Annotated in this window: 45 protein-coding genes (2 of these 45 running past the window's edge); 26 read left to right on the top strand and 19 right to left on the bottom strand. The window is 43.6% G+C overall.

The genetic code is table 11. The annotated features are described in order from the left end of the window. Positions 1 to 946, top strand: partial view of a DUF294 nucleotidyltransferase-like domain-containing protein gene (locus tag AC3CIA_RS06265; RefSeq protein WP_004734701.1) — the 3' portion only. The gene continues 944 nt to the left of window position 1, outside the view; 946 of the gene's 1,890 nt are visible here — the last part of the coding sequence; its start codon lies off the left edge, out of view; its stop codon occupies positions 944 to 946. A gap of 5 nt (positions 947 to 951) precedes the next feature. Next, on the top strand, positions 952 to 1,668 hold the full coding sequence (locus AC3CIA_RS06260) for a 3'-5' exonuclease (RefSeq protein WP_004734700.1): 717 nt from the start codon (positions 952 to 954) through the stop codon (positions 1,666 to 1,668). A gap of 146 nt (positions 1,669 to 1,814) precedes the next feature. On the opposite strand, the gene AC3CIA_RS06255 is transcribed toward AC3CIA_RS06260, so the two are convergent. Beyond that, on the bottom strand, positions 1,815 to 2,507 hold the full coding sequence (locus tag AC3CIA_RS06255) for an MOSC domain-containing protein (RefSeq protein WP_171307727.1): 693 nt from the start codon (positions 2,505 to 2,507) through the stop codon (positions 1,815 to 1,817). Between the two features lie 134 nt (positions 2,508 to 2,641). Between AC3CIA_RS06255 and AC3CIA_RS06250 the strand changes: the two genes are divergently transcribed. Further along, on the top strand, positions 2,642 to 3,454 hold the full coding sequence (locus AC3CIA_RS06250; protein ID WP_488518708.1) for an AraC family transcriptional regulator: 813 nt from the start codon (positions 2,642 to 2,644) through the stop codon (positions 3,452 to 3,454). 86 nt (positions 3,455 to 3,540) lie between these two features. Here the strand turns inward: AC3CIA_RS06250 and serC are convergent, their stop codons facing one another. Further along, entirely contained in the window at positions 3,541 to 4,635 is a 1,095-nt protein-coding gene (gene serC / locus AC3CIA_RS06245; RefSeq protein ID WP_488518707.1) for a 3-phosphoserine/phosphohydroxythreonine transaminase, read from the bottom strand. Positions 4,636 to 4,797: 162 nt separating this feature from the next. After that, the gene (locus tag AC3CIA_RS06240; protein ID WP_171314653.1) at positions 4,798 to 6,060 is read right to left on the bottom strand and encodes a DUF945 family protein; all 1,263 of its coding nucleotides are present in this window, start codon (positions 6,058 to 6,060) and stop codon (positions 4,798 to 4,800) included. A gap of 183 nt (positions 6,061 to 6,243) precedes the next feature. On the opposite strand from AC3CIA_RS06240, the gene AC3CIA_RS06235 reads away from it, so the two are divergent. From AC3CIA_RS06235 to AC3CIA_RS06225, 3 genes are all read left to right on the top strand, one after another. Further along, on the top strand, positions 6,244 to 8,187 hold the full coding sequence (locus tag AC3CIA_RS06235) for an ATP-binding protein (protein ID WP_171307731.1): 1,944 nt from the start codon (positions 6,244 to 6,246) through the stop codon (positions 8,185 to 8,187). Beyond that, complete coding sequence (locus AC3CIA_RS06230; RefSeq protein WP_114633283.1) at positions 8,180 to 8,677, top strand: response regulator; 498 nt, start codon at positions 8,180 to 8,182, stop codon at positions 8,675 to 8,677. The genes AC3CIA_RS06235 and AC3CIA_RS06230 overlap by 8 nt, the downstream gene beginning before the upstream one ends. A gap of 249 nt (positions 8,678 to 8,926) precedes the next feature. Continuing rightward, on the top strand, positions 8,927 to 9,469 hold the full coding sequence (locus tag AC3CIA_RS06225; RefSeq protein WP_004734692.1) for a hypothetical protein: 543 nt from the start codon (positions 8,927 to 8,929) through the stop codon (positions 9,467 to 9,469). Positions 9,470 to 9,630: 161 nt separating this feature from the next. Here the strand turns inward: AC3CIA_RS06225 and AC3CIA_RS06220 are convergent, their stop codons facing one another. After that, the gene (locus AC3CIA_RS06220; RefSeq protein ID WP_004734691.1) at positions 9,631 to 10,212 is read right to left on the bottom strand and encodes a TfoX/Sxy family DNA transformation protein; all 582 of its coding nucleotides are present in this window, start codon (positions 10,210 to 10,212) and stop codon (positions 9,631 to 9,633) included. A gap of 358 nt (positions 10,213 to 10,570) precedes the next feature. Between AC3CIA_RS06220 and AC3CIA_RS06215 the strand changes: the two genes are divergently transcribed. The 5 genes from AC3CIA_RS06215 to AC3CIA_RS06195 all read left to right on the top strand — a co-directional run bounded on the left by AC3CIA_RS06215 (position 10,571) and on the right by AC3CIA_RS06195 (position 16,130). Continuing rightward, positions 10,571 to 11,491, top strand: coding sequence for an HDOD domain-containing protein (locus AC3CIA_RS06215; RefSeq protein WP_004734690.1), 921 nt, complete (start codon positions 10,571 to 10,573; stop codon positions 11,489 to 11,491). Positions 11,492 to 11,545: 54 nt separating this feature from the next. After that, complete coding sequence (locus tag AC3CIA_RS06210) at positions 11,546 to 12,451, top strand: LysO family transporter (protein WP_171312065.1); 906 nt, start codon at positions 11,546 to 11,548, stop codon at positions 12,449 to 12,451. Positions 12,452 to 12,625: 174 nt separating this feature from the next. Next, a complete protein-coding gene (locus AC3CIA_RS06205; RefSeq protein WP_428786005.1) occupies positions 12,626 to 13,153 on the top strand; it encodes a hypothetical protein in 528 nt (175 codons plus the stop codon). A gap of 119 nt (positions 13,154 to 13,272) precedes the next feature. Further along, positions 13,273 to 14,916, top strand: coding sequence for a pyridoxal-dependent aspartate 1-decarboxylase PanP (panP, locus tag AC3CIA_RS06200; RefSeq protein WP_488518706.1), 1,644 nt, complete (start codon positions 13,273 to 13,275; stop codon positions 14,914 to 14,916). 359 nt (positions 14,917 to 15,275) lie between these two features. Continuing rightward, on the top strand, positions 15,276 to 16,130 hold the full coding sequence (locus tag AC3CIA_RS06195) for a MurR/RpiR family transcriptional regulator (RefSeq protein WP_004734686.1): 855 nt from the start codon (positions 15,276 to 15,278) through the stop codon (positions 16,128 to 16,130). Positions 16,131 to 16,238: 108 nt separating this feature from the next. Here AC3CIA_RS06195 and AC3CIA_RS06190 read toward each other — a convergent pair whose 3' ends face one another. Then, on the bottom strand, positions 16,239 to 17,531 hold the full coding sequence (locus tag AC3CIA_RS06190) for an iron-containing alcohol dehydrogenase (protein WP_488518705.1): 1,293 nt from the start codon (positions 17,529 to 17,531) through the stop codon (positions 16,239 to 16,241). A 528-nt stretch (positions 17,532 to 18,059) separates the two neighbouring features. Between AC3CIA_RS06190 and AC3CIA_RS06185 the strand changes: the two genes are divergently transcribed. Together AC3CIA_RS06185 and AC3CIA_RS06180 are read left to right on the top strand one after the other, a co-directional pair. Beyond that, positions 18,060 to 18,323, top strand: a complete 264-nt coding sequence (locus AC3CIA_RS06185; RefSeq protein ID WP_009847069.1) for a GrxA family glutaredoxin — start codon at positions 18,060 to 18,062, stop codon at positions 18,321 to 18,323. Between the two features lie 249 nt (positions 18,324 to 18,572). Further along, complete coding sequence (locus AC3CIA_RS06180; protein WP_017077841.1) at positions 18,573 to 20,255, top strand: aspartate:alanine antiporter; 1,683 nt, start codon at positions 18,573 to 18,575, stop codon at positions 20,253 to 20,255. 247 nt (positions 20,256 to 20,502) lie between these two features. On the opposite strand, the gene fabV is transcribed toward AC3CIA_RS06180, so the two are convergent. The 4 genes from fabV to AC3CIA_RS06160 all read right to left on the bottom strand — a co-directional run bounded on the left by fabV (position 20,503) and on the right by AC3CIA_RS06160 (position 29,133). Continuing rightward, positions 20,503 to 21,705: an enoyl-ACP reductase FabV gene (gene fabV / locus AC3CIA_RS06175; protein WP_237299405.1), complete on the bottom strand. Its 1,203-nt coding sequence runs from the start codon at positions 21,703 to 21,705 to the stop codon at positions 20,503 to 20,505. A gap of 209 nt (positions 21,706 to 21,914) precedes the next feature. Then, positions 21,915 to 24,197 carry an acyl-CoA dehydrogenase gene (locus AC3CIA_RS06170; RefSeq protein WP_488518704.1) on the bottom strand — a complete coding sequence of 761 codons (2,283 nt, stop codon included), beginning with the start codon at positions 24,195 to 24,197 and terminating at the stop codon, positions 21,915 to 21,917. Between the two features lie 55 nt (positions 24,198 to 24,252). Next, positions 24,253 to 24,882, bottom strand: a complete 630-nt coding sequence (gene psrA, locus AC3CIA_RS06165) for a TetR family transcriptional repressor PsrA (protein ID WP_004734681.1) — start codon at positions 24,880 to 24,882, stop codon at positions 24,253 to 24,255. 441 nt (positions 24,883 to 25,323) lie between these two features. After that, on the bottom strand, positions 25,324 to 29,133 hold the full coding sequence (locus AC3CIA_RS06160; RefSeq protein ID WP_488518703.1) for a VCBS domain-containing protein: 3,810 nt from the start codon (positions 29,131 to 29,133) through the stop codon (positions 25,324 to 25,326). A 301-nt stretch (positions 29,134 to 29,434) separates the two neighbouring features. Here AC3CIA_RS06160 and AC3CIA_RS06155 point away from each other — a divergent pair, with 301 nt between their 5' ends. Both AC3CIA_RS06155 and AC3CIA_RS06150 read left to right on the top strand, forming a co-directional pair. Then, positions 29,435 to 30,742, top strand: a complete 1,308-nt coding sequence (locus AC3CIA_RS06155; RefSeq protein ID WP_017079061.1) for a TolC family outer membrane protein — start codon at positions 29,435 to 29,437, stop codon at positions 30,740 to 30,742. Continuing rightward, complete coding sequence (locus AC3CIA_RS06150; RefSeq protein ID WP_065205487.1) at positions 30,742 to 31,353, top strand: OmpA family protein; 612 nt, start codon at positions 30,742 to 30,744, stop codon at positions 31,351 to 31,353. Before AC3CIA_RS06155 ends, AC3CIA_RS06150 begins: the two co-directional genes overlap by 1 nt. Before the next feature lie 249 nt (positions 31,354 to 31,602). Here AC3CIA_RS06150 and nhaA read toward each other — a convergent pair whose 3' ends face one another. From nhaA to AC3CIA_RS06125, 5 genes are all read right to left on the bottom strand, one after another. After that, entirely contained in the window at positions 31,603 to 32,766 is a 1,164-nt protein-coding gene (nhaA, locus tag AC3CIA_RS06145) for a Na+/H+ antiporter NhaA (protein WP_054546583.1), read from the bottom strand. 273 nt (positions 32,767 to 33,039) lie between these two features. Next, positions 33,040 to 34,188 carry a lipocalin-like domain-containing protein gene (locus AC3CIA_RS06140; RefSeq protein WP_054546584.1) on the bottom strand — a complete coding sequence of 383 codons (1,149 nt, stop codon included), beginning with the start codon at positions 34,186 to 34,188 and terminating at the stop codon, positions 33,040 to 33,042. Continuing rightward, complete coding sequence (locus AC3CIA_RS06135) at positions 34,178 to 36,631, bottom strand: ABC transporter permease (RefSeq protein ID WP_065205488.1); 2,454 nt, start codon at positions 36,629 to 36,631, stop codon at positions 34,178 to 34,180. Before AC3CIA_RS06135 ends, AC3CIA_RS06140 begins: the two co-directional genes overlap by 11 nt. Next, on the bottom strand, positions 36,612 to 37,283 hold the full coding sequence (locus AC3CIA_RS06130; protein WP_004734674.1) for an ABC transporter ATP-binding protein: 672 nt from the start codon (positions 37,281 to 37,283) through the stop codon (positions 36,612 to 36,614). Before AC3CIA_RS06130 ends, AC3CIA_RS06135 begins: the two co-directional genes overlap by 20 nt. 122 nt (positions 37,284 to 37,405) lie before the next feature. Continuing rightward, complete coding sequence (locus tag AC3CIA_RS06125) at positions 37,406 to 38,779, bottom strand: MATE family efflux transporter (RefSeq protein ID WP_488518702.1); 1,374 nt, start codon at positions 38,777 to 38,779, stop codon at positions 37,406 to 37,408. Between the two features lie 96 nt (positions 38,780 to 38,875). Between AC3CIA_RS06125 and AC3CIA_RS06120 the strand changes: the two genes are divergently transcribed. After that, the gene (locus AC3CIA_RS06120) at positions 38,876 to 40,336 is read left to right on the top strand and encodes a DUF2867 domain-containing protein (RefSeq protein WP_488518701.1); all 1,461 of its coding nucleotides are present in this window, start codon (positions 38,876 to 38,878) and stop codon (positions 40,334 to 40,336) included. A 280-nt stretch (positions 40,337 to 40,616) separates the two neighbouring features. Here AC3CIA_RS06120 and AC3CIA_RS06115 read toward each other — a convergent pair whose 3' ends face one another. From AC3CIA_RS06115 to rsuA, 3 genes are all read right to left on the bottom strand, one after another. Further along, positions 40,617 to 41,276 (bottom strand): DUF2913 family protein, encoded by a 660-nt coding sequence (locus AC3CIA_RS06115; protein WP_010441495.1) that lies wholly within the window; start codon positions 41,274 to 41,276, stop codon positions 40,617 to 40,619. Then, on the bottom strand, positions 41,276 to 42,493 hold the full coding sequence (locus tag AC3CIA_RS06110) for a Bcr/CflA family multidrug efflux MFS transporter (protein WP_017079054.1): 1,218 nt from the start codon (positions 42,491 to 42,493) through the stop codon (positions 41,276 to 41,278). The genes AC3CIA_RS06115 and AC3CIA_RS06110 overlap by 1 nt, the downstream gene beginning before the upstream one ends. Before the next feature lie 192 nt (positions 42,494 to 42,685). Next, positions 42,686 to 43,381: a 16S rRNA pseudouridine(516) synthase RsuA gene (gene rsuA, locus AC3CIA_RS06105; protein WP_004734669.1), complete on the bottom strand. Its 696-nt coding sequence runs from the start codon at positions 43,379 to 43,381 to the stop codon at positions 42,686 to 42,688. A gap of 97 nt (positions 43,382 to 43,478) precedes the next feature. On the opposite strand from rsuA, the gene radD reads away from it, so the two are divergent. From radD to AC3CIA_RS06085, 4 genes are all read left to right on the top strand, one after another. After that, entirely contained in the window at positions 43,479 to 45,221 is a 1,743-nt protein-coding gene (gene radD, locus AC3CIA_RS06100; protein ID WP_171307738.1) for a DNA repair helicase RadD, read from the top strand. A gap of 104 nt (positions 45,222 to 45,325) precedes the next feature. Further along, on the top strand, positions 45,326 to 45,724 hold the full coding sequence (locus AC3CIA_RS06095; protein WP_004734667.1) for a PepSY domain-containing protein: 399 nt from the start codon (positions 45,326 to 45,328) through the stop codon (positions 45,722 to 45,724). 88 nt (positions 45,725 to 45,812) lie between these two features. Then, on the top strand, positions 45,813 to 46,472 hold the full coding sequence (locus tag AC3CIA_RS06090; RefSeq protein ID WP_004734666.1) for a response regulator transcription factor: 660 nt from the start codon (positions 45,813 to 45,815) through the stop codon (positions 46,470 to 46,472). 121 nt (positions 46,473 to 46,593) lie between these two features. Beyond that, a complete protein-coding gene (locus AC3CIA_RS06085; RefSeq protein WP_054546590.1) occupies positions 46,594 to 47,940 on the top strand; it encodes an ATP-binding protein in 1,347 nt (448 codons plus the stop codon). Positions 47,941 to 48,000: 60 nt separating this feature from the next. On the opposite strand, the gene AC3CIA_RS06080 is transcribed toward AC3CIA_RS06085, so the two are convergent. Both AC3CIA_RS06080 and AC3CIA_RS06075 read right to left on the bottom strand, forming a co-directional pair. Beyond that, positions 48,001 to 49,308 (bottom strand): LssY C-terminal domain-containing protein, encoded by a 1,308-nt coding sequence (locus tag AC3CIA_RS06080; RefSeq protein ID WP_488518700.1) that lies wholly within the window; start codon positions 49,306 to 49,308, stop codon positions 48,001 to 48,003. Between the two features lie 14 nt (positions 49,309 to 49,322). After that, positions 49,323 to 50,051 carry a glycosyltransferase family 2 protein gene (locus tag AC3CIA_RS06075; RefSeq protein WP_488518699.1) on the bottom strand — a complete coding sequence of 243 codons (729 nt, stop codon included), beginning with the start codon at positions 50,049 to 50,051 and terminating at the stop codon, positions 49,323 to 49,325. Positions 50,052 to 50,420: 369 nt separating this feature from the next. Between AC3CIA_RS06075 and rplY the strand changes: the two genes are divergently transcribed. The 6 genes from rplY to AC3CIA_RS06045 form a co-directional block, all read left to right on the top strand. Then, positions 50,421 to 50,699, top strand: a complete 279-nt coding sequence (gene rplY / locus AC3CIA_RS06070; protein WP_017079048.1) for a 50S ribosomal protein L25 — start codon at positions 50,421 to 50,423, stop codon at positions 50,697 to 50,699. A 556-nt stretch (positions 50,700 to 51,255) separates the two neighbouring features. Continuing rightward, complete coding sequence (locus tag AC3CIA_RS06065; protein ID WP_488518698.1) at positions 51,256 to 52,470, top strand: ABC-three component system protein; 1,215 nt, start codon at positions 51,256 to 51,258, stop codon at positions 52,468 to 52,470. 91 nt (positions 52,471 to 52,561) lie between these two features. Next, entirely contained in the window at positions 52,562 to 52,912 is a 351-nt protein-coding gene (locus tag AC3CIA_RS06060) for a hypothetical protein (RefSeq protein WP_488518697.1), read from the top strand. Then, entirely contained in the window at positions 52,913 to 54,835 is a 1,923-nt protein-coding gene (locus AC3CIA_RS06055) for an AAA family ATPase (RefSeq protein ID WP_488518696.1), read from the top strand. A 637-nt stretch (positions 54,836 to 55,472) separates the two neighbouring features. Next, the gene (locus AC3CIA_RS06050) at positions 55,473 to 57,047 is read left to right on the top strand and encodes a tetratricopeptide repeat protein (RefSeq protein ID WP_488518695.1); all 1,575 of its coding nucleotides are present in this window, start codon (positions 55,473 to 55,475) and stop codon (positions 57,045 to 57,047) included. A gap of 31 nt (positions 57,048 to 57,078) precedes the next feature. Then, positions 57,079 to 57,671, top strand: partial view of a DEAD/DEAH box helicase gene (locus AC3CIA_RS06045; RefSeq protein ID WP_488518694.1) — the beginning only. Its footprint extends 2,227 nt past the window's final position; the window shows 593 of its 2,820 coding nt (coding positions 1–593); its start codon is at positions 57,079 to 57,081; the stop codon falls past the right edge of the window.

The raw sequence follows: 57,671 nt of genomic DNA, 5'->3' as shown, positions 1-57,671 counted from the left end.
CGAAGATGCCAACGCCCACATGGTGGGTACCGCAATGTCGGTAATAGGCCGTAGCTTTAAGCAACGTATTATTGAGCTAGGTGAAGAGAAATTAGGTAAAGCGCCCATTCCTTATTGTTTCCTTGCACTCGGCTCGATGGGACGTGATGAGCAGTTGCTCGTTACTGACCAAGACAACGCCATTATTCTTGATGACACCTACGACGAGAAAAAGCACGGTAAATACTTTGAAGAGTTATCAACCTTCATTTGTGATGGCTTAGATCAGTGTGGCTACGTGTATTGTACTGGTGACATCATGGCCACCAACCCAACGTGGCGTATGACTCGTCGCCAATGGGAAGAGTGCTTTGCCGATTGGATTGATGATCCAAACCCGAAAGCGCTATTGAACGCTTCTATCTTCTTTGATTTAGACGGTGTCTACGGCCGCTTGAAATGGGCGGAACAACTGAACAGCTTTATTGTTCGCCGAGCACGTAAGAACAACCGTTTCTTAGCATGTCTTGCTCGTAATGCGCTTAACCGCACACCGCCACTCGGGTTCTTCAAAGATTTCGTTATGGAAAAAGATGGTCGTCATAACAACTCGATCAACCTTAAACGTCGTGGTACCGCACCACTTGCCGATCTAATTCGTGTTCACTCTTTGGCGGTAGCCTCTCGTTCGAAGAACTCATTCGAACGTTTGGATGACATTATCGACGCAGGTATTCTGCCAAAAGGCCGAGCTCAAGATTTGAAAGATGCGATGGAGTTTATCTCCTTAGTTCGTATTCGCCACCAGGCACACGATGTCGACAACAACATAGAACCGGATAACAACATTGAGCCAGAGAACCTATCTGACTTCGAGCGACGCAACCTAAAGGACGCATTCCAAATATTAAGTAATGCGCAGAACTTCCTTAAGTTTCGTTATCAAGCCAGCAATAAGTTTAAGTAGGGCCTATGAACAAACTATTCAGATCACCTGCGGTCGACTGGCCATTTAAGTTTGCTCAAAAGCTGGAACGAGCGAGAGACGAGCGCTTAAAGCAATTTTATAGCCAACCTCTTCCTGCACCTGATACGCCATTATCAGAAGTAACCTTCTTAGCTGTCGACTTTGAGACTACGGGTTTAAACCCAAACAAAGATGGCATCATTACCATTGGCCTTGTCCCGTTTACGCTAAATCGTATTTACTTACGACAAGCCAAACACTGGACACTGAGACCAAAGCAGAAATTAGAAGAAGACTCTGTGGTTATTCATGGCATCACTCACAACGACATCATTGACGCGCCAGACCTTAGCGAGGTGTTAGATGAGATATTAGAATCACTGGCGGGTCACATCCCAGTGGTTCATTACCGTCGTATCGAGCGTGATTTCTTGGATAACGCACTGAAAGTGAGATTAGGTGAAGGGATCGAATTTCCAGTCCTCGACACACTCGAGATTGAATCTCAAATCCAGAACAAACTGGCTGGCGGCTTATGGAATAAGCTCAAAGGAAAGAAACCAGCATCAGTAAGGCTTGGTCAGAGTCGCCGTCGATACCACTTGCCGGACTACACGCCGCATCATGCATTAACGGATGCAATTGCAACCGCAGAGTTACTACAAGCGCAGATTGCGCATCATTTTAGCCCTGACATGCCGGTTAAAGATTTCTGGTTATAGCTAGATTTAAATACTGTTTAAATCGTACGTGAAGCGACTAGCCATTAGCCATTAGCCATTAGCCATTAGCCGTTTTACACCTTAATACTCATAACGCTCACATTATCTAAATAGTGAGCGTTTTGTTTTTGCGTATTAGGAAAAGCTTACTTCGCTGTCGGACCAACTAATCGCATTTCCCAATCTTCGACTTTGCCAGTTTCAAGGCGACGATCTATAAGTGCTCCCCAAGATTCGACTAAAGGTAGCTCCGCCAGTTCTTTAAGCTCTTGTTTATCCAAACAACCTGTGAACACCGCCCCCATGATGCGAGTTAACGGCCATTCTGGATAAGGTCTTTCACATAGAATGATCTCATCTCCAGCACCGATATCCCCCTCTTCCAATACACGGAAATACCAGCCAGTTCTTAGCGTATCTTGCAGCCTTCTTGCCATATCATTTTGATCGAATCTCACGTTCAGCTTCCAGCACGGCATACGCCCTTGCGAGACTTCCAACAATGTTGAACCAATACGAATCTTATCTTTCAAGCAAATGGAGTGCTCCGTGATGCCGCTTGAGCTTAGGTTCTCGCCAAATGCGCCTGCAGATTGAAAGATGATTTTGTCACCTAACTCTTCCTGCCAAACTGGGTAGTGCTCGCTTGGGTAGATATGAAGGGCTTTTTGAATGCCGCCATGAAAGCGAGGGTCGCCTTGTTCGTCATTGGTAAAACCAAGTTCTGTGGCATGCTGACGCTCAGGCAAAACCTGCTTGTTGATGGCACTGTTTGCACCGTGTGCAAAGGCAACAGTTTTGCCTACCAATACGCTATTTACTAAGCCTAACTTCTTCATATCTTTCCCTTTTACCTAAACTTATTTTCTGAACTACGTGAGACAAACGACACGATAACTCGATTTCATTCACTACGCTAAGCATGATAACCTGACAAACCAATGTCAGAATAGGGACATAAAGACACTTAACCATGACAACCCGCCAAATAGATTCTCACTCCGGAATCATCACCTCAAATGAGATGATGGTCGCTAATCCTAATTCACCAGCGTTAGTGAAGACCATCGATATGCCCAAGGGCTACGTCGATGCAATGCACCAACATACATGGCATCAAGTGATCTTCCCGCTCAAAGGCCTATTGCAAACGAAAACCGATCACTACCAGCATCTTGTGCCCCATACTTCTGCTTTGTTTGTGCCTGCAGGGATTCAACATGAATCTATCGCATTGAACCATACGACGTTTGTCGGTATTTACCTTAATCCAGCCTTTGGTATTGAGTATGAGCCTCAAGTGCGAACCATTACCCTGACGCCGTTTTTGAATGAGTTATTGCAGGAAATTCGCAGACAGTGCGAAGGATTAGTGAGTGATGAAGAGGTATCGCGATTGCTCTCGGTATTGCACGATCAGATCATGAAAGACAACGTTCAGACCTATCAATTGTTGCTACCCGAAGACCGACGATTGAAGCTTATCTTTGAAGCGCTGACAGAGGCACCAACGTTGGACTTTTCGTTGAAGGAATGGGGAGGTAAAGTCGGTGCATCAGAGCGAACCTTATCGCGCTTATTCTCAAAAGAGTTCAACACGTCATTTCAGTTATGGCGACAACAAATCCGCCTGATTTACTCGTTGTCTTTGTTGGATGAAGAGTTCTCAATCCAGAATATTGCTGATCAAGTCGGTTATCAAAACGACTCGTCTTACATTAAAGCTTTCAAGACATCTTTTGATGTAACCCCGCAGCAGTTTCGCTTTAGTGGTCGAAGAAGGTAATTAGGCCTCTATATTTTCACCTTCTATAGGAAACAAAAAGAGGAGCCTAAGCTCCTCTTTTCACTGGTAAACATCTAGGTCGCTTATTAAGCGTATTTCTCTTCGAAGTCTTTCATAAAGCTAACTAGTGCCTGAACGCCTTCCAGAGACATCGCATTGTAAAGTGAAGCTCTCATTCCACCCACCGCTCGGTGACCTTTTAACGATTTCAGACCTGCAGTATCAGCCAGCTCTAAGAACTTGCTGTCTAGCTCGGGTTTCGCCAACTGGAAAGGTACGTTCATTCTTGAACGGTTTGCGGTGTGAACATCGTTTTTGTAGAAAGCAGAGCTATCAATCGCATTATAAAGCAACGCCGCTTTCTCTTTGTTCACCAACTCCATCGCTTCAACGCCACCTTGAGCTTTAAGCCACTTGAATACAAGGCCTGATAGGTACCAAGCGTACGTTGGCGGTGTGTTGAACATTGAGTCTTTTTCAGCAAGTACTTTGTAGTTCAGAATACTCGGCAATACTTCGTTTGCTAGTTCTAGTAGATCATCACGTACGATAGCAATGCAGATACCCGCTGGGCCGATATTCTTTTGAGCACCCGCGTAGATAACACCGTACTGAGACACATCGATCTTACGAGACAGAATGTTAGATGACATATCCGCGACGATTGGCTTATCCGTTTGAGGAAGCTCACTGATTTCAATGCCATCGATGGTTTCGTTTGGACAGAAATGTACGTACGCCGCTTCTGGGTCGATTTTCCAATCTTTAGCCGGAACAACCGCCGCTTTGCCATCAAGAGATGTCTTCGCGTTAAATACATCGATTTCGCAATATTTGTTCGCTTCAGTCACTGCGCTTTCTGCCCAGTAACCCGCATCAATGTAAGTTGCTTTCGTCGCGTCACCTAGAAGGTTTAGAGGAACAGCAGCGAATTGAGCACGAGCTCCCCCCTGACAGAAAAGAACTTTATAGTTGTCTGGGATGTTCAGAAGATCACGTAGGTCTTGCTCAGACTCATCGGCAACTTGAATAAACTCTTTGCTGCGATGGCTGATTTCCATAACGGAAGTGCCTAAACCATTCCAATCAATGAAGTCTGCTTGCGCTTGTTTCATTACCGGTTTAGGCAGTGCCGCTGGGCCAGCACTAAAGTTGAATACGTTATCTAATGTAAGTTCCATGGGGATAATTGCTCCTGCTAAATAATAACTATGAAAGTAATACCATGTTTTACCCAACATAAAAACAACAAAAGAGGTCTTAAGACCTCTTTTGTTTCGTACCGTACAAAATGTTTAACTTAACCCGTTAGATCGCCCTATCAGTATTAAGCCCGACTCTTTTTATTGAACAAAAGCCGGCATAAGCAGTGCAATTAATGGAATTTCTTGTCCATTTTCAAACACTAGATTTCCATTCTCTAGGTCAGCCGTGATTTCATAACCACTTTCTGTTTGCTTGATCATTTCCATCACGATCAATTCGTCGATACCTTCACGGATAAAAGGGTATTCTTCAACAAGCTCATTTGAGAAGCTAGATTGAACATTACCTGTTAATGCAGGAACAATCATTGAAGGGTTACTGCTGATGTTTTCTGTGCCTTCCGGTACGCTCACCAACCATTTAGATTCAAACTGACCTTTACCTAATTCTAACGACATATTGTTCATTGAAAGGTCGAAGCCTTTAGCAAACAGTACGTCGATGAACGGAATGATCTCAGCCACATCTTCTTGTGTCAGAACAGGGTTCGCCTGGTAAATTTCAAAGATTTTCTCAAACGACTGGCTGTCCAGTTTCGACATTTCAAAATCGACGTTTAGATTGTTCAACTGGCCTTCGTTGGTCTCAATATTGGCGACATCCAACTTAAGACTGCTGCTCAAGCGCTTAGTCGCTTCATCTAGATGCGATTCAAAATCGTACTTAGAGTTTTCGATGGTCATGAATGGCTGCCTTGCAGAATCTGAAATCAAGAAGCTATCAATAGTAAAATTCTGCGTGCCTAACCAGTAACCTTTTGCTTGCTGGCCTGAACCAATACCTTTTAGGTTTGAGAGTGTCACCTCTTCACCCGTTTCAAAATCAATTTGAACAGATGGGATAGAAAGCTGGTAATCAACCTGCCCTAATACAGTGGCATGGCCAGACAGATTCGACTTCGTGATAGATACCGAGGTACCATTTTCTTCTGAGCCTTGGTGATTGAACTGGCTTAACTCGAAGTTGAAATCCGTGTTGCCGTTTAGTTCAGTGCTGGTAGTCAGAGTAAGAGGCAGAATGTCAGTATTCTCAAACGTCGACAGCGCGTTTAAGCTCACTAAGCCATGGCTCACCGCACTATTAATGACAAACTCACTTGGTAAGCCATCGAGCGCAAGCTGCTCTTTCAAGCTCTCATCCGTCACAGTTACGCGAGTGGTTACAGTAGAAGAAAGGTAACCTCTATCGTATTCCACGATCTCAGCTTGAATGCTTGAATTGTTAAGCTTTGCAACGCCATCAGTAATCGCATTTTGTCCAATTTGCCCAACCGCTAATGGCCAACAAAGTGCCAATGAGATTGCTCCGCCAATTGCACCAATTTTTCTTAACTGTTCCATGAGTTCTCTTTCTACACTAGTCTGTTTTTTTTAGTCTAACCCATCAGTAGCAAACAAGAAACATTGAGTTAAATCAGTCTATTGCTCGATACTTCGATTGCCTCAATAAATTAACGGCTAGCTCTCATCCTTATTCAGTGGTTCTTGCTAGGCTAGAGACGTCGCTACTATTAAGGTTGAGCTGTGAATCAATACGCTGTTATCTGTTTGGACAATAATCCGGTTAGCATTGAAAGAATACGTTCGGAGCTGGCTCCGTTAGCTTCTGTATTCGATATTTATACTGCCGAGAACATAGAAGACGCGCATCACGCATTAGAAGATATCCATGATCACCACCAAACCGTTGCTTTAGTGATCACTCATCATCATTCTGGATTTAATGGTGTGCAATTTCTTATTGAACTGGAACAGCTGCCCCATAGTAATACCGCAAGAACGATATTAGTCAGCGCTTCGTCAGACATTCAATCCATTCTGACCGCGGTGAATGAAGGCCGGCTCAATCACTGCCTAACCAAACCCGTTCAAGATCAAGTTCTATTCAAATCAGCGCAAAAAGAGCTGACCTCTTTTGTTATCCAATACGACTCAGAAAACCTGTTATCTTACAGCGATGCATTGGATCAACAGCGCTTATTCAGAGCACACATCGAGCAAAAGATTCATTCTTTTCAATCGGGGTTCATTCACGACTACCACCAGCTTTCTGACAATGCCCTTGCAGAGCGTGTCGTTAGTGCATTACAAGACGTGTTTTCAAAAGATGACAAAACCAAGGCTATTCGAGACTACTCACCCGAACATCTCCTCACTGTAGAAGGTGAAGACAATCGCTTTTTATGGCTGATCATTGAGGGTGAAGCCGCTCTCTATAAAAAAGACGAGTTGGGGCAACAGCGGGAAGTGGTACGACACTCTAAGGGCAACATTGTCGGCGGGATGTCGTTTGTGACGGGTGAACCTTCGTTCTCAACCGCGATAACCCTAACGCAAACACGGGTCATCAAACTGGATAAAGATAGCTTTGCTCAGGTAATGCACTCAAACAATACCCTGCTGCCGTTATTCACCAATCTATTGCTCCGTCACTTTAACCGCCGCTTGCAAAGAAGTATCACTAATAAAATCAAGCTGCAACAAACGTTGGAGTCACTAGAGTCTGCACATCAACAATTGATCGAGAAAGAGAAGATGGCGATGCTCGGGCAACTTGTCGCGGGCGTTGCTCATGAGTTGAACAACCCTATTGCAGCGATTCTACGAAGTATTGAAACCCTGTCTGAACATCTCGACCAGATACTCGAAAACTCGTCACTCCCAGAATCGAATAAAGGGACTGACGTGCTGGCGCATTCAAAGTTAGCCAAGCCACTATCAACGGCTCAAGAAAGACAACTCGTAAAGCACCTCACCTCTACTATCGATAATCGTGCGCTAGCCAAAAAAGCTGTGAGACTAAACCTAAGCCAAGACTCGGCGGTTCTAGACACCTTAAAAGACTCCCCTGTCGCAGGCAAAGAGCTGCTCAATGACTTAGAGCATTACCACTATGTGGGAAACTCTATCCGCTCAATTCAGGTATGCAGCAAGCGTATTGCCGATATGGTTAAAAGCCTAAAAAGCTATGCCCGAGAAGATGAAGAGGTTCGCCACTACGCAGACATTCACGAAGGGCTTGAAGATACCTTAGTGATCTTTGAAAACAGACTCAAACATCACCAACTCGAAAAACATTACGACACCGAATTACCGCCTTTATTGTGCCAGTCGCTCTCGCTACAACAAGTATGGACAAACCTGATCTCTAACGCACTCGATGCCCTTTCTGAGCGAGGAAAAGTGTCAATCACTACCTCTCAACAGACGCAAGGTGACGACACATTTCTTGTAGTGGAAATCTCCGACACCGGCCATGGCATTGCGAAAGAAGACATCAGCACCATTTTCAACCCAAATTTCACGACCAAAAAAGAAGGCAATTTTGGTTTAGGAATTGGTTTATCTATTTCTCAACAAATCGTTTCGGCTCATCAAGGGTTTATTTTGGTGGAGTCTGAGGTAGGCAGCCATACACACATGCAAGTGTGGCTTCCATTCAAACAAGAAGGAGCACCTCATGAATAAGTACCTAATTTTATGTGTCGATGATGAGCCAGAAGTCCTCAACAGTGTCCTTCAAGACTTAGCACCATTTGAAGAAAACTTTATTGTTGAAGGTGCCGAATCGGTCGATGAAGCCAAGCAGGTAATCAAAGAAATGGGACAAGATGGCATTAAACTCGCCTTAATCTTGTGCGACCACATCATGCCTGACAAAACCGGTATCGACTTTCTCATAGAGCTCAATCAGAACGATTACACTAAGCCGACACGCAAACTACTGCTCACAGGGCAAGCAGGCCTGGAAGATACGGTGACCGCGATTAACAACGCTGCGCTTGATTTCTATATTTCTAAGCCTTGGCAAGGTGATCAACTCAGAGACACGATTACTCAACAACTGACCGACTATGTCATTGCAAACGACAAACAATTGCTAAACTGGACTTCCATTTTAGATACCGAGCGCATCCTCACGTCAATGGCAAACAAGCGAACAAGCTTTGGTGAATAACCTAATGCATTGTGAATCGACCTTAAGTTTTGGTGAATCGACCTTAAATTTTGGTGAATAGTCCCATAAACATGGGATCTCAGTTGCAGAGCAGCGCCTAAATTGTATATTTTTTAGCTAAATGGCAAAGGATTGGCATTTTTATGGATTACTTTTCCACGAGTTAGATTAAACTGTCTTAATGTTTATGGTTTGCCTGATTTTTCTCAAGCCAAAGGAATTAACACTAAATAAAGGTTTACGGTCGTTATGCGCAAAATTCTACTTACTACCGCTATGCTATTGGCTTCTAGCCAAGCACTAGCTGTTGATGAACAACCACAAGTAATGAGCAACTTTAACTACGATTACTTTGAAGCACGTATCGGTGCTAGCCCAGTAACATTTGGTGGCGCGTTCAGTAAGTCAATTCACCCGAATGCTCACGCTATAGCACGTATCGATTCAGAATTTGAAGGCGATTACGACTCAGCTGTAGGTCTTGGTTTCCACGCTCCATTAAACAACTGGGCAGACCTAACAGGTGAAATGCTAGCTCGTATCGTTCAGCCTGAAAACTCAAGCTCTACTGATATCGGTATGGAAATCAACGTTGGTGTTCGCCAATGGCTTGGCCCACAACTAGAAGTTGGTGGTAAAGGTGGTTACGTTTCTATCGATGACAACGATGATTGGACGGGTTCTGTTTACGCGCGTTTCCATTCTACAGAGCTTTTCTCTTTAGGTGCTGAAGCTCGTATTAACGACTTCTACGGTGATCAGCTAATGTTCACGGCTCGTTTCAAGTACTAATACTTAACGCTCAAGCCCTAGCAAATAAGCTCTCCATGAGCACTTAGCCTTTTGATACTTAGTCTTTTAAGAAATCCGGCTAAGACAGAAACAAAAAAACCGAGGACATTCCTCGGTTTTTATTTATTAGTAATAATCTTAAGCATATAAGGTAAACTTCTTTAGTGGCAGCCCTTTAATAATTGCTGCTTGCGTGGCTCTTGTAATAGTTTCCAGTGAATACCATCAATTGCACCCGCAAATTTCCAAAGTAGTTTTAGGTCAACATCGTTTCCGTACGCTTTACGAACCTTATTAAACACTTCAGGCGCGCCCAACTGCATAAACATTGAAACATCGTCCACACCCGCCTTTTTAACCATGCGCTCTAACGTAAGTTGCATGTTTGGTAGATCTCTCAATCGACGGCTAGCGGATGATTTCTTAAAGCTACGTTGCTGAATTGAATTATCGATTGAAGTACGAATAATACTGTCCAATTCAGGATGTTCGCATGTAAAAAGATCAGTAATATCGTAATAATTTACGGTAGCTGTTGTCTGTTTTTTTACATGACGATACTTTTCACAGTCAAGATCCGTCAGTTTTTTATCTAATGACTTTCCACCTCTGATGAATAAACAACCTTCGCTCAATAAAGCGAACATAGCGTCATTTTGAAAGAGGCCAATACCTCCAAACATAGAACGTTTTTGATGCTCACCAAATTGATTCACGTAATTAATAAATGCTGTCTCGGTCATATCCGTTGATCCTTAATCAAATTACCCCGATTAGGTTCATTACCAGACAAGCAGCTTTTTATGCGAAAAATTTTTAATCTATTTTTTTATTCTTTAGGTGAATATTATGATTTCGTTTTCCACCTTTAAATAAATGATACTTCGAAAAGAAAAATAAGTCTGGGCTTAGTTCACATCAATCAATTGAGTATTATGATTTTTCATGATTGATATCACAGTAAACTATCAAACCATGCTTAAATTTCGACACCCAGTGATACACCCGTTCAAATTATTCAAGGTTATGTCGTCGGATGAGTATTGCTTCACAGCATCGCGGCTTGTAAAATGGCAGAACATACATGTTGTTACTTTTTTTATGAATCATTTATCGTTTTTCTGGCTACCACAAAATAAGGCTCTTCTCTTAAAGGGTCTAGAATCAGAGTTTGCCCAACTTGTTGGCCATTCTATTTCAGCGGGAAAAATAACACTTCCTCCTATCCCTAACGTTGTACTGAAAATTCAAAAGCTTTGCACTCTCGAATCAACCGGGATTGCCGAAGTTGCCGAATGCTTACTTGAAGACCCAGGCCTCACTGCTGTCGTCATTCGAGTGGCTAACTCTGTCGTATTCAACAGACGCAACATTACTTGCGTCGATATGATGACGGCTGTGTCGCGCCTTGGCATATTAAGAGTGCGTGACATCGTTACAGCTCAGGCTATTGAACAACTCAAGCATTCAGTCAACCTGAGCAAAGAGTGTAATGAGTTACTGGTTCAGAGCGCTTCTGTCTCCAAAGAACTCGGCGCCACTATGGTACTGGTGACCAACGGCTTCAAAGAACTCTCCCCTATTGAATACCGCTACCTTGAACATGAGAAATCACTGCTTGTCGGATTACTGGCTGACATTGGTTTGTTCTGTTTGGTTAGCGAATACCACCTCTACCTCGAAAATGGCAATTACCTAGACCACGATATCGCTCTACAAATATTCCAAGGCCAATGTTCTGCAACCAGTAAACTGGTGCTTAACCGTTGGGGCTTCGACAGCGACTTTATTGATGTGTGCAGTAATACCATTAATAGCCACGAAGAACGCGAAGTGTCTTACTTGGATATTGCTCGAATCGCTAATCATCTGCTGATGTTCAGAAACAAGGATGAGAACATCGATGATCACGAAGTTGAACTTAACGTGACAGGTGCAGAGGTACTTTATAAATTAAGCAACTTGAGCAAACATGATTTTAATGCAAAGCTGAGCGACGTGATCAATACTAGTGGCTTCTAAGTCACTGTTAAGTGACAAGTAAATGTAATATGAAGTAAATGCAATGGGGAAAGCATGTTTACAGGGATGATCTTTATATTTGCACCACTCGTCGTGGGGTATCTTTTTTCTATTTCGAACGATCAGACGCTAGAATTTATCAACCGCTCGACATCGCGGTTGATCTACGTGATTCTCGCGTTAATGGGGCTAAGCTTAGCCGCCCTCGATAACCTAGGCAGTAATCTGCAGACAATCCTTCTTTACACCATCACTTTCTTTGTCTGCTTAAGCGTCTGTAATCTGATGGCGCTACCCGCTATTGATAAGTTACTGCCACTCAAAACCGACAGCAGCAAAAAGAAGCTTCCCCTTTCTTCGATGGCGATGGAGTCTGCCAAACTGATCCTAGTTGTGGGTTCAGGCCTTATCGCTGGCTTAGTGCTCCCTATTGGCCTTGATTGGGTTGATACCGCCAGTGAGTGGATTTTGTTTGTACTTCTCTTCTTTATTGGCATTCAACTGCGTAATAGCGGTTTAACACTTCGACAAATTTTGCTGAACAAACACGGCATGGTCATCGCAATCACGATTATCATCACCTCAATGCTAGGTGGCGTTATCGCGGCTTACATTCTGGATATCCCTCTGTTCAAAGCCTTGGCTATGTCTTCTGGATTTGGTTGGTATTCTCTGGCTGGTATCTTGATGGGTGACGCCTTTGGCCCTGTTTATGGCGGTGCTTCTTTCATGCTTGAGCTGTTAAGAGAGTTAGTTGCCTTAGTACTGATTCCAGTGCTGATTCGCAGCTATCCGTGTACCTCTATAGGCTATGCAGGTGCTACGGCGATGGACTTCACTCTACCTGTCATTCAAACAACAGGCGGTGTGCGATGTGTGCCTATCGCTATCGTCAGTGGCTTTATCCTAAGCTTGCTTGTCCCGATTTTGATGTTGTTCTTTGTATCTCTTGCTAACTAGATCGCAGGAATAGCGTTTGTTTTAGATTAGAATGCAACTCGAATACCCATGCCCAAGACACCGATACAGTTACCGAAATAAAAAGACACTAAGTGTCATTGCTCAACAAATAACGATCACGGTAACCTGTAACGACAAAGTTATAAAAAGAATAAACTTACAAAAGGAACCACTATGAAACGCCTTTGCGTCGCATTACTGCTAGCTTCAACTTCTACTTTCTCTTTTTCAGCAGATTCAATGTCTGAAACAAACCAGTGCCAAGCAAAAAAATATGATGCGTACATCGACGCCTCTTTGAATTGGTATGCCGACCTTGCTGCATTGACCTCTGAGCAATACCCAGAGCTAACAGAAGTCAGTGAGTGGTTCCTAGAAGGTCGTAAGCACCACTTTGAGCTTAATCGTGCTGCAGTAAACTACTACCTTGTGAACGACTCAAGCAAAGTGGCTACAGAACAACCTGTCGAAGGTTGGCTACAACTAGAGCAACACGACATTAAAACGCTATCAACACGTGATGATGAGCTAGGTAAAATCGCGAAAACAACGTTCGACGACCGCCAGTCAACGCCTCATGCTCAAAACTACGAGCTACGCTCAGCCTTTGCAGAATTGCTTAGCCACCCTAAGCAAATCGATACGGCACTGCAACGCTACAATCAGTCAATTACTAAACTTGAAGCGATTAAGTGTAAATAACCCCTCATTTAATATGCTTTTTTGAGAAGTTGGATTTCATAATTAAGACGGGACATTGTTCCCGTTTTCGTTTAGATTGTCCCGCTCGCGTCAATATAAAAAACAATAAATCGCTTGCTATGGTTACGGAACAAAAAACAGCAGATGTTAGCTTCGACAGTCTTTTACGTATCTTCACGGTACCTGAAGGCCCAGATTCAACACTCACTCAAATTGAAGACAAACTTTCACGAAACCTGAATCAATTCTTACGTGAACACATTGTGGCTGAAGAAAAGCCGCTGCGTGAAATTGAGAAAGATTTTTCAAATGCTCATATCCCTGAGCAGCCTGAGTTTGTTTCTGAACATACTGAGCATCTCCTCGATTCTCTCGTGTCTCACTCGGTTCATACGTCTTCGCCAAGTTTTATTGGCCACATGACGTCTGCTCTGCCGTACTTTCTGATGCCGCTTTCTAAGATCATGATTGCGTTGAATCAGAATCTAGTAAAAATTGAGACCTCCAAAGCTTTCACGCCCCTAGAGCGTCAAGTTCTGGGTATGCTACATCGCTTGATCTACCAAGATGACGATCAGTTTTATTCACGCTGGATGCACAGTGCGAACCACTCTTTGGGTGCGTTTTGTTCTGGTGGTACCATCGCGAACATTACTGCGCTTTGGGTTGCACGCAACAATGCGCTGAAGGCACAAGGCTCATTCAAAGGTGTAGAAAAAGAAGGCTTGTTTAAAGCCATGAAACACTACGACTACGAAGGCCTAGCCATCTTAGTTTCTGAACGTGGTCACTACTCTCTGAAAAAAGCCGCAGATGTCCTTGGTATTGGTCAAGAAGGTCTAGTGTCTGTTAAGACGGATAACGACAACCGCATTTGCACTGACGATCTAAGACTCAAGATCGAGCAACTCAAGCAGAACAAGATCAAACCTTTCGCCGTCATTGGTGTGGCTGGTACAACCGAAACTGGTAATATCGACCCGCTAAGAGACATTGCTGAGGTGTGTGCCGAAACAGATTGTCACTTCCACGTAGATGCAGCTTGGGGCGGTGCGACTCTGATGTCGAACAATCATCGTCACCTGCTTGATGGCATCGAGCTAGCAGATTCAGTCACGATTGACGCTCATAAACAACTTTATATCCCTATGGGTGCGGGTATGGTGCTGTTTAAGAAACCAGATGCGATGACAGCGATCGAACATCATGCTCAATACATATTGCGTAAGGGTTCGAAAGACCTAGGTAGCCATACGTTAGAAGGCTCTCGTTCCGGTATGGCAATGCTTGTTTATGCGTCGATGCACATCATCAGCCGACCTGGCTACGAACTGCTAATCGACCAAAGCATCAACAAAGCGCGCTACTTTGCCGACCTGATTAAAAATCAAAGCGATTTCGAACTGGTTTCAGAGCCTGAGCTGTGCCTACTGACTTACCGCTATGTGCCTGAACCAGTTAAAGCGGCGCTGCTTAAAGCTGACGCAATAAAACGCGTTGAACTGAATGAGCTACTGAATGAACTGACCAAGTTTATTCAAAAGAAGCAGCGTGAAACAGGCAAGTCTTTCGTATCGCGAACGCGCTTAAATCCCGAAGCATGGGCGCATCAACCAATCATCGTTTTCCGGGTGGTGTTAGCAAATCCACTGACAGGTAATGATATTCTTTCTTCAGTGCTTGAAGAACAGCGTGAAATCTCTAAACTAGCACCTAACTTGATGAGTAAAATCACTAAACTGGTTACGCAAATCAACGCATAGTCATTCAATTTTAGTTGCATCAAATTGAAAATTTCTTTCTTTTTGATGTAACTAAGCTGTCAGTTCATACTCAATTTGCATTCTTTTTGCTCAAACTCTCTTCCAATTCTGTAGTTTTCTAAAATTTTGTTGAGGTTTGTCATATTCTTAAGCATTCATGCCGTGTTTTTGTATTAGTAAATAGTATGTTGGGTTTATACTGACTCTATGGTGCTAGTTAGCTTGATATCTATTTGATGCAGCAGTATTTACAAGACCGAATATAACTTTGGCTTTGTGTTTACTGATATTTGCTTCAGCCATACCCCCTGGTAAAAGATATTAACTAGCAAGTTGTTCTCTATACCCTTGTGAACACTATGAATACATTAGAAAAAATACAAAAAAACCTGGAAAATTTCAGCAAGTCTGAGCGTAAGGTAGCCGAAGTAATCATGGCTTCCCCTCAAACTGCAATTCATTCTAGCATTGCTACCTTAGCTAAAATGGCTGACGTGAGTGAGCCTACAGTTAACCGCTTCTGTCGTCGTTTAGACACAAAGGGCTTTCCTGACTTCAAACTTCACCTAGCTCAAAGCTTGGCGAACGGTACACCTTACGTGAACCGTAATGTTGAAGAAGATGATGGTCCAGATGCTTACACGCATAAGATTTTCGAATCAACTATGGCTTGTCTAGACGTAGCTAAAAACAGTCTAGACGCGATGCAAGTTAACCGTGCGGTTGACCTGCTGACTCAAGCAAAACGCATTTCATTCTTCGGACTGGGTGCCTCTTCTGCTGTAGCCAAAGATGCTCAAAACAAGTTCATTCGTTTCAATATCCCAATCACTTGTTTCGAAGACATCGTGATGCAACGCATGAGCTGCATTAACTGCAGTGACAACGACGTTATTGTTCTGATCTCTCACACTGGCCGCACAAAAAGCCAAGTTGAGATTGCGAACTTAGCTCGCGAGAACGGCGCAACAGTTATCGCTATCACAGCGAAAGACTCTCCATTAGATAAAGCGAGCTCGCTGTCTATCTCATTGGATGTACCGGAAGACACTGACGTTTACATGCCAATGGCAAGTCGCGTTGTTCAGATGACGGTTATTGATGTGCTAGCAACAGGCTTTACGCTTCGTCGTGGTTCTGGTTTCAGAGAGAACCTAAAGCGAGTGAAAGAGTCACTTCGTGATTCACGTTACGAGAAGTATTCTCAGTTTTAATCTGTTAAGGCATAAACTGAGAACAAGTTGAATTAAAAAACGGAGCCTAGTGCTCCGTTTTTATTTATCTGTTTATAATGGTTTATGCCGTGAACTGTTCGAAGACCGTTAGATCGTCCAGCTATTGCCTTTATCTACAACATTATTCTCAGACGCATAAGAGTTAATAATGGTAAAACTCGACTCGGCAGCCTGTTCTTGCACAACTTGATTCATTGAAGCTCCCTCATGATCCCCCTCTCCACAACTGCACTCCTCGCAAACCTGCTTCAGAATATGTACAAGCCTCTCTTGATTCAACGGTAAAGGGTTTCCTTTAATCGCCACTGATTTGAGCGCATCGGCAGACACCTCATCAAACTGAGCTTCGCAGACACCAAATTCAAGTAAGCTTGGTAGCTTGAGTGTATCCAACACTTCAGATAACCAAGCAATCGCCTCTTCTTCTTTTGCTTCTACGTTACCCGTTACTATCTGAGCGATTCGCTGATAACGCGCTAATATGTCGTTTCTTTGCTGCTCTTTCACTACTGCTATGTTTTCTAACATCACAAATGGCGCCAAGCGCGCTGTAATCACACTGTGCGGCGCAGAAATTTTACCTCCTAACGCAGAAGCTAACCCGTGCGCAGCGCCGAGCTTAGCATTGGTTATCGCCATTCCTCCTAGCATAGAAGCGAAGGCAAGATCAGAACGCGCTTGAGGTTCATCATAGATACACGCCTGAATGACAGAGTGACTCAGCTTACGCAACCCTTCCTCGCAGATCATATCGGTGAGCGAATTAGGCTCACCACACACATAGGCTTCCATGAGATGCGTAAAGGCATCCATCGCTCCACGTCCTGACAAATACAAATTGGTGCCGTACGTTAAGGTCGGGTCGACAATCGCCACGTCGGCTAACATATCGGGGCTTCGAAGGCTGATTTTGACTTGATCTTGTCCAGACTTAAGCACCGCATTTTTAGTGACTTCGGCACCTGTACTGGCCGTTGTAGGAATCGCAATGAACGGTAGTGGTTTAGTTTTAAGAGGAACATTACGCCCAACCACTTCAACATAGTCGTATAAATCACCTTGGTTAGGTAAAACCGCAGCTAACGCTTTCCCCATATCAATCGCACTGCCTCCACCCATTGCCACCACCATATCAGGTTTAAATCGCCGAGCAGACGTGGCAGCCTCTTCAACCATTTTGATATTGGGTTCACCGGAAACGGCAATATGCTGGTAACGCATACTCTGCGCATCTAGATAGTCAGTAACAAGTGAGGTGCGTTCTAATGTATTACCAGTAACCAATAACACGCTGTAGCCATATTGATTAAAGAGAGACAATGAAGCGGGAAGTGCCCCATCACCAAAGATGATCTTTGTAGATGTCATAAATTGAAACATGGAGCCTCCTGCGCCTATGACTAAACAAAACTACGAACTCTTGGTTTTTTTGAAATTCTTGTTTTTTAGCATTTAATCTTCGGAATACAACCTTCGAAATGTAACCTTTGCACTTGTAACACAATGCCTACACGTTAAATACGAGCATACTAAAATGGGGTTACATCAGGTAGCTTACCGAATATGGTTCTATACCCAATGATAAGATGCCTCGTTCTGTGTTTGATTTTTTTGACGAGGTGCAACTTGTGGCATTAAAGATGGATTAAAGTCGTATTTTTAGGGGTAATTCACACTCTCAATTTGTGGGTACTCAACGATGGTGACGGGCAGTTTGCGAGCCCCTTTCTATTTATGGTGAATATTTGCGCTGATAGGTAAAAGCTATGGTATTAAGAGGCAATTCCATCTTTATTTCCCCATAGCATTGAGGCATAGTTGGTTTTAAGAAATTTTGAGTGGCATTCACTAAAGAATAGTTAACATAATAGAGTTAACGAGCCTCATCCCGTATTTAGGAGAAATTAAATGTTTGTAGTTATTTTTGGTCGCCCTGCTTGCCCATTCTGTGTTCGTGCAAAAGAGCATGCTGAAACTCTTAAAGCTAAACGCGATGACTTCAACTACCGTTACGTTGACATCCACGCTGAAGGCATCAGCAAAGCTGACCTAGAGAAGACTGTTGGTAAGCCAGTAGACACAGTGCCACAAATCTTCATCGATCAAGACCACATCGGCGGCTGCACAGAATTTGAAGCATACGCAAAAGAAAACCTAGGTCTTTTCGACTAAGCTAAGACTTCTCTTACGAGATCCAAGGCTAAAGCCTTAAACAGCTAACCAATTTTAGAGTTAGACTGTGCGATTTATATCAAGCCCGCTCACTGTAGCGGGCTTTTTTATGACCAGTTTTCGTACGGAATAATAATAAAGTCAAAATCAAGTAAAATAGCAAAATATCGCTTATATTTTATTTATATTTAGATACAATTCACCTCTCAAACTTACCCTGTGTTTCACGCCAATTATTGAGCGACCACTGTGAATATCGACGTTGTTTTTCTGTTAGAACAAAACCCCATTCTCCTCATCTTTGTTGTTTTATCGATTGGATTAGCCATTGGTAAAATTCGTTTCGGTAGCCTCCAACTCGGCAATTCAATCGGTGTTCTGATTACTTCCCTTATCATGGGACATCTTGGTTTTTCGTTTAACGCTGATGCGCTTACGATTGGCTTCATGCTTTTCATCTACTGTGTTGGCATTGAAGCAGGACCAAACTTCTTCGGTATCTTCTTCAGAGACGGTAAGCATTATCTCATTCTGAGCCTTGTGGTGCTCTCTACCGCAATTGCTTTAACGTATTTCAGCAGCCATTACCTCGGGCTGGGCTTTGGTTTATCCGCAGGCATGATGGCGGGGGCCTTAACAGCAACGCCTATATTAGTAGGTGCTCAAGATGCGCTGAATTCTGGGCTTGCAGAATTACCAAGAAACATGGATATAGGCCTGATCATCGAAAACCTATCAGTGGGTTATGCGATGGCTTACTTAGTTGGCTTAATCAGTATGATTATGTTTGCTCGCCTTATTCCAAAGCTTCAGAAAGTTAACCTACACGATTCAGCTGAGCAAATCGCTCAAGAGCGTGGCTTAGGTGCTTCAGGGCAACGTAAGGTTTACCTTCCAATCATACGAGCTTACCGCGTAGGACAAGAGCTTATCTCTTGGACTGACGGTAAGAACTTGCGTGAACTGGGTATTTATCGCCAAACGGGCTGTTACATCGAACGTATTCGCCGTAATGGTATTCTTGCCCACCCAGATGGTGATGCGATCTTGCAAGAGGGTGATGAGATCGCATTGGTAGGCTTCCCTGATAGCCATGCGCGTCTCGACCCGAGCTTCCGTAATGGTAAAGAGGTTTTCGACCGTAACCTTCTCGACCTTCGTATCGTTGAAGAAGAGATCGTCGTTAAGAGTGACAGCATCGCAGGTAAGCGCCTATCCGACTTGAACCTATCTGAATACGGCTGTTTCCTTAACCGCGTAGTACGTGCTCAAATTGAAATGCCGATGGACTTAAATATCGTGCTTTCGAAAGGCGATGTCCTGCAGGTGAGTGGTGAAAAGAGTCGTGTTCACGGCCTAGCTGAGAAAATTGGTTTCATCTCAATCCACAGCCAAATGGCGGATTTGATGGCCTTCTGTAGCTTCTTCATTCTGGGTATTTTGTTTGGTTTGATTACCATGACATTCGGTCAGGTGTCGTTTGGGTTAGGTAATGCGGTTGGCCTGCTTTTATCCGGCATCATGCTTGGCTTCTTAAGAGCAAACCACCCTACTTTCGGTTATGTGCCTCAGGGAGCATTGAACATGGTCAAAGACTTGGGTTTGATGTTCTTTATGGTCGGTATCGGCTTGAGTGCCGGTGGTAAGATGTTTGAACACTTAACGCAAGTAGGCCCTCAGGTCATCGGTATTGCTCTAGTAGTAAGTGTGCTACCGGTATTCTTCGCTTACTTGGTGGGTGCTTACGTATTGAAGATGAACCGAGCTCTACTATTTGGAGCCATCATTGGCGCGCGAACCTGTGCTCCGGCGATGGACATCGTAAATGACCACGCTCGCTCAACTATCCCTGCTCTGGGTTACGCGGGTACGTACGCGATAGCCAATATATTGATGACCTTAGCAGGTACTTTCATCATCATAATTAGCTAGCGTCTACTGCTTTGAAAGCAGTCCAGCTTAGATATTTCAAATGCACTAATTCATCTTTGGGTTAGTGCATTTTTTATGACTTGTTCTCAGCTTTCATTGCATCCAAAGTCTGATATTAGAGCTTTTGCATCTCGCTATTCGTATCTGCTCTTTAAATCTCTTCGCATCCCGATACTCGTATCTGCTTTTAAGACAAAAAAATAGGCGCTCAATGAGCGCCTATTTCGTTTTGATTCGATTGTTTGAATTAGATGTCAGCTACATCAAATTCAACAGCAGTATCAACGTCAGCTTCGTAATCAACGCCTTCAACACCAAAACCGAACAGCTTCAAGAACTCTTCTTTGTACTCAACGTAGTCAGTCAGTTCTTTTAGGTTTTCAGTTGTGATTTGAGGCCATAGGTTACGACAATGCTCTTGAATGTCGTCACGAAGTTCTAGGTCGTCTAGACGTAGACGGTTCACTTCATCCACTTCTGCTGCGCTGCCATCTTCTTTGTATAGACGTTGGCTGAACATACGGAAGATCTGTTCCATACAACCTTCGTGAATACCTTCTTCACGCATCTTCTTGAACACCATAGCGATGTAAAGAGGCATAACAGGAATCGCAGAACTTGCTTGAGTCACAACAGACTTAAGAACAGCAACGTTTGCAGTACCGCCAGTTTGGCCTAGTTTTTCGTTAAGCGCTGACGCTGCACGATCTAGATCCATCTTAGCTTTACCTAGCGCGCCATCCCAGTAGATTGGCCACGTTAGCTCGGTACCGATGTAGCTGTAAGCAACAGTCTTACAACCGTCAGCCAGAACACCTGCTTCAGAAAGTGCGTTGATCCAAAGTTCCCAATCTTCACCGCCCATTACAGTAACAGTGTCTTTGATCTCTTCTTCAGAAGCAGGCTCAACGCTTGCTTCGATGATCGCATCTTTGTTTGTATCTACAGCTGTAGATGTGTACGTTTCGCCGATAGGCTTAAGAGCTGAACGAATTACTTCGCCAGTCTCTGGCATTTTACGCACTGGAGACGCCAGTGAGTACACAACCATATCGATCTGACCTAGATCTTCTTTGATCAGGTCAATTGTTTTCTGTTTTGCTTCGTTAGAGAAAGCATCGCCGTTAAGGCTTTTTGAATACAGGCCTTCTTCTTTAGCTAGCTTGTCGAACGCTGCTGAGTTGTAGAAACCAGCTGTGCCAGTTTTTTTCTCAGTACCGGCTTTCTCGAAGAAAACACCGATAGTAGAAGCGCCGCCACCAAATGCTGCCGCAATACGTGAAGACAAGCCGTAGCCACTTGAAGAGCCAACAACTAGTACACGTTTAGGTGCGTTTGCGATTGGGCCTTGAGCTTTTGTGTAAGCAATTTGTTCTTTTACATTAGCTTCACAACCGACTGGATGTGTTGTAGTACAGATGAATCCGCGAATTCGAGGTTTGATGATCATATTCAACTTCCTTAAAAAATCAGGTTAAGGATAAGAGTTTCGTGCGCAAATGGCATCTAATTTCTGTAAAAATGTGGTGAAAATGCAAGTGGTTGGAGCACTCAACTGATATTTGCTGACTAAGTCGCCATTTGTTAACGCTTCTATTGAGACTTCTACGACAAAAACAAAAAAGGCACCTTAATAGGTGCCTTTTATCATTTCGTTATCTAAGCAACGCTATTTAGCTTAGGTTTTAACTCTTTTCGCGTCAAAGTTTCACTAAAGTCATGACTGAAGTGGTCAACTTGAATCGCTGTGTAACGTAGTTTATCAGCAGCAACAATTTGGTCGACTTCTTCTTGCGTTAGAACATCGGCAGCAAGTGCCTGAGCCAATTTGTCTGCCAGCAAGCCTTTACGAGCCACTTTGCCTTCTTTCACTGCTTTGAAGATCTTACGCTCCAGAGGCTTGATGCTGTACATCGCATTGAAAGCGTTCTCCATAAGACCAACACTATCATCCTCTTCCTTGCCGATGTAGCAAAGGTGAGTCAGACGTTCACGGTGTGCGCCCGGAGTCATCAAGCTTTCTGCTAGTTGAACTGTTAGGTTATCACTTGGTTTTTCGAAGTGGTTACCTACAGGGAAAACTAGACCTTTAAGTACTTTCCCAACCATCTTGTTCGGGAAGTTACGGTACGCTTCTTGTAGCGATTTAGCCGCGTTGTGGAAACAGTGTTGAACCGCGTAATGTACGTAGTCTAAGTCAGCTTGTTGACGACCTTCGTCTTCATACTTCTTAAGTGCAGCAGAAGCCATGTATAGGTAACTTAGACCATCACCCAAACGTGCAGAGATAAGCTCTTTACGTTTCAGTTCGCCACCTAATGTCAACATTGCGAAATCCGCACTGACTGCAAGCGCACGGCTTAAACGAGTCAAATCTTGGTAGTAAGGCTTCGTTGGACCGCTCATGTCGGCTTTAATGAACTTAGAGCCCGTTAGTGCCGCACCAAAAGCACCGAACGTGTTTTTAGTGGCGTGTGAGATGTGCTTGAACAGCAAGCTATCAAAGTCTTTTGCACCTTGCTTCTCATCTGGGTTCGCTGCCGCTTCCATTTCGCTCAATACGTATGGGTGACAACGTGTCGCACCTTGACCGAAGATCATCAGGTTACGAGTTAGGATGTTCGCACCTTCTACTGTGATAGCAACTGGAATACCTAGGTAAGGCGCAGCCAAGTAGTTCATTGGGCCATCTTGAATTGCACGACCTGAGTGGATATCCATTGAGTCATTCAGGATAGTACGAGCCATTTCAGTCATGTGATACTTCGCGATTGCCGTTACGATACCCGGCTTCTCTTTCATATCAAGTGAAGTAGTTGTCAGCGTACGAGTCGCTTCTAATAGATACGTTAAGCCACCGATACGGCCTAGGCTCTCTGCAACACCTTCAAATTTACCAATCGACATACCGAACTGCTTACGAACATAAGCGTATGCGCCAGTCGTTTTCGCTGTTAGGTGGCCCATCGCCGTGCCAAGTGCTGGTAATGAGATACCACGACCTGCAGACAGACATTCCACCAGCATACGCCAGCCTTTACCTGCGTAATCTGCGCCACCGATTAGCCACTCCATAGGAATAAATACATCGTGACCGCGCGTTGGACCATTCATAAACGCAAGACCAAGTGGGTCATGACGCTCACCAATCACAACACCTTCGTGGTCTGCTGGGATAAGCGCACACGTGATACCAATGTCTTCTTTGTCACCCAGTAGCTTTTCTGGATCGTGCAGTTTGAAAGCCAGACCAAGTACCGTTGCCACTGGTGCTAGCGTAATGTAACGCTTGTTCCAGTTAAGCTTGATGCCTAGTGTCTCTTTACCTTCGTGCATGCCCATACACACTGTACCGACATCAGGGATACCACCCGCATCAGAACCCGCTTCAGGGCCTGTTAGTGCGAAACATGGGATATCTGTACCGTCAGCAAGACGTGGGAGCCAGTAGTCTTTTTGATCTTGAGTTCCGTAGTGAGACAGTAGCTCACCAGGGCCAAGAGAGTTTGGAACCATTACCGAAACCGCAGTACTGATACTACGCGTTGCAATCTTGGTTACTATGGTAGAGTTTGCGTGTGCTGAAAATTCACGACCGCCGTACCCTTTCGCGATAATTAGTGAGAAGAAACGCTCTTTGCGTAAGAAATTCCATACTTCTTCAGGAAGGTCTCGGTCTTCTTTCACAATTTTGTGGTCATCAAGCATAGCGAGCAGCGTTTCAAGTTCATTGTCCATGAACGATTGCTCTTCGTCTGTCAGCTGAGGTTTTGGGTACTGGTGAAGCTTAGTGAAATCTGGTTTACCAGAAAACAGCTCTCCGTCCCACCACACGCTACCCGCTTCCATCGCTTCTTTCTCGGTGCTAGATAGTGGTGGTAGTACTTTTTTAAAGAGTTTAAAAGCTGGGTCACTTACCCATTTTTGTCTTAGAGAGCTCATAGTTCAGATCCTTTTGTTCACTATATTGTTTGTGAATATTTTGCTTTTTATTGTTTTATTCTTTTGCTGACATGCCAGCGGCCAAAAATGGAATGAGAATATCGACCACTGCCTTCGCATCTATCTTTCTGTCATAGTCATTCTCTGCAATTTCTATTAGAGCTTGGCTAGACGCCATGGTGAAAACACAAGTCCCAAGGGTGAAGTGTAAACGCCAAAATAACTGCTCTTGAGTGAGGTTCGGATTCGCCTTCATTACTGAAGTCGTAAACAGAGTCAGTACTTCGCTGTAGCGAGTTGTAATGAACCAACGCAAGTGACCTTGCACATCCGTATAACCTCGACCGATGAGCAACATAAATCGGCTGGTACCGTTTGGCCTAACATCATTCAGTGCTCTTAGCGGTTGTCTTAAAGACTCAAACACATCACTCATAGAATACGTTTCGTTCAAGTTTAAGTTCACTAAAGCGTCTTGCAGTGCAGGCATAAATGCTTCTAAGTATCGATTTAATACGGCACGAACCAGAGTCTTCTTATCGCCAAAGTGGTAGTTCACTGAAGCAAGATTGACATTGGCTTTACCCGTAATAGTGCGTAAAGAGGTGTCATTAAAACCGTGCTCAGCAAATAAGCCTTCAGCCACATCTAAGATTTTGTCTTTGGTTGTACTTCTTGGTGCCATTTCAATCACTCGTATTAAACAACTGTTTGAAATATACGCTTAGAACATTTATTTAACAAGCAAGCAACATCACATTTTCACCAATTGGTCGTACCAGTCAGTAAGAATCAGCTCTAACCGATTGAATCGATGTACGTTTAATAAAAAAGGGAAAATTATTGAATTTTCTGGGAACTGAATTAGAAATGGAGGGTCATAAATTAAGTAGAAAACAGAGTATTTAGAAGTTTAACAGGCCGTCAAACTTGTTTCTCTCCCTGCTTTCTTAATTACTGCATTTTCCTTATTAACTCCTATACTTGTATCCGCCCAAACCGCATTGGTTTGGGCTTTTTTTTTGCCTATGATTCAGGTGATTTTTCTTCGGCTACTCCTGAGCGCAAAGCCCCCGAAACCGAGGGCTTTCATTACGTTAAGCCATAGAACACTTCACGATACCGACTAAGCTGCATCGTTTTTGATAAGTTCTCCCAATATTGCGAGATCACTACCAAGATCAACCGAAGCGCCCATTTCCGTAGCAATCCCTTCTACCACGATTGTTTGAACGTCGACTCCACCATTGATTGGAATAGACAAAGCGATGTCTTCGCCATCGACCGACACTTCGATCATATCAAGAAGCTCGGCCATTTGCGTTTCGTCTTGTGGATCTTCAATCAGATCATTTAGGTCGATCAAATCACCAGAGCCATTGGTATAAAGCTCAAAGTCTCTAATGATGTCTGTACCATTGTCGAGTGCAGAGTCTAACCAGGTGAAAATATTGTCACCGCTATCACCAATAAGCAGATCATTCCCAGAGCCCGCAAATAAAGGCTCGTTACTCGCAGCACTGATCACGTTATATTGTTGTGGTTCTTCAATATCAACCGTCACCGTTTCGACTGTACTTTCAGCGCCATTTGAATCTACTGCGACATAGTCAAATTGAGGGTCATCGGTTACAGCTTCATTACCTTGTACATAACGCAACTCCCAACTGCCCCCAGTCGATGACAGCTCCATTCCAACAATTGGATTACTTGGTGATGAGTAACTGAAGTCGTAAAGAATCTGCTCATGACCAGTATCACCTTCGTCTTTTTGATACTGCTCTGTGTGGGTTGTACCGTCAGCGAAAGCATAAAGTACTTCAACATAAACATTACTATTTGTGTTGAACGACCCGCCCAACCCATCTAATCCAAATTGAACGACTTCAAGTGGATTGTTGGTAAAATCTAAGACCAAGGTTTCTTGCATGTTCATTCCTTGGCCGTCAGAGTCACCAATACCAAAGCCGACGTGAGGTTGTTCCCCTTGGTACTGCTCAAGCGGTTTATCGTTATTGTCTTCAATAGATAATGTAATTGTGTTGCCGTTAGCTAAGGTAATTAGCCTTTCGGTTGGTGATACCGCGACACCCCAATTATAGAAACCATCAACGAGATCTGGCATATCGTCTGAATCGCCACTGAAGCCCATTTCAAACATCTCCCCGGGTCCAGCAACGAAGCTAATATTGTTTGGAACAAACAACACACCGTTGTCGACGTCAGACTGCACAATTTCTCTGGTGACGCCATTTTCATCGGTATACAAAAGGCTACCGTTGGTTGGCAAGCTTTCTATCCGAATATTAAGTGGAATGTCGTCATGGTCATCTTCTACATCTGAGATGTAATCAGGCATACCGCCATCTTCAGAATCGAAGAGGATTGGTATGATCGCGTCTTCATCATTGACGACAGTAAAGCTCGTCGCTTCAGGCGCATCGTTGACACCATTGATTGTTATCTCGATAACATGCTCGACACCATCGATGGCGGTTACGACATATCGCTCAATAACCGTGTCATCATCATTCAAATATTGAACCGCATCATTATCAACGACATAACTCCATGCCCCCTCGGGAGTAATCGTTAACATCCCCAAAGCAAGTGCATAAGTAGACCCAATAGGGCTAAACACACCATTAGGTTTAAAGGCCGGCATATCACTGGTATCGACATCAGTAATCGTTAAAGTACCAGAAACCGAGAGTTCGTTGGTATCAGGATTGACATTAACATCTTCCGTCACCTCACCTATGTCTGAGTCACCTTCCCCGACAGTAATTTCGGATGGATCATCGGCACCGTTGATGGTAATAGTCACTTCACTGGTGGTTCCGTCAATCGCAGTAACAGTGTAAACCTCGGTGACGAATTCATCGTCATCAAGATATTGCACATCGTCGTTGTCTACGACGTAAGTCCATTCGCCATCGTCGGTAATCGTCAACATACCCAACGCGGTATCATTGGTCGAACCTTCAGGATTAAACGTTCCGTCTGTTTCAAAAGCTGCAACGTCGTTAGCGTCAACATCAGTGATCGTCAACGTACCAGATGTCGTGAGCTGGTCGGTTTCAGGGTTTACATCGACATCTTCCGTCACCTCACCCATGTCTGAGTCACCTTCACCAACGGTAATCTCGGATGGATCATCGGCACCGTTGATGGTGATGGTTACTTCACTGGTGGTCCCGTCAATCGCAGTAACAGTGTAAACCTCGGTGACAAACTCATCGTCATCGAGATATTGCACGTTGTCGTTGTCTACGACATAAGTCCATTCACCATCGTCGGTAATGGTCAACATACCCAACGCGGTGTCATTGGTCGAACCTTCTGGATTAAACGTTCCGTTAGGTTGAAAAGCCGCGACATCGTTAGCATCAACATCGGTAATCGTCAGTGTTCCCGTCGCCATCAAGTCGTTACTCTCCGGATCAACATCGACATCTTCCGTCACCTCACCCATGTCTGAGTCACCTTCCCCGACAGAAATTTCGGATGGATCATCGGCACCGTTGATGGTGATGGTTACTTCACTGGTGGTTCCATCAATCGCAGTAACAGTGTAAACCTCGGTGACAAACTCATCGTCATCAAGATATTGCACATTGTCGTTGTCTACCACATAAGTCCATTCGCCATCGTCGGTAATAGTCAACATACCCAACGCGGTATCATTGGTCGAACCTTCTGGATTAAACGTACCATTTGGTTCAAAAGCAGCAACGTCGTTGTCGTCTACATCGGTGATGGTGAGCGTTCCGGAGGTTGTTAAGTTGTTGCTCTCTTGGTCAACATCCACATCTTCAGTCACTTCACCTGTGTCTGAATCACCTTCGCCAACGGTTATATCAGATGGGTCATCGGCACCGTTGATAGTGATGGTTACTTCGCTCGTGGTACCGTCACTGGCTGTAACGGTATAAACCTCTTTCACGAATTCATCGTCGTCTAAGTACTGCACGTCATCGTTATTGACTACGTAAGTCCAAGCGCCATCAGGTTCGATGCTCAATACGCCAAGTTGTGAGTCGTTTGTTGAACCTACGAGGTTAAACTCACCATCAGCTGAGAAGGTAGGAGTGTCGCTATCTACGTCTGTAATCACGATCTGACCAGACGTCACTAATTGGTTGGTGATGTCATCGACATCAATGTCCTCAGTCACACTGCCTGAATCATCAGTGGCTACAGCCGCATCATCAGTACCAATAATTGTGACTGTAATGACTTGCTCACCTCCATCAGAAGTTTGTACTGTGGTTGTATCTTGAATTTGCTCTCCGTCAGCAAGTTCATCATAAGGACTGTTGGCTACGAAGGTCCAAGTACCATCCTCATTGACGACAAAGGTACCGAGGTCATTGTCTCCAGCGACCTCTTTACCAATAAAGGTAACGTCCGGGTCGTCGCTGGTTAAGGCGCCACCGGTTTCAATTGGTTCATCCTGCTCAAACTCAATAACGTTAGTTTCGCCTGAAATAAGCGCAAAAGCGATGATATCAAAAAGAGCAATACTTTGAGTTTCTGACAATCCTTGAGACTCAAACCCGTCAGTTTCAAAATTCGTGGCAGCTTGAGTTTCAGCCCCAGTACGTTCAATCCTACCGCTGTTGGTCAAACTCGAGCCTTCCTCACCAGCTGCAGTGTCAAACTCATCTCCTAGTTCCGTTGGATCAAATCCTTCTTCAATAGCACGCTGAACTTGAGCGATCGCATCATCAGTATCTAGTGCATTTTGTTGGCCCTGGTTATCCACAAAACGTGCAGAAACACTTGGCACATTTTCTTCACTAGTATCAAAACTGATAATTACGTCGCTAGCCGCTGGTTGTTCGCCCGGAGACAAACGTCTAACTTGGCCTTGAGCGTCGAGCACAACGCTCCCGCTAGCAAGACCTAGTATATTTAGGTTGATGTTTCCCATATCCATATTCCCACTTCTGCCCAGAACATGCCAAACGCGGATTCAATCCCACTCTGCGCTGTGGCTATTTCCTACACTAAATTTAGTAGTGCCACTATTGATAATCAACTCACTAGAAGGGTGTAAATCTGGCGATTTTCAAATTAGTCAATAGCAATAGCGACTTACATTCAAAAAAAATCCAACAAACTTCGCATTTTTTTGCAAATGTCCTAAGCTTCGTTTAATACCCTTCTCTCAATCTAGCGGGAAACCTAGGTTGGGAAACGGATGAGACATTGAAAGTAGAAGGAGAGCTACTTTGAAATTGTTTAAATTATCCATCATGTGTTGCTTAGTTGCTGCAGCACCACTCGCCGCTCAAACTCTGGAACAGTCTGTGGCTATTACCTTGGCAACGAATCCAGAGATAAAAAGCATCTTCAACGAATATGCGAGCGTGAAAAAACGGAATGATGCCTCAGGAGGAGCGTACAAGCCCAGTATCGACCTTGATGCTGGCATTGGTTACGAAGGCATAAATCCTGCACCAAATAACGGCCCCGATACTGATCTAACAAGAAAGGAAGCGACGATTTCCCTCACGCAATTGCTGTGGGATGGTTCAGCGACTCTTTACGACATTGATCGTACCGCCGCAGAAGCCGAGTCGGTTCGTTTACAATTGATTGCAGATGCCGAAGACAAAGCGCTGGAGGTGACACAAATCTATCTAGACGCGGTGAAAGCCACTGAGGTGTTGGCACTGTCAGAAAGTAACCTTTCAATACACAAAAAAATCTATAAAGATATTAAGAAACGAGCTAATTCTGGTATAGGTTCAACAGCGGATGTGTCGCAAGTAGAAGCTAGGATTGCAAAAGCTCATGGTAACTTATTGGCTGCACAGAATAACTTGATCGATACACATACCCAATTTAGACGAGTGGTGGGTCAAGAACCCCTAGGTTTAATTTACCCAAGAGCCGATATTTCTAGAATTCCTTTGTCGTTAACGGACGCCATTGTTGATGCCTTAGACAAACACCCAGTGATCAAAATCGCGGCAGCTGATGTTGACGCTGCGCACTTCCAATACAAACAATCGAAAGGCGTGAACTACCCTACCTTTTCCATTGAGGCATCACAGTCATGGCGTGACGATGCAGGTGGCGATGAAGGCTCAAGTCAAGAAACGCTCGCGATGCTGCGAATGCGATATAACTTGTACAACGGCGGAACAGACAGTGCTAACTCTGAAGCGGCTGCTTACCAATTGAACAAAGCAAAAGATCTGAGAGATCGTGCTTATCGCCAAGTGGAAGAAGGCCTTCGCCTTTCATGGAGCGCCTTAGACCTCACGCTGCAACAAAAGAACTTCCTATCTGATCATGTTGATTCAGCTTCGGAAACCGTTATCGCATATGAAAAACAATACCGAATAGGCAAACGTACTCTTCTTGACTTGCTCAACACTGAGAACGAACTATTTGAAGCCCGTAAAGATTATCTAGATGCCCATTACTCTGAGCAGTACGCTAAATACCGAGTGATGAACGCAACAGGTTCTTTATTGAATGCTCTACTGGTTGATATTCCAGAAGAGTGGACAACGGCTATGGAGTATTAATGATGAAAGTAACGTACTTATTACTTCCCGTATTAACGATGACTTTATTTGCCTGTTCTAGCCAACAGGAAGAGGCTTACATCGAGACACCTGAAGCAGAACAGATTGCAGACCTGCAAGACGACGACAACGATGGTGTGGTAAACGCGCGCGATACCTGCCCAGGAACGCCTGAAGCGTCACAAGTCGACAATGACGGTTGTGGTGAAACGATTCGAGCAGAAGAAGTCAGACAGTTAAAAATACTCTTTGCTCATGACTCATTTGAAGTGAACCCAATATTTTCTGATCAAATCAGCACGATGGCTGAATTCCTTGAGACTTACAAAAGTGCGTCGATTGAAATACAAGGTTACGCGAGTAAAGTGGGTTCCAACGAATACAACTTAGATTTATCAAAAAAACGAGCGAACAATGTTCAAGATGAGTTACTGTCGAATGGTATAGAGCCAGATCGAGTGAGAATTGTCGGTTATGGTGAAGAACGCCTAGAAAACGAGGGGGATGATGCTACTTCTCATGCACTAAACCGTAAGGTAACGGCAACCGTGGTTGGGTTAAGTGAACAAATCGTTGAAGAGTGGACCATTTTTACCACGCTAGAAAAATAACGTGACATTGTCACTAAATCTATAAGACGGGTTATCTTACAAAGACAGCTTAACAGCAAGATCAAGAAAGCCGTGATGGGGTTGCCCATCACGGCTTTTTTGTTCTTTGTTGTCACATGAGTCGAGGGATGACTCTGTGACTCTTCTTGCTACTCAGGAGTTGACTTGTTACTCAGTGAGTAGGCTCGCTATCAAGTGAACCTACTACCGAATATAGTTTTACTTACCAACTATGCTTTTACTTACCAATTATAGCTTTACTTCTTGTTGCTTAGTCTTCGGTAGAGAAATACTTAGCAGGCAGTAACCTAAGATAGCTGCAGTCGTTGACCCCATCAGGATACCTAATCGAGCGAGCGTATCAAAGTCTGCGTTCGTTGGACCAAATGCTAGTGATGAAATAAAGATAGACATCGTAAAGCCAATACCACACAACACAGATACCGCGAAGATGTTCATGAAATTCACACCTTCAGGAAGTTTAGCTACACCTGTTTTCACTGCGCCCCAGCTGAATAGGAAGATACCCAGCGGCTTACCAACCAATAGACCCATAGCGATACCAAGCGGTAACATGCCTGTAAGGTTTGAAATTGAGATGCCTTCAAGTGAGATACCTGCGTTTGCAAATGCGAAGATTGGCAAAATTGCAAAAGCGACGTATGGGTGCAGAGCATGTTCTAGATGTTTCAGTGGAGAACGCTCCCCTTTATTGCCTTTCAGTGGGATAGCAAAACCAATAACTACACCAGCCAATGTTGCATGAACACCAGACTTCAATACTGCGAACCACAGAATTGCACCGACAATGAGGTAAATACTTAGCTTAGTCACATGCTTGTTGTTTAGCATGAACAGCACACCCGTTGCGATGAAGCCAACCGTTAGTGCAAGCGTCGATAGATCGCCTGAGTAGAACAGTGCAATGATAACAACAACACCTAAGTCATCGATAATTGCTAATGCTAGTAAGAATACCTTCAAGCTTACCGGCACTCGGTTACCAAGAAGAGCCATGATACCCAATGCGAATGCGATATCTGTTGCTGCTGGAATAGCCCAGCCCTGAAGCGCTTCAGGGTTACTTGAATTGAATAGCACGTAAATAAGTGCAGGAGCTAGCATACCACCTACAGCTGCAATAGCTGGGAAGATTGCTGTCTCTTTAGACTTTAATGCGCCTTCTAAAAGTTCACGCTTAACTTCTAAGCCGATTAGAAGGAAGAAGACAGCCATTAAGCCATCGTTAATCCAGTGAGACACAGACATACCAAGAACGTAACTATGCAATACGCCTTGGTACATTTCGTTCAGTGGTGAGTTTGCTACAAACATTGCGATCGCCGCAGCGATGACTAGTATGATGCCGCCAGCAGATTCCATTTTAAAGAAGTCACGGATGACGTCGGTCATGATTTCGCCCTTATATTTATTATTTAAATAAACGAATAACAAAGAATAACCATGAGTTTATATCCAAGCGTAATCGATAGATAATCACTTCTTCGGATGTTTAACTTCGGTTTTTCCTACAAATACTAAACAATACGTCGTATATTCCATAATGTTGTTATGCACCATAAAATAAGTATAGATGAGATCACAAAGGCTGTATGCACAATTAATCAGGGGCTCACAAAAATCATGAGCACAAAAAAGGCTATCAAATGATAGCCTTAGGTGTTTTTAGTAACCAGTTAACTGCATAAAGCCTGTCGCTTCATGACTTCCGCTCGCCATAATTGGCCCTTCCCAATATGGTATGACAAATGGCAACCACATATCTCGGCGTTTAATGCGTGTCGTGAGGTTGATATTGTGCTGTGGCACGTTAATAATCCATTGGAGCGGCATTCTTCTACCATTCTGTAGCGTCGTATTCTGTAAAGGCTTGATAGAAATATCGGAGTCCGTTAACTGATACACCTTGCCCGAACGAGTGGCCAATGTTCCAAAAACATAAGGCAGTTGTTGATTATGGCGGTAACGGTTAATGCTCAACGCTGTACCATCATCGAGATTAAACACGAACCAATCCCAGCCTTGTTGACCCACTCCGAGCAAGCCACTGCCCCACTCTTTATGCACCCAAGCAGTGCCTTCTACTTCCTTGGTAACGCCGTCCAGATTCAATACACCGCTTAGGGATAAAAATGGAGCGCTGAAGTTATAAGACGCGACAGGTAATAAATCGTGCTTTTTCTGGTAACCATTCTCGCCGTTGAGCACATAGGGCCCTTTCGCAATGGTGTCGAGTTCAAGACCAAACGTATCCGTTTTCACTTGAAGGCGACCTGGAAATGGTGTGTTGCCAAGGGCGCGCCAGTTCCAGTTATCAATCCAAATTCTAAACGGACGACTGGTCATTCCCGCTTGGCCAATACCGCCACGCGCTAAGCGTTGCTCTTTCCAAACCTTAGAATCAGAAGAGATCACGACATTTGAGATATAGACCTGTGGGCTTTGCCACCCCGGCGTCTCGCGTTCATCAGTCGCTATTCGGAAGAAGCTCCATTGAACCGAGTACTTTTTGCCATCATCCCCTTTTAGAGAAGCAAAGTAATGCCACCACTCGTGTTGAAATTCTGGGTGGAATTGGAAGTCTCGAGGTAACGAAACGCTGCGGTCAGGTAACACAGGCTCGAATACGTTAAAGTGCTCGCTTACAAGCACTGAGTTGACCTCGTTCACGCCTTTCTCGCCAACATCAACAAAGTAAGAGTAGTATGCCCAGACACCTAAAATGGTACCAAAGAAACCTATCAATAATAGAGAGGAGACAAATCGGTGTCTGAATTTCGTTGAGCCATTTCGTTGAAGCATATTAAAGCGCATCCCTCAGTGATTTCATCGGAGTGTTCCGAATCATTCTCATCACTGGCAAAGCACCAGCTAACATCAATGCTGCCATAGCCCACGCAAATGTCTGTAAATAGTCCCAGGGAATCACTTGCAACTCGAGTGACCACCCAAAAGACTGCTTGATCACGATATCGACGATCAAACTAGCCAACGCTAAGCCGAGCGGAATAGCAATTAAGGAGGAAATAAGCCCGAACACAAACAGTTGTAAGCTACCGGTCAGAATCAGTTCTTTCGCTGAGACACCTAAACAGCGCTGTAACGAAATATGCCTTTGTCGAGACACTTCACCAGCAACAGTTGCGAAGAAGATGCCGAAGACTGCAATGACTAATGTGATGTTGCCCAATGTATCTGCAATCGCGAACGTTCTATCGAACACACGCATCGCTTGGCTGTGAATATTGTTGTTATCGAAAATACGCTCCGAGCCAAGCCTGAATACGCTTTCTAAGCGGCTTCGAAGCCCTACTGAATTCACATCATCTTTGAGTATTACGCCAAGGCCTACATTGCCCCGCCCTGCAAATCCATACAGCCAGTTTCGATGCGACATCATGACTTGATGGTAAGGGTTACCGTAATCGTAATACACACCGACAACCTGCCAACCAGAGCCAAGATTGTCATAGAGATCGATGTAGTCACCTGGGCGAATACCCAACTTGAGAGACATCGACTCGCTGATCAACACACCTTTAGAGTGATGTAAGTGGTACCAGTAATTAGGAATACCTAACTTGATCGTCAGCGCTTCTAGCTCACCTTCAGAAGGCCCAGTACTGACCACTTGAATACTGCCGACTGGAGATGCAACATCTTTCTCCCAACGCCACCAAACAGAATCCACTTCAGGTTGTTCTGACAGCCAGTTACTCATACGAGCAGCACCATTGTTGGTTGGGTAGATGTAAAGGTCTGCCGCCAAGCGCTGTGTTAACCATTTATCTGTGGTATCTCTAAAGCTACCGACCATGGTTTCTACACCAATATTCGCGGTTAGCGCCAACATAAACGCCATTGTCGCCACACCACGGTAACTCATGCTTGAAGCGGCATCCGCGAAGAACCAACGAGCACGAACCCAGCGCAATGAATAAGACAGGCTGTTAAATAGCTTCCACATCAAGAACGGCGTAAACAGAGCCACACTAACAAGCATCAGCGCGATAATCGCAAAACCCGTTTCTTGAGTCTGAGGAGCTTGATACACAGCAACAGCTGCAACCAAGAAACCGCAACCAATCAAAGCCTGCCAAGTGAATTCAGTACCAGCAAAACGCATCAAAGATAAACGAGAGGTCAAACGAATCGGTTGTGAACGAAGCAGACGAACCAATGGCCAAGCACACGCTAGGAATGCACCAAGCAATGCCATTAATAAGCTGTAACCGCTCCATCGCCAATTCCAGTCGATAGTTAATCCAACGTTGGCGTCATATAAGTCACCTAAACTTGAAGATACCGCTGGTAACAGTTGGTTTGCCAACATGACACCGAATACATTGCCGCAGATCCAGCTCAATACCACCAATAACAGTAATTCTAAACAAAGCGCTTTAGCCAGTTGCCAACCCGACACACCCGTCTGTCTTAAGATTCCAACTAACGGTTGGCGCTGAATAAACGACAGCGACATCGCTTGATAGAAAATGAATAAGCCAACCACAAACGACAGCATACCCATCGCTTTTAGATTTAAGTGAAACGCGCTGGTCAGCGACTCAAGCTCAGCTTTAGAGCTGCGAGAGATCGTCAAACCATTAGGCAGCATGTTTTTAAGACGCTCAAACTTCTCAGGCGACATATCTGAACACGCAATCACAGACAACCCAGCACTGCGTTTGAGCATTCTGAGCAAAGAGATATCTGCAATCAGCCTTGTACCATCAATCAGGTTTTTTTGATCAACAGCGATAGGACCAAGCTCAGAGCCATCCATGAGAGGAATGTAGTCCCCGTTATTCCATTCCATGTGTTCTGCGAGATCATCACTCACAAGGATTGGGTATGGCGGCTTCATAAGGTTTAACGTAGTGAGATCTTTTAACGCAACACCCGGCTGAAGCTGAAGCATAGACACCGGGTCGATGCCAATAAGCATAAAGTTCGCGCCATTTTCATCAGTGATACGATGGTGGTCAAAAGGAGAACACTGTTGAAAGCCTTCACGGCGAAGCTGGATATAAAAACCTTGCGGGATTTTATTGGCGTTGTGTTTTGGTCGAATACGGTAAGGAAGAGGATTCGAAAAGAGTTTTTCGCCATGCGCATAGCTTTGCTTGGCGTGTTGGTTGATAGCAGTAACACCAACCAAAAGTGATACGCCAAGGGTTAAACCAAGCCATACCAAAATAATCTGAAGTGGGTAGCGTCGATAGTGACCGAGTAGTGCCTTAACTACGGGCCATAACATGCAGTTGCCCTCCTTGTAGGCGGATTCTGCCGTCCATGTGCTGTGCTACTTTTTCACTGTGTGTCACCAACAACAAAGTGCATTCTAATTGGCGAGCCAAAGAGGTCAGCAAACGCATTACCGCTTCTGCATTACGCTCATCTAAACTTCCCGTCGGTTCATCGGCTAACAGAATTTTAGGTTCCATGTACAGAGCACGAGCAATCGCTGCGCGTTGTTGTTGACCACCAGACGCTTCTTCAGGGTAACGTCCAAGTAAAGGCATAAGGTCTAAAGCAGAAAGAATCTGCCTCCAGAGGCCTTTGTCTTCAGGCAAGCCTTTTAACTGGCGACAAAAACGAATGTTGTCAGCAATATTAAGCGTTGGAAGTAGGTTGAATTGCTGGAAGATGTGACCAATATTATTTCGGCGATATGCGGTGCGATTGCGTTCTGTCGAATCGTGCATATTGAAGTTTGGGAAAGCAATTTCGCCAGAGTCTACTAGGTCTAAACCCGCGATAAGATTCAGTAATGTACTTTTACCTGAGCCACTTTCGCCCATTAGTGCAAGCTGGTCACCTTGGTTTAATGTTAGTTCAGCACCTTGCAAAACAGGGTGAAATTCCCCCCCGTCGACATAGCCTTTACATAGGTCTGACAGCTTTAACATTAAACAGCTCACATTAGTTAGAATTTGGAAGGAGAATCTACACTAATTCCCTGTTAGGAGGAAGTATTTTGAAAGATAGATCACACACCAACGATAAAGTGATGTGATCGATGCGCCCTACTTCAACTTCCTATCAAGTTTTTGATCCATTTTCTTGTTTTCATGCGATAGAGCGACCCACCCCACTTAATCACTTCTTCGGTGAGGAAAAGCAGATACACCCACTCAGGTGGAAACTTTAAATAGATAGCCGCAATCGCAGCCAGTGGAATACCAATCACCCACTGAGCAATCAAATCTTGATAGAGACAAAACTTCACATCACCACCCGCTCTCAACACACCAACGATCACAGTCAACGGTACCGAGCGAATAATAATACCCACGCTGAGAATTAGAATGAATTTCTCAGAGAGGGCTCTGGTCTCTTCAGTCAACGCACTGAACGCATTCAATATTGGCATTTGGACGAAATAGAGAAAAATCGCCACAACAATACTGGTTAAGAAACACAGAATCGTTAAGCCTAATGCTTGATAATAAACCGCTTCATTGTTCTTCGCGCCAAGTTGGTTACCCACCAAAACAGCTGCTGCATTCGACAGACCAATCAATAAACTCAATGAAATAGATTCAACCGGCGTCATGACTGAAAGCGCAGCCAAACCTTGAACACCCGATTGTCCCATGATCGCGTGGTAAGCAAACAAGCCACCCGCCCACGCTAAGAAATTAAACGTGGTTGGCAAAGACAACTTCAAGAAGCGAACGACTTTCTCAACGGTTGCAGCCGCTTTGATATCACAAAGTTTAAAAGCTAATAGGTGTTTAGAGAAATAGAGGCAGCCATATAAGGTCGCCACTTCAATGGCACCGCTCAATACCGTGGCAATCGCTGCGCCTTTAATTCCAAGCGATGGAAAGCCTAAGTTACCGAAGATCAGCACCCAGTTTAAGAACACATTAGACAGAATGCCGATACCGCTGAAGAAAGTGCTTAACCCAGGTTTGTGCATCGCTCTTAAACCTACCGCCATACTGCTGACGCACGACACCGCCAGCATACTGAATGAGGTGATGACGATGTATTCAACGCCGAGGCTGATGACTTCTTGAGAGTCGGTCGTCACACCCATGATTTGCGCAGGGAAAGAAACAAAGAAAACAATGGTCAGCAACGCAAACAGGGTCGAAACCAGCCACGTCAGTGCGGTACTTTCTCTGACACCTTGTTTGTTACCCGCGCCCCAATATTGAGCCGTTAGCAAAGCGCCACCCGTAGTGACACCCACCAGCATAATGGTCGTCACAAACATTGCACGGCTCGCAACCCCCACCGCCGCAATGTCTGCTTCCCCAAGCTGACCCAACATCAACACATCGACTAAGCCTCGGCTTGAAAACATAATGCTCTGCAAAGCAATAGGCAAAGCAATCGCAATAAGCCTACGAACAAAATCACCTCGAGTGTGATGAATAATTGAAGAGAGCAACATAGAGATACCTAAACGGAACGTATTGATGAATAAAGATAAATATCGCGCTATTATATCAATGTTCGGTTTTTAACCACAGATATAAATGGAGTAACAATGAAGAAAGTACTGGTTTTAGGCGCTTCTGGATATGTTGGTTCGCAGCTCCTCCCTCTCCTGCTTGAGCAAGGCTATCAAGTCACTGCTGCAGCAAGGCATATCGACTATTTAAAGGCACGAACCGAACCTCATGACCACTTGTCACTAGAGTATCTTGATCTTGCAGATCAAGCCGCAACACAAGCATTAGTCCCCGACTTTGATCTTGTCTTCTTTCTCGTACATGGGATGGCAGAAGGCCACGACTTTATTGATTATGAACTGAATTTGGCACGTAACTTTGTTTCAGCTCTTGGGCCAAAGAATCAACACGTCATCTACCTGAGTTCGCTTCAACCGCAAACGGGTGATTCAGAACACCTTCAAGCGAGAAAGAAAACCGGAGAACTGCTTCGTAAAGGACCAGTCCCCGTCACTGAACTGCAAGCAGGCGTGATCATTGGTCCAGGCTCTGCAGCGTTCGAGATCATGCGAGACTTCGTGTACAACTTGCCTATCATGATTGCGCCTAAATGGGTCGACTCTAAAGCCAACCCTATTGCCTTGCAGAACCTAAATCACTATCTGCTAAAACTCGCACAGGACACGCCTAGCGAAAGCCAAACCTTCGAAGTTGGCGGGCCAGACATTGTCTCTTATCGAAATCAATTTGCTCACATTGCCAAAACAGCCGATCGCCCACTCAGGCTTTGGGCGACGTCACTCCTCACGCCCTCAATTGCGTCATATTGGCTAGGTGTTGTGACTTCTGTTCCGTCCAACATAGGCAGAGCGCTTCTTGCGGGCTTAAAGCATGACTTTATTGCCAGTTCGACCATCATTAGAGAAAAGTACCCTCAGAAGCTGATCTCGTTCGAAAATATGGTTGAGCAAGCGATTCACGCTGAAGGAAACTTCGTAAAAAGTAATGTTTGGGGCTTTGATAAGACCGCCTTCAAACGCTGGCAAGCTGGGTACGGCTATTATCCTAAGAAAACTGGCGCAAGTATTACCTCAAGCGCATCTTTAGAATCCCTTTGGCAGGTGGCTCAGCAAATAGGAAGCCCGAAGCAAGGTTACTTCTTTGCTAATGCTCTATGGCGCACACGCGAATGGCTCGACCTTTTATTTGGCGGTGGTATTCCGATTCGACAAATGCCAGAAGGGCCGAATCTAAAAGTCGGTGACAAAATTGACTCTTGGAAGGTTATTCGCTGTGAAGAGAATCAGTTTTTATCCCTGCTTTTCGGTATGAAAGGCCCAGGGTTGGGGCGACTCGAGATTACCGTCTCTGACCACGGTGATTCACGTGAACTGAACATATCAGCTTGGTGGCATCCAAAAGGCTTTCTAGGGTTACTGTATTGGTTTGCGATGATGCCAGCCCACCTGTTTATCTTTAAAGGCATGGTTAAAGCGATTGAGAAGCAGGCACAAGAGCAGATGCGAGATTCGAGTGGCGGGATGCCAAAAGACTAAAAGCAGATACGGGATTCGAGTGGCGGGATGCCAAAAGACTAAAAGCAGATACGGGATTCGAGTGGCGGGATGCGAAAAGATTAAAAGCAGATACGGAATTCGAGTAACGAGATGCGAAACGATTAAAATCGGATACGGGATGAGAAACGATTAAAAGCGGATTCGAGTGCCGAGATGCGAAAAGGCTTAACAGCAAATTTGCGACACGCGCTATGAGAGGCAAAAAAAGAGCAGATAATTCCGCTCTTCGTATCTCTCATCTCGTATCCAGAATCCACTACTAGCCAATAACGCTAATTGGGATCTCTGCAAGTTGGTTGCCTTGGTTAGCAGGGTAAACGATGTATTCACCGTGATACTTCACCGCAGACTTATAGTCCGTTACTTTGTGAAGCATGAAACCCGCTTCCATCGCTGCTTGAATGAACTCAGCGTGGTTACCACGAACAAACCAGTTCATTGGCTTAACCATCAACTCACCGTCGAAAGAGTCGTCACACTGTTTGCCACACAAAGCAAAAGAGTGCTCACCATCGGTGAAGAATTGAATCTTACCGCCAGTCGTTAGCTCGTCTTCACTTGATACACTCCAACCCATCTCGTACATTTTGTCCATGAACGCTTCAACATCACTGTCTTTTAGCGCTTTAGGCTCTTCGCCTTCAGGGAAAAAACGCCCGTAAAACGCAGAAATACGTTTAAAGGTAAAAGTTAAATCAGAGTTATTGCCTTTTGAGCGACCCTGTTTCTGCCAGCGAACCAAGTCAGGCACAATCACGCGATCATAAGCTTGGGATTTAATCGCCTTTGTTACCCATCGAACAAGGTAAAGGTTGTTCGCGATAGGCGCATCAATGGCCTTACCAGACTTATGTAGAGCATATAGCTCGCCTAGCGCATCATTCACTAACTTCTGAATTTCAATATAGTATTTTGACATTATGCCTTCTTTCCTAATGTCCAATATAGTAATGCTGACATTACTGCACACGCAGCCATTACCATAGCCATAGACCCAGCACTGTCACTTGGCAGCATCGCAACGATAGCCCCAACGACAGAACCAGTACCAAATCTTAATGTTCCCGCAAGCGATGAAGCCGTGCCTGCCATGTTTGGATAACCACTGAGCAATAGACCCATAGAGTTACTGCCAATAGTAGAGATGGTGCCAATAAATAGCATCACAAACGGCACAATTCCCCAAAGCCCGAGATCCAATGCCCAACCGACAAGTAAACCTACGCCAGCCAGTAATTGGATGACCAGCGCTGCTCTCAGCATGGTATGAGAGCCGACCTTCTTAACGATTCGACCATTGATTGTCGTCATCAGAATCATCGCAACAATGTTCAGACCAAATAGGTAACCAAACAGGTCAGGACGTACGCCATAGACATCAATGTAGACAAAAGAGCCTGCGGTTAAGAATGCAAACATCCCAGAGAACGAAAACGCACCCGAGAAAATCAGGCCCATAGCGGTCGGGTTTTTACATAAACGAGCGTAATTACGAATCGTGGTTTTAAAGCGCAATGGTTGACGATTATCGACAGGCAATGTCTCAGGAATTTTGATTATCACCGCGAGAATGACAATCACCGCAAAAATAGCCAATACCCAAAAGATTGAACGCCAACCGAACCACAATGCTAAGTAACCACCAATCATCGGCGCGATAAGTGGTGCAACCGTCATCACTAAGGTAACGAACGACATGGTTCTTGCGAAATCTTCACGGTCGAACATATCACGCACAACCGCTTGGATAATAACCGCAGCCGCAGCACCTGCAAAACCTTGAGCCGTACGAACTAACGTTAACGCTTCAATGCCATGAGTCGTCGCACTCACAACAGACGCGACCGCAAAAAAGAATACACCAATCAGTAGAACAGGCTTGCGACCATAACTGTCGGCTAACGGACCATGTAACAACTGACCTAATGCAAAACCTGCGGTGTACGCTGTGAGTGTGATTTGAACTTCACCCGCTGTAACGCCTAGATCTTTGGCGATCGTTGGCATAGCAGGCAGGTACATATCGATGGCGAGTGGTGTCAGTGCACCAATCGCACCCAGAACCAAAAATAGCATCCAACCTAACTGAGGAGTTTGTGGTTGTGAGCTTGGGGTCTGTTGGGTAGACGTTTGCATAACTCTCCGACTAAGTACTAAGTTCTATGTGAGCACGAGCATGCACGCAGCAATATACGAATACGCACAGTGATACACGAATATGCGCACACATACATGAACATATAGTAATAATGGCTGAAACTGTCCTAGTACCAGTCAAAATAATCAGCCGACGCTATCCTTGGTCGGCTACATCTACGGCAGAAAAGATTACTTCCAGATAGAGTCGACTTCTTCTTGTGTTAGGTAACGGTATTCACCCAACTCCAAAGATTCATCCATCTCGATTTCACCGATACGCTCACGGTGTAACCCTTCAACTTTATTACCAAGTGCCGCAAACATACGTTTTACTTGGTGGTATTTGCCTTCGTGAATCGTTAATAGTACTTCACGCTCAGCACGAACTTCTAAGTGTGCTGGAAGTGTTAGGCCATCTTCGCTCTTAAGCTGGATGCCCTCTTTGAATTTTTCAACGTAATCGTCTTCAACAGGTTCAACCAACCACACACGGTACGTCTTCTCGCACTTGTGCTTTGGTGATGTGATGCGGTGAGACCACTTACCATCATCGGTAATCAACACAAGACCCGTCGTATCAATATCTAGACGACCAGCAAAGTGCAGCTTGTCCATTTTGATTTCATCGAGTAATTCAAAGGCGATACGATTTGCGCCATCTTCATGCGAACAAACAAAGCCTTCTGGCTTATAAAGCATGATGTAACGTGGGCCGTGAACATTCAGTTCATTGCCTTGCCATTCCACAACGCACTCTTCAGTTACCTTGAGTGAACCGCTTTTTTGAATGACATCATTTACTGTCACTGCCTTGGATTTTAATAAGTGTGTTGCTTCTCTTCGAGTGACGCCTAATGCATCGCACAGAAATTTATCTAAACGCATGAATACCTCAACTAATCTAAGTCGGGTATTATAGTCACCTTTGCTCAATTAGTTGAGCTATTTCACACTATTTGTTTTCTACCCTACAAGACGCGATATGTATACACTCCGCCCGTACCAAGCTGATTCTGTAAAATCAGTGATTCATTACTTCAGAAAACACCAAACTCCAGCTGTTCTTGTGTTGCCTACAGGCGCAGGAAAAAGCCTTGTGATTGCAGAGCTAGCAAGGCTTGCAAAAGGTCGAGTGCTGGTACTCGCTCACGTTAAAGAGTTGGTAGAACAAAACCATGAAAAGTATGAAGGTTATGGGCTGAAAGGCTCAATTTTCTCTGCGGGTTTAGGGCGAAAAGAGACAGACCAACAAGTGGTGTTTGCTTCGGTTCAATCTGTGGTTCGCAACCTCGATTCATTCTCTAACCAATTTTCACTGTTGGTTATCGACGAATGCCACCGTGTTCCCGATGAAAAGACCAGTAGCTACCAAAAAGTGATCACTCACTTACGCGAGAATAATTCGGGGATCAAGGTGCTTGGGCTAACCGCGACCCCCTATCGTCTTGGTATGGGTTGGCTTTATCAGTATCACACGCGTGGACAAGTACGATCTGAAGAGCCTAGGTTTTTCAGAGATTGTATTTTCGAGTTGCCGATTCGCTACTTGTTGGACGAAGGCTTTCTAACACCAGCACGCATGATCGATGCGCCAGTATTGAGCTATGACTTCTCACAGCTAAAACCTGCAAGTACAGGTCGTTACAAAGAAGCCGAACTCGATATGGTGATTGAGCAATCTAAACGTGCGACCCCACAAATTGTCGACCAGATCATTGAACTGGCCAAAGACAAGTTAGGGATCATGGTATTTGCTGCCACTGTTAGACACGCACAAGAGATCCTTAGCTTACTGCCCGAAAGTGAATCATCGATCGTAATCGGTGACACACCAACTCTCGAACGTGACCAAATCATCAGTGACTTCAAAGAACGTAAAATCAAATTCTTGGTTAACGTATCGGTATTAACCACAGGTTTTGATGCGCCTCATGTGGATTTAATCGCGATTTTGCGCCCGACAGAGTCCATCAGTTTGTATCAACAAATCGTTGGCCGTGGCTTACGCTTATCGCCGGGTAAAAAAGAGTGTTTAGTGCTCGACTATGCAGGCAACAGTTACGATCTTTACCAACCTGAAGTGGGCGACCCTAAACCCGACTCAGACAGTGAAATCATCACCATCCCCTGCCCTGCATGCGGCTTCAACAACAACTTCTGGGGCAAGCTAGACAGCAATGGCTTCTTGCTCGAGCACTTTGGCCGTAAATGCCAAGGCTACTTTACCGATGAAGACACGGGCGAACGCGAACACTGTAATTATCGCTTCCGAGCCAAATACTGCGGTGAATGCGGCGCTGACAACGACATTGCCGCACGTATTTGTCATGAGTGCGATGCCACCTTAGTCGACCCAGATAAAAAACTTAAAGAAGCACTAAACCTAAAGGATGCGTTGGTGTTTGAGTGTTTAGAGATGGATCTTAACGTTCTCAAGGACGACAAAGGTAAGTCGCAACTTAAAGTCACTTACCGTGGTGAAAACCAAGCGCAAGTGCATGAGTTTTGGTCACTAACCACCAAAAAGCAGAAGCAGAACTTCAAAGACCAGTTTGTTCGCCCTCACCTTGCAGACAGACACCGCCCTTTTGAGGAAGCCTCACCAACGAAAGTGGTTGCTCACCAACATAGATTCCGCCCACCTCAATTCGTGATTGCGCGTAAAGTCGGGCGTTTTTGGAAAATGAGAGACAAGATATTCGAAGACGAGCTTCAACAACGTTAACATCTCATTTTTTGAGAACCTAAATCTCATTATTCATCAGGTTCACTTTCTGTTCAGAATTACTTTTTTATACTGAACGCTATCAACCTTCTCTAGGATTCGCTATGTTTAGTAAAGTTATGATTTCTATGTTTTCTTTAAGCTTAGGCTTATGTGTCGCCGCTAGTGCGTGGGCTGACTCAGATCATAACGGTCATGATCTTGTACAAGATGTCCATAAAGCGGGAACCCGTATCGAATTTGAAGAAGATCAAGACGAAGTCTACGAAGCCGTACGCGAAGGCTATATTCGCCCTTTCTCAGAAATGTATGCGGCCGTTGAGAACGATCTTCATGGCAGAATCATTAAAGTAGAGCTAGAAGAAGATGACGACATTTGGGTGTATGAACTAAAAATCAATTACCAAAACAACATCATCAAAGTCGAATACAACGCTGAGACGTTAGAAATGCTCATGATTAAAGGCCGAAACTTTAAAGACGCAATTAAACACGGCGAATAATTCAGAGCCGCAACGTTAAAGACGCCATTGATCACGACGAGCAATTAAGCACAACGAACAGTCATTACAAGAATTAAGAAGAACAATTATGAAAATTTTAGTCGTTGAAGACGAACCTCGCTTGGGCCAACAAATTCTAGAAACCCTTGAGGGAGCCGACTGGGTTCCAGAACTTTCTCAAGATGGTATTGATGCACTCTACCGTGCAACATCAGAAGAGTGGGATGCTATTGTTCTCGATTTAGGTCTACCTAAGCTGGACGGCCTAACCGTATTAAAAGGCATTCGAGACGAAAACATTAACACGCCAGTGATTATCTTAAGTGCGCGTGACACGCTTACGCAACGTGTAGAAGGCTTGAATGCAGGTGCTGATGACTACCTAACTAAACCATTCGAAATGGTCGAGCTGATAGCCCGCATTCGTGCTCAACTACGCCGAGCGTCAGGCAGTGCTGCTCCTATACTTCAAATTGGTGATTTAAGCCTAGACACACGCAGCTCTAAAGTGTTGTGGCAAGGTCAAGCGGTTAGCCTCACGGCGCTAGAATATAAAGTTGTCGCGTACTTCATGCATAACCAAAACAAGGTTATCTCGCGCACTGAGTTGGTTGAGCACATCTACAAGCAAGACTTCGACCGCGACTCGAACACGGTTGAAGTTTTCATCGGTCGTATTCGTAAGAAAATCGCACCTAAGATTATCAAAACCGTTCGTGGCCTTGGCTACCAACTGAATGCTGAATAATGCTGTATTTAATTAAGCTAAGAGCAGTCGTCAATTTAAGCACAACCATCAATTAAGTGGACAGCCTGTGCTGATCGTCGTTGTTCTAATAGCAAGATGAGCAAAGACAGGCTGGTAACGTATGAATCTAAAAAAACGAACACTTAAAAACGTCAGTCTTAAAAGCCGCTTGCTCCTCGCTGCGGCTTTTTGGCTAGGTGCGATGATATTAGCGGCAGGCGTCGGAATACCTAAGTTGGTTAACGATTACTTGGTCGATGACGTCAAGCAACAGCTCAGCCTAACCATGGACGAGTTAACCGCCAACATAGAAACCAACGACAGTGGTAACCTCATCATGGCAGAGCGTCTGTCTGACCCTAGGTTTAACCAACCCTACAGTGGTATTTATTGGCGAGCTGCTACCCAAGACCAGATTATTCGATCTCGATCTCTATGGGACAAAGACCTCACCATCAAGCGTTCTCCTATCCACACATCGGTCAAAGGGCCACAAGATGAGAAGCTGATTTACATTGAGCAAGACATCTACTTACCTGAACTAAATGAGCCCGTTACCATCACCATAGGTATTGATGAAGACCCACTAGAATCCACATTGACCGAGCTTACTAGTCAAGTATGGTTGATTCTGATGTTGTTGTTTGTGGGTGTGCTACTGCTCATCGGCATTCAAGTCAGTTGGTCACTACTGCCACTTAATAAAATGCAGCGCGAACTGGTGATGCTAAGAAACGGCGAGCAACAAGGGTTAAGCGATAACTATCCGAAAGAGGTTTCCCCATTAGTTTCTGACCTCAATGCCCTACTCTTCCACTATCAAGAGTTATTGGAGCGAGCTCGTAACCACGCGGGTAACTTATCTCACGCGTTGAAAACACCGCTTTCAGTTCTGAAAAATGAGATAGAGCGACTTCCAGACGATGACAAAACATTGTTACAACAACCCATTCATCAGATTCAGAACCAAATAGATTATCACCTTGGCCGTGCGCGCATGGCTGGTGCAATGAACATTCTTTCGGTGAAGTCTTCACCTTGTGAGCGTGTTGAAGCTATCTCAATGGCGTTTGATAAAGTCTACGCTGCTAACGAAGTCACCATGATTAACGAGTTAGACTCTGAGATTGAAGTAGCGGTAGAAAAAACCGACCTTGATGAAATGGTCGGCAACCTACTCGAGAACAGTTACAAATGGGCGAGCAGCATTATCCGAGTCCATTCGAATGAACTCGACGATGGCAACATTGAATTGGTGATTGAAGATGATGGCCAAGGCATTCCTGAAGAGAAGCTTGAGCAAGTCACCAAACGTGGTGTTCGACTTGATGAAACCACACCGGGAACAGGATTGGGGCTTAACATCGTGAATGAAATGGCGCACAGCTACCGAGGCAGCCTAACGCTCAGCAAGAGCTCAATGGGCGGATTGAAAGCCTCTCTGGTGCTTAAACTAAGTAAGGGCTAACCACCGCAATAAGCCCTAGCGTAATGCTAGGGCTTAGTTCACTCGACCTTATATACGACTCTATATATCGTTCACAGCAACATCCAAAGCTTGTGAATCATCGCGGTAGGTCGCTACTCCGATCATCAAGACCCTGCCATCAGTATAATAGTCATGATCGTCATTCATCACTTCTACGGTTGCCAATGGATACTTGTCTAGCTCGATGTCTGGTAGTGACGTTTGTATCTGATTAGCGAGCCTATCTCGCTCTTCATCAACATTAGGGTCGATGTTATGAAGTATGGTCACAATGCCTGAGTAAGGGGTGACCTTAAGGCCATCATCATAGCTAATTGCGCCTAACCACTGAGGCTGGTTAGTTTTAATATCAACACCAGCACGCCACCAGCGAATATGACTGCGCTTCATCAAGTTACCCGGCAATTGAAACGCCATATCTTGTGGCTTGTCTCGCCAATACAAATCAGACACTGGTGGCGTTTTGTCTCTAAGCAATGCGAGGTAACCTGCCCATTCAATCTCGTTTCGAGAGAACGTTTGATTCTCTATCCAGCCTAATTGCTTCATTAAATCTCTGGGAGTCGCTCCAACATAAATTACGTTGATCGCTTGTGCCGAGTAGAATGAAGATTTGCCTGGGAATGCTTTATAGGTCACCGAATTCCAGTCGACTTTTTCAATTTGAACCATCTCTTGTTGATTCTGAAAATCATCGGCCTTCCAGAAAAAGTGAGCGTAGTTCGCAAACAATATCCACGCCAACAACAGCGCACTGGATTTAAGCACCAAGCGTCGCCACTTCATTCGATAACCAATAATGGTGAAAACCAATACCGCGAATACCCCGACGATCAAACTATTATGCTCAGAGATAAATATCTTAAGGCTATTAAGCCACGGAAAATTTTCAACGCCGTGTGCCAGTAACATACCCCAAGCAATGAACTGTCCACCACCAAGAGCCAAGCCGAACAACGCCAACACACTGAAATTGCGCCAAGGTACACGATGCGAACCCGCTATAAATGGCACAACCCAAGCGATAGGCCCTAATAAACGAGCAAAAAGAATGATGTATGTGCCTTTGCGAGCAACCAGATAGCGGCAGCGAGCAATTAATCTTTTGGTTTTAGGACGAAACTTAATGAGCCTTCGTTGCGCCTTAACACCGTATTTATAACCAATGAAATAACTGAGTTGGTCACCAAGAAAACCACCTAGCATCACCAAAACCAACGCCATCCATGCACCTGAATACAGTTGAAAGCCCGCTGCGATAAAGAAGGGCTCTCCCGGTACAAATAGGTTTGGGCCAATGAGAGCATCACCCAATGCCCCTAGAAACAGCCCTAGTCCATCAAACATAACAACCTCAATACTTACTGCTCTTTGTAGTGACCAAACTTGTAGTTCATCTCGTTGTTACGCATTTCGCCTTTGAAGAAGCGTCTTACATTGGCTTTAAGATAAGTTGAGCCTGTCTTCACAACGCCATCTTGGTCTAATCGACGAGGGTCAAAACCAAAAGTCATATTCAGGAATCTAAATCGCCATGTCTTGCTCGCACGTTTTACGTAGTCACAGTCTTCACACAGGACGATATCTTCATCGAAACCGCCGATTTCATCATGCGCACGTTTAGTCGAAAAAATACAGGCACCAATCGCCGTCGGGAAAAAGAACTGTGTAGTGAACAAGCCTGCGTTAAATAAGCCGTAACCAAACTTGTGTACAAGCGGCAGACCTTTCGAACTCATGTACACACCCGCAACTTCAAGCTTCTTCTCTTCTAGTTCATAAAGTGCTTTCGCAAGGAAGTTTCGAGGCAAGCTCACGTCAGCATCTAAGAAAAGGATTCTGTTGTATTGCGCCAATGAAGCACCCGTGTTCCGGCCAAGGCTCACACCACGGTTTTCCATATGATGAACAGTTAATTTTGGTAACGCGTTTTCATAAGCTTGTGCCACTTCCCTTGTGTTGTCTTCACTGTTGGAGTCGACGACAATCACTTCAAACTCTTGGTGGGTTTGCACACTCAACTCTTCCATTAAGCGGCTAATGCGTTTCTCTTCGTTTAGCGTAATTACGACAATGCTTACCGGTTCCATATTTTCACCTATTCATTCTGCTGTTTGATTAACACTAAGATTAACGAACCAAGCCTTAACCAAGTCTTAGGCAAACATTCATTTTCCGTTCATTAACTTAATGATTTAGCAGCGCTATAAATAGATAACATTGGCAATGTAAAAGACGATAAAATGGGGTAAATAAGAGTTAGTGAACGTTTTATCTTCAAACGAATCATTTATCGAAGGAAATTCACTTTGAGATGGGCTTCTGACTTGCTCAGATTTGAATGTGATGTTAGTATCCGCGCTCGCTTAAGCATGAACTCGTTTATGCATAAGCTTTACCACATACTCAAGGTCGCATTGAGGTGTGAAGTTAATTTTTACTAATTTGAGAGTAAAACTATGAAATTTGAAGCAGTAGTACGTACTGAACTAGGTAAAGGTGCGAGCCGCCGCCTACGTCACGCTGGTAAATTCCCAGCTGTAATCTACGGTGGCGAAGCAGCAGCTGTAGCTATCGAACTTGTTCACGCTGAAGTGATCAACCAAATGGATAAGCCTGAATTCTACGAAGCAATCACTCTGTTGATTGACGGCGCAGAAGTTAAGGTTAAGCCGCAAGACGTTCAACGTCACGCGTTCAAGCCTAAAGTTGAGCACATGGACTTCATCCGTATCTAATTCCCTACCAAGGAATAAGATTGGATAATTCCAAGCCTTCTGCATAGAAAAGATAATCGATCTTACCAGTCGAGAAATCTAGAAATTCGAAACCCCGATGCTACCAACATCGGGGTTTCACCGTTTTTGAGCCCTCAAAAACGTCGTAAATCTCGCGCAATATACTGAAAATAATCAACTTTCCCCTTCCCCACTTTATCCCGTTCTTGCTTGGGTGGATTAAGGGTGGACGAAAGGTGGACTTATACAGTAGTTTTCTCAACTAAAAGCTTAGATGTATTTTTGAACAAACTCAACGATAAAAAGTTCATCCATCACGTATCTGCACCAAAATGAAACGAAACCGCTATAAGAGCGAACAATAAAATTCTTATTTTGAATACTCGCTAACTAGTGGGTGGCAAAGCCAAGACATGAGCTGTCGTTTCTCCATCAAATCCCACCATCACTCGAAAAACAACGCAGATCTAAAAAATAAGATAACCTATTGATTTGATAAGTCTGCATAGTGTTATGATATAAAATAAATTGAATATTTTATCAGTAGTGGTCGAACATGAATAAGTGCCTAGTTATTTTTGTCCACGGTTTAACCGGCGGACCCAACACATGGAAAAACTCCAATAACGAGTCGTTTTCAGAGCTTCTTAGAAAAAATCAAGAGATCAGTAGTTCATTTGATTTTATGGAATTTGATTACTTTACGAAGATAATCAATATCAAGAACTCAATCCTATCCCATAGTCTGACTAAACTTGTAAATTACGTACCAGGCATAAATATATCAGTACCTAAACGGCAGAAAAATGTGTCTTTCCTGACTTTAAGCGAAGAGTTAGCAACCTTTATCCAATTTAGCTGTAGCGACTACGAGAAAATAGTCCTCGTATCCCATAGCATGGGAGGGCTTATTTCCAAAAAAATGATAATTGATTTGAGTGATAACTCATATGATGAAATCCATAGTGAAATTGTTGGTTATATTTCTTTGGCAACTCCACATAAAGGCTCCCTACCAGCTGCATTATTTGGAAAAACAAACATTAACGTGAAAGAGTTAGGACCATTAAGTAAAGAAATAGCTAACTTAAACGACTCTTGGATAGAATCTATTGAACAAATGCCTTTATCTCGCTATGTGATCGCAAAAAATGACGATTATGTAAATCAAGTCAGCTCAGTTCCATCAACAAGTAACAAGAAAAAATTTAAAACCGCATTAGTGGACCATGACCATACTTCAATTTGTAAACCATCCGATAGTAGTGATATTTCATACAAAATAGTTGAAAGATTTTTATTAGATGTAAAGGCCAACATTGATATCGAAAACTCGTTAAATATAAAGTACGACCCTAACTTAAGCTCATATGATAAAGAAATATTTGTATTAAAAATGATGCTGGCACAAGTTGAAAAGGGTTTAATAGAAGACGCAAAAGAAAGTTTCTTCTATACCGACGTTATTTTAAAATCAGCCCCAAAAAAAGACAGGTTAATCTTTGAACAACTACAAGTTAAAGTAGTTAATATGTATAAAACATACTCTTCATGTTCTCAAGGTAAATCTAATAGTGAAATTGTTAAAGAAATCCACCGAAAAATAATTGAGCTTGATAAAACATCTATTGACTGTGTTCTTGAATATGTAAATTTCATGCATAAAAAAGGGCTTTTACATCATGAAGCAAACAAATACAATCTAAACATCAATTGGTGCAATAGTATTAAAATATCTGATATAACGAATGAGATTGAAATAAATGCATGATTTCAGAGAAGAGCGATTCTACAAAATGTATATTATTATGTTCATTGTCCACCACTTTTCGACCAACACTAGGTCTAAGAAAATACTCACCATGAGAAAAATAGAATTACTCTATTTTATAATTAAAAACCCTATAAAACTCAAAACCACACTGGAAAAGCTAGAGTTAGGGAGTGTTAGAAACTACAAACCACTACTCTACGATAATTCAATTATGGCAGAGGACTTTGATTCACCTGACAATATAAAAGAAAGCATAATTTACTTATTAGAGTTGGGGGAAATAAAGAGTGAAATTATTGAAGGAACTAGATATTTCTACTCGGATTTTATTAAAGAGTTCAAAGCACCTAATGAAACCATAAGGTCAAATTTAAGAAACCTAACTAAAATAGCATCACTGCCTGAGACAAAGTTAACAAAATCAATAATAGGATTATAAATGAACAATATAAGCATGATTTTCAAAAAATTAGTTATCGGTGGTGTTGATAATGAATATACATGCAATTTTGACGAAGGATTGAATTTAATATGGGGAGATATGGACTCCGGGAAGTCTAGTATATTGAACCTAATTGACTATGCCTTAGGTGGAGGATTTAATGAACTTCAACTTGATTATGATGAGTTACGTTCTAAAGGAAGGTTTGTACAGTTAGAAGTAGAGTTCAATGAGAAAGTGGTTACTTTGGACAGAGTTTTGGGCTCAAATGTAAACACAATAAAACTCTACCATTGTAGCCAAGAAAAAACCAAAGATGTATACCCTCTGATCTGTGGAGCTTCATCCGCTTCAACTGAACCTGACGGGTGGATCTCTGACATAATTTTGGATATGCTCGGAATCCCAAAAGTAAGAATTAAAGAATCGAAAAAAAGAGACAACGCTAACTCAGACCGCTTAAGTTTCAGAGATCTAATGAAACTTATTTATCTGAAACAGAAAAAAGTTGCCAGTGATACATTAATGGATGCAGCTAACCCATATGTTCATAATAAAAATATTGAAGTTCAAAAATTCATTTATGGTGTTCATGACGACCAACTTTCTGAGCTGAATGAGCAACTAAGGCATGAATCCACACTGATTACATCCCTGACACAAAACGCTACGAGTATTCGAAACTTCTTAAAATCAACAGATTCACTAACAGACACTAGCCATGAATACGAAGACATTAGTAATAAAATTGAATCTATCAATGAAGAGATATCCAGATTAAAAAACAGTAAAACTCACTCTTTAATCGTTTCAAATGATATAAAAAAGACAATTTACAATCTAGATAAACAAATAAACAAAATAACATTAGATATCAAAGAAAGCGAAGATAAGTTAAATAACTATTCAAAGTTAAAGAGTACATATCAACACGATATAAGTTGTATCAAAGCATCTAAGACAATGAGGCTATCTTTAACTCCTAAGGAAATATCTGTTAGTAAAGCTTCATGTCCTATGTGTAGTTCAACTATTACTTTATCTGACCCTGTTATCGATGAAGCCTCATTAGATCACGAAATAAAATCTCTAAGAAACCGTCTTGCTGGTTGTGATAATACCATTAAGAATTTGCTAGTTAATATTGAAGAAAATAAGTTATTGAAAAAATCTTTAGAAGATAACTTATCTGAAGTTCGTTCTGACTTTGACGTAAATAGTTTAGAAACCCTTTCTCCTACCATTGACGCGATAATTAAAGCTGAATCGATCAAACGTAACTTGATTAGCCATCACTCTTTACTGAAAAAGAATATGATGCTAACAAAAAAACTCGATGAGAACTATACTAGCATTGAAAGTAGAAAATCAAATTTAGAACAAATTAAATTAAAAATAGAGAATATCGAAGGCGACTTAGACAGTATAGATAATGTAATAGATGGTTTAACTAAAGAGTTTAAGATATTAATGAACCAATCGAAGTTGACAAACAATTATGGTGCGACTATCGATTCAAAGTTCATGCCTAAATTTAGAGACCGAAAATACAGTGAAATATCTTCAGGCGGGGTTCGAACTATACTATCGGTCAATACTTATATAGCTAGATTAAGATACACTATCAAGAGCGGAGCTTACCTACCGAGCACGTTAATGCTAGATACCCCAGGGCAAAACATTGGGCGTTACGCAAGATTAAACAATGAAGATACTGACAATATTTCAGATCCATCTATTTATGAAGAAATTTATCAACAAATAAAGAAAATAATAAAAATAAAACAAGACATTAAGTATCAAATTATCGTTGTAGATAATGATCTCCCTAATTGCTTGCAACATAGTGAATACAATTTAGTTAAAAGGTTCGACAAATCAAACCCCGACTACGAGAAAGGGTTAATTAATGATGCTTAATAAGTAAAAGCAACTCCCTTCTGAAACCAAAAGAACCAGAAGGGAGTAATAAAACCACACTAAATCTTTCTATTTCTAGCCAGTAACTTTGCCTTTTCCTGCCCGTGTTTACATTGTTATCACTCTATAATTACGATTCCGCACCTATTACCCCAACTCTATACGCTCTTCAAGCAACAGGTCCCATAAAGCTATCAATTGAGCAACTAGTACATTGTGCCATTCACTCCGTGTAAATCTCGACCAATGCTAGATGTTTGAACCTTCTTATCAAAAGTGTCGTTATTCCTATGACTGTTGACCTTTGTACAACAGGTTAAACACCTAATATTCTATATTTGGGCGCTCTAACACCTGTAATAAAACGCTATGCCACTTTGCCGATTGGTAAACCTATCTCAAAAACACCCAAAGATTAGAACGATACGTACACATTATCAGATAGTAATTTCACAATTGTGTTTCATATGGATTAATTAATTTGGCTATGGCCTGCAACTTTCAAAAATCTCGATATCCGACAGCACTTCAACTGGAGTAAACTGTCCTTCCAGCATTTATTTCTGTTGCTGAACACCTAAATGACAAAAATCAATTTTACTTCTCAAGGGCGTAATCGTCCTGAATGGCAATAAACATGGCAACCGACCGTTTAGAGTACTTAATAAAAAAATGCAAGCTGCAGTTAGACAAAAAGCGGAAGTCGGAGGCACGCGCATGGCTTGAAATTGCGTTGGATGAGTTCCCTAGTAACAGAGAGCTTCAACGCTTCGCTGGTAAAACCTATCTACAATTAGGTTTGACCCAGAAAGCCATCCACTTTCTAGAATTCAAGCATACAGACAATATCGTTTACGAATCTGCCGAAGGATACATGCACGATCGCGTCACTCAAAACGATCTCACTATTATTCAGCAACAGCTTGATAGCACTAACTTTCCTTCCTTCGTTAACCCTATCATTGACGTCGAGCGAGCAACTCCCACAAGAAAAACACTCGCTCTTAACAATAACGTTGTGCCTTCAAGAGCGAGGAATATTGAAGAAAGTAGCGTCTATTCAAGTCATTCGGGACAGAGTCCTGTTTTAGTAAAACACCTGAAAACAAAAAAAACACCGAGCGTTAGTAGAATTTCCGTAACAAACAAAAGCAGCTCAGATACGAAAGCTTCTCTAAACGAGATTGAAACAAGAGATAAGGAAACTGTCCAAGCGCATGTAGCTTGCACACCTTCAGAATCATCTGTTTCCAAAGCTGAGGCGATCAACTCACTATCTGAGCATATGGAAGATTTTGAATTCCATACTGAGTCCGAGCATGAAGACAATACTCAATATGAAACAGCTCAAATTTACACCTCTGAGCAAACTCTGTCGTCGCAAGAGATTTTCCAGCCGTCAAATTGCGATTTGGAATGGACACAAGATCCACTGGATTTACAGCTCTTTCAAGACGACGAATTCCTACTGGATTTTGATGAAGAAGGTTTTGATCTGTTTGATGCTTCAGATGATGCATTTGTCTCGGCATTCAGGGAATTTAATTTCGAGGAGGAGTGTGAGGAAGAGCAGCAACCTTTTGCTGAAGAAGATGATGGAAACAGCTCCAAGCTGACTCGCTGGGAGCGCGCGCAACAAATAGCTGTCGAAGTTATCTATTCAACAAACTGGTCTGGTAAAAATCTTGCGTTTCTAACTGACGTTTTCTACGAAAATGGGTGGGGAGCAACAAGGGTCACCATAGAAAAAGAGATTCTCAGTGGTACTACTATTGATGAGTTAATGCTCGCGCGAGACTTCAAAGAGATTTGGAAGAACTGCGATCGCTACTGGATCACACTAAGTAAGCTTGGCCCCACCGCACATGTAACAGAAGCCACCCACCGACAAATGAGTTGGGCTCAAACAATAAAAATAATCCGCTGCTTCAACTGGTTGCCAAGCATTGAGGAGTTAGAAGTATTTTTGGAAGACGAATTCGAATATTGGTATCAACACACATTGATGCGTAGAGTTTTCCCCGTCTTTATGAAATATCTCTGCTATTACAGGGCAAAAAGCACCCCATATATGGACTTTGAGTCTAGACCATATCAACCAGATCTGACTGATGACCCAATGGATAAAGGCGACTTCATTAACTGTAACTCTGAAAATCGACAGCGCCTGCATGAGATCGGGCTCGATGCAATCAAAGTGAACATTCACTGACATGAATAGTCAGCTATCAAAGGAAAAACCTATGAAAGATACATCTGACAGGCTCACGCCAATCACCGGAACTGCAGTGAAGTATGGTGAAAGTTGGGGAATCATTGAATCTATATCTGAAAACACCGGAGAGCTTTTAGCCACAGTTCAGTGGTTTAAAGGTGGCGCATCAACTGTTAGCGTAGAACATCTTACCTGTGGGTTTCAACGTAATATGGAAGTACGCCATAAACCCTTGTCATTCTCTCAACAGTCTCTAGGCTGTGGCAATGTCGTCAGTGTTCGAACTATTGCCAATCGTGAACAGGTGCTTGTCGACTTTCCCAACAAAGGACAACAAATATGGCTTCCATATGAGTCACTCAAATTTATAAAAGGCCCAAAATTAAGGTACTTCGGGAAAGATACAGGGGCAGCAGATGCAGCTGAAAGATTTCGGCTTAAGTCTTTAGCACACGCTATTGAAACATGGAATGAAAATTCCGGTGCTTTGTCGAAGCTAGATATTGATCCTCTACCACATCAAATTCATTTAGTACACCACATACTCGCTCATGGAAATCTGAACTGGATGATTGCTGACGACGTCGGTTTAGGGAAAACCATTGAAACGGGAATGCTACT

This window comes from Vibrio sp. QJM3NY_27, from assembly GCF_057785955.1.
This window is presented reverse-complemented; position numbering and strand designations above follow the sequence as displayed.

What these genes read in the sequence shown, in the direction of transcription:
- serC (WP_488518707.1), bottom strand. Translation starts at nt 4,635, where the DNA reads ATGGAACTTACATTAGATAACGTATTCAACTTTAGTGCTGGCCCAGCG.
- AC3CIA_RS06260 (WP_004734700.1), top strand. Translation starts at nt 952, where the DNA reads ATGAACAAACTATTCAGATCACCTGCGGTCGACTGGCCATTTAAGTTT.
- AC3CIA_RS06195 (WP_004734686.1), top strand. Translation starts at nt 15,276, where the DNA reads ATGAATACATTAGAAAAAATACAAAAAAACCTGGAAAATTTCAGCAAG.
- AC3CIA_RS06140 (WP_054546584.1), bottom strand. Translation starts at nt 34,188, where the DNA reads ATGCGCTTTAATATGCTTCAACGAAATGGCTCAACGAAATTCAGACAC.
- AC3CIA_RS06225 (WP_004734692.1), top strand. Translation starts at nt 8,927, where the DNA reads ATGCGCAAAATTCTACTTACTACCGCTATGCTATTGGCTTCTAGCCAA.
- AC3CIA_RS06220 (WP_004734691.1), bottom strand. Translation starts at nt 10,212, where the DNA reads ATGACCGAGACAGCATTTATTAATTACGTGAATCAATTTGGTGAGCAT.
- AC3CIA_RS06065 (WP_488518698.1), top strand. Translation starts at nt 51,256, where the DNA reads ATGAATAAGTGCCTAGTTATTTTTGTCCACGGTTTAACCGGCGGACCC.
- AC3CIA_RS06135 (WP_065205488.1), bottom strand. Translation starts at nt 36,631, where the DNA reads ATGTTATGGCCCGTAGTTAAGGCACTACTCGGTCACTATCGACGCTAC.
- AC3CIA_RS06080 (WP_488518700.1), bottom strand. Translation starts at nt 49,308, where the DNA reads ATGTTTGATGGACTAGGGCTGTTTCTAGGGGCATTGGGTGATGCTCTC.
- AC3CIA_RS06255 (WP_171307727.1), bottom strand. Translation starts at nt 2,507, where the DNA reads ATGAAGAAGTTAGGCTTAGTAAATAGCGTATTGGTAGGCAAAACTGTT.
- AC3CIA_RS06210 (WP_171312065.1), top strand. Translation starts at nt 11,546, where the DNA reads ATGTTTACAGGGATGATCTTTATATTTGCACCACTCGTCGTGGGGTAT.
- psrA (WP_004734681.1), bottom strand. Translation starts at nt 24,882, where the DNA reads ATGGCACCAAGAAGTACAACCAAAGACAAAATCTTAGATGTGGCTGAA.
- AC3CIA_RS06055 (WP_488518696.1), top strand. Translation starts at nt 52,913, where the DNA reads ATGAACAATATAAGCATGATTTTCAAAAAATTAGTTATCGGTGGTGTT.
- AC3CIA_RS06150 (WP_065205487.1), top strand. Translation starts at nt 30,742, where the DNA reads ATGATGAAAGTAACGTACTTATTACTTCCCGTATTAACGATGACTTTA.
- AC3CIA_RS06190 (WP_488518705.1), bottom strand. Translation starts at nt 17,531, where the DNA reads ATGTTTCAATTTATGACATCTACAAAGATCATCTTTGGTGATGGGGCA.
- AC3CIA_RS06230 (WP_114633283.1), top strand. Translation starts at nt 8,180, where the DNA reads ATGAATAAGTACCTAATTTTATGTGTCGATGATGAGCCAGAAGTCCTC.
- radD (WP_171307738.1), top strand. Translation starts at nt 43,479, where the DNA reads ATGTATACACTCCGCCCGTACCAAGCTGATTCTGTAAAATCAGTGATT.
- panP (WP_488518706.1), top strand. Translation starts at nt 13,273, where the DNA reads ATGGTTACGGAACAAAAAACAGCAGATGTTAGCTTCGACAGTCTTTTA.
- nhaA (WP_054546583.1), bottom strand. Translation starts at nt 32,766, where the DNA reads ATGACCGACGTCATCCGTGACTTCTTTAAAATGGAATCTGCTGGCGGC.
- AC3CIA_RS06125 (WP_488518702.1), bottom strand. Translation starts at nt 38,779, where the DNA reads ATGTTGCTCTCTTCAATTATTCATCACACTCGAGGTGATTTTGTTCGT.
- rplY (WP_017079048.1), top strand. Translation starts at nt 50,421, where the DNA reads ATGAAATTTGAAGCAGTAGTACGTACTGAACTAGGTAAAGGTGCGAGC.
- AC3CIA_RS06090 (WP_004734666.1), top strand. Translation starts at nt 45,813, where the DNA reads ATGAAAATTTTAGTCGTTGAAGACGAACCTCGCTTGGGCCAACAAATT.
- AC3CIA_RS06095 (WP_004734667.1), top strand. Translation starts at nt 45,326, where the DNA reads ATGTTTAGTAAAGTTATGATTTCTATGTTTTCTTTAAGCTTAGGCTTA.
- rsuA (WP_004734669.1), bottom strand. Translation starts at nt 43,381, where the DNA reads ATGCGTTTAGATAAATTTCTGTGCGATGCATTAGGCGTCACTCGAAGA.
- AC3CIA_RS06250 (WP_488518708.1), top strand. Translation starts at nt 2,642, where the DNA reads ATGACAACCCGCCAAATAGATTCTCACTCCGGAATCATCACCTCAAAT.
- AC3CIA_RS06075 (WP_488518699.1), bottom strand. Translation starts at nt 50,051, where the DNA reads ATGGAACCGGTAAGCATTGTCGTAATTACGCTAAACGAAGAGAAACGC.
- AC3CIA_RS06060 (WP_488518697.1), top strand. Translation starts at nt 52,562, where the DNA reads ATGAGAAAAATAGAATTACTCTATTTTATAATTAAAAACCCTATAAAA.
- AC3CIA_RS06170 (WP_488518704.1), bottom strand. Translation starts at nt 24,197, where the DNA reads ATGAGCTCTCTAAGACAAAAATGGGTAAGTGACCCAGCTTTTAAACTC.
- AC3CIA_RS06160 (WP_488518703.1), bottom strand. Translation starts at nt 29,133, where the DNA reads ATGGGAAACATCAACCTAAATATACTAGGTCTTGCTAGCGGGAGCGTT.
- AC3CIA_RS06110 (WP_017079054.1), bottom strand. Translation starts at nt 42,493, where the DNA reads ATGCAAACGTCTACCCAACAGACCCCAAGCTCACAACCACAAACTCCT.
- AC3CIA_RS06050 (WP_488518695.1), top strand. Translation starts at nt 55,473, where the DNA reads ATGGCAACCGACCGTTTAGAGTACTTAATAAAAAAATGCAAGCTGCAG.
- AC3CIA_RS06240 (WP_171314653.1), bottom strand. Translation starts at nt 6,060, where the DNA reads ATGGAACAGTTAAGAAAAATTGGTGCAATTGGCGGAGCAATCTCATTG.
- AC3CIA_RS06130 (WP_004734674.1), bottom strand. Translation starts at nt 37,283, where the DNA reads ATGTTAAAGCTGTCAGACCTATGTAAAGGCTATGTCGACGGGGGGGAA.
- AC3CIA_RS06115 (WP_010441495.1), bottom strand. Translation starts at nt 41,276, where the DNA reads ATGTCAAAATACTATATTGAAATTCAGAAGTTAGTGAATGATGCGCTA.
- AC3CIA_RS06215 (WP_004734690.1), top strand. Translation starts at nt 10,571, where the DNA reads ATGAATCATTTATCGTTTTTCTGGCTACCACAAAATAAGGCTCTTCTC.
- AC3CIA_RS06185 (WP_009847069.1), top strand. Translation starts at nt 18,060, where the DNA reads ATGTTTGTAGTTATTTTTGGTCGCCCTGCTTGCCCATTCTGTGTTCGT.
- fabV (WP_237299405.1), bottom strand. Translation starts at nt 21,705, where the DNA reads ATGATCATCAAACCTCGAATTCGCGGATTCATCTGTACTACAACACAT.
- AC3CIA_RS06205 (WP_428786005.1), top strand. Translation starts at nt 12,626, where the DNA reads ATGAAACGCCTTTGCGTCGCATTACTGCTAGCTTCAACTTCTACTTTC.
- AC3CIA_RS06085 (WP_054546590.1), top strand. Translation starts at nt 46,594, where the DNA reads ATGAATCTAAAAAAACGAACACTTAAAAACGTCAGTCTTAAAAGCCGC.
- AC3CIA_RS06120 (WP_488518701.1), top strand. Translation starts at nt 38,876, where the DNA reads ATGAAGAAAGTACTGGTTTTAGGCGCTTCTGGATATGTTGGTTCGCAG.